Genomic DNA, 57,671 nt, shown 5'->3' on the forward strand with positions numbered 1-57,671 from the left:
GAATTTAAGCCGTTTGCATGGAACGTGCAACTTTAAACCTTTCTTATGCGTGTATAACATAGAGGGGAGAAAAGGCAGTGACGATCGATGAAATTTACCAAATGTATATGAATGATGTTTACCGGTTCCTGCTCTCCATGACAAAAGACAAGCATCTCGCTGAAGATTTGCTGCAGGAAACCTTTATGAGGGCATACATACACATTCACTCCTACGACCACAGCAAAGTAAAGCCATGGCTTTTTCAAGTGGCGAGAAATGCGTTTATAGATTATGTCAGAAAACATAAAAAGGAAGTGACCATTTCCGATGACTTAATTGGGAGCCTTTTTCAGACGGCTGTTCAAAGCCCGGCTCATCAGATTGAAATCAAGGAAGTGCTGACAGGGTATATGTCCGAACTTCCCGACAATTATCGGGAGGCCTTAACACTGTATTATTTAAAAGAACTGAATTACAAAGAAGCATCCCATATTATGAATATTTCAGAGGCTAATTTTAAAAGTGTTTTATTTCGTGCCAGACAGCGGCTGAAAGCACTTTATAATAGAGGTGTTAATGATGAATGAAGAATTTAAAAAGCGTTTTTACCAATACAAAAATGGAGAAATGAGCGACCGGGAAATGGCCGCCTTTGAAGAAGAGCTGGAAAAGCTGGAAGTCTATCAGGAGTTGATTGAAAGCGAAATGCAGGACGACCGGGAATGGGACGTCGGCATCAGCCCGGAAAAACAGAAGGCCATTTTGTCATACGGAAAACGCAAATCGTATTTGCGGATTTCAGTTCTCGCCGTCATCTCCACTTTGATGATTTTGCCGCTTTGCACTTTGGGAAGCTACCTCTATTACGGTCTGGGAGGAAAAGAAAGCACCGGCAATCAATTAATGGAAACCGCGGCCGTGACGGTGGCGACCACCATGCCGAACGTACTCGTCGATACCTCCGGACTGAAAAGCCAGGTGAAGCTGTTTGGAATGAATACAGAGTTTCCGCTGCAAAAGCAGATCGGCACAAAAACGAAATCCGTCGGCGGAGAACGGATTGAAATGTTTTTAGATACGGTCAAATCACCTGCCGTTAACTACTATGATCTAGACGCGGCACAGGCAAAGCATTATTTCGCCCATCCTTCCGGCTTAAAGGAACGCACGATTGACAAAGCCGGACAGACATTAAAAAAATTGCCTGAAGGAAGCGTGGCGGAGGTCTATCTTTCTTATGACCGGGCCTACCCTTCTTCTCAAGTATATTCAACTTTTAAAAAATACGATGTGAAGTTTTTATGGAACGCGGTCGAAACGGAGAAAAATCTGAAAGACAGTCCTTATGCCGAGCCGTTAGGATTTCCCGGGAAAGATTCCAAGATGGTGTCCTCTTTCGAAACGCAAGGACAGACAGACCGTGAACAATTTATCAATGCCCTTGAATTTATGTCCCGCCATAAAAAATGGGCTCATGCAATATCGAAACGCAAAGACATGAATCTTGGCAGCCGAATCGACTATGTTGAACATCACGGAATGAACGTATACGGCTCTGTCGTGACGGGGCCGACAAAAGAAATCGAACGTCTGCTGAAAAACAAAACAGTAAAAGCAGCAAACATCGGTGAGGTGGAATTATGGAATTGGTAAGAATTTTTAAAGAGCATAATGTTTTCGGCTGGATATCAGTCGGTACCGCGATTTTGTCGCTGCTGCTTTTGAACGTGGCAATCATCAGCAATGTGACTTTCTATTCTTATCAGATGCTGCCGTTTGCGATGGCCGCCGTGCCGTTCGGCATCATTGAGCTGTTTATTAAAAAAGGACGGACGGGCCCGGGACTGCTCGGTGTCATCCTCAACCTTTTCGTCATTGTCTGTGTATATACGATCGTTGCCGTTGATACGAATCTGCAATTCGGTTTTTAAACATAAAAACAGGCCCTTTTACGGGGGCCTGTTTTTTTAAAATGGAAGAACGCCGATTAAATGCAGCAATACGACGATGATAGCCAGCGGCACGAGATATTTCAGAAGGAAATACCACACCTGAAAGAAACGATAGCCGATGGCGGAACCGCTTTTCATCTCGGCGAACAGCTCCCGCTTCGGTATTTTCAGGGGGATGAAGATTGATATTAATAAAGCGCCGAGCGGAATCAGCACATTGCTCACTGTGAAATCCGCTAGATCAAAAAACGTTTTTCCGAACAAATGAACATCACCGAGAACACCGTATGATAAACAGGACGGAATTCCGACTAAGAAAATGAGCAGACCGCTTGTCCACGACAGCTTCTTCCTTTTCGTTTCATCACCTTTCCCGACAGTCGCTACGATAATTTCCACCATCGAAAAGGCCGAAGTCAGCGCGGCGAAGAAAAAGACCGCCAGAAAGCTGATAAAAAACAGCGAGCCGAACGGCAGCCGGTCAAACACAGCCGGCAGTACGGTAAACAGCAGTGTAGGCCCTTCATCCGGTTTAAAGCCGAACGAAAAAACCGCCGGAAAAATGGCCAGTCCCGCAAACAGCGTGACGAGCACATTCATCACAACAATGGAACCCGCCGATCCCGGAAGGTTTTGGGTTTTCGGCAGATACGAACTGTATGTCACCATGACCGAAACGCCGAGCGTTAATGTAAAGAACGCCTGTCCTAAAGCATATAGGATGGATTCCGGCGTCAAATCTTCAAAGTGCGGAACCAATAAAAATCTAATCCCCTCAACGGCATGATCGAGCGTGACTGATCGCAGCACAAGCAATAGAAACAGCACGAATAAAACCGGCATCAGCACCGCACTGACACGTTCAATCCCTTTCTGCACGCCTTTTGCGACGACCGCCACGGTCATGATCATAAATACAAGCTGCGCGGCGAGAGTCTGGATCGGATTTTCAATGACCGTCCCGAACACCGTTCCGTACTGCTCCTGAGTGAGCCCGGATAAAGAACCCGTAACAGCTTTTAACACATAAAGCAAAATCCACCCGCCGACAACACTGTAAAAAGACAAAACTAAAAAACAGGCCGCCACACCCACATAACCCGTGAGGTGCCATACCGACTTCGGCGCGGCTTGTTTGTAGGCATCAATCGCATTTGTCTGGCTCCGTCTTCCGAAAATAAATTCACCGAGCAAAAGCGGATAGCCTAAAAGTACGGTAAAGAGGACGAATACAAGAAAAAAAGCGCCTCCTCCGTTCGTACCCGCTACGTAAGGGAACTTCCAAATGGCTCCCAGGCCGATCGCCGAACCGGCAGCGGCCATAATAAATCCTATTTTTGAGGCCCATTGAACCCTTTTTTGGTCAGACACGACTTTCCACTTCCCTTCCGCCCTATATTATCCCTTATTCGCTGCGATAACTTAAGCCCATTTCAATATGTTTCATTATTCCGAAAAATAAAAAGGAGCGGCGGGTGCCGCTCCTTACAAATCCCCGTTTAATTTCGAATGCTTTCTCGAATATAAGAAATAAATCACCAGACCGATGATCAGCCAGATAAAGAAACGGAATATGGTGGTGGCGCCAAGGTTAATAATCAAAAACACGCAGAACAGAATGGACAATACCGGAATAAAGGGAACCCCCGGACATTTAAAAGCCCTTGGCAGATCAGGCTGTTTCTTTCTCAATACGATAACCGCCACGGAAATCAGGACAAATGCGGCAAGCGTGCCGATGTTCACCAGCTTCGCCAGCTCATCAAGCGGGACGAGTGAGCCGAGTAATGCCGACAGGATGCCGAACACCCATGTCACCACGTGCGGCGTTTTATGCTTCGGATGGACTTTTGAAAGCGCCCCCGGCACCAAACCGTCACGGGACATGGCAAACATCACCCTCGTCTGGCCGTACAGCATGACGAGCATCACCGTTGTCATTCCCAACACTGCGCCGATATCAATAATCCCGGCCACCCAATTCTGTCCGGCCATCTGCAGGACGAGAGACACGGGATGGTCAACGCCTTCAAAGCGGGCAAACGGAACGACGCCCGTCATAATCGCCGATACGGTCACATACAGCACAGTGCAGACGATTAATGAAAAGATAATTCCTTTCGGCAGATCCTTCGCCGGATTTTTCGTTTCTTCAGCGGCGGAAGAGACGGCGTCAAAACCGATAAAAGAGAAGAAAACGAGCGCCGCGGCACTGAAAACACCGCCGAACCCCATCGGTATAAACGGCTGCCAGTTGTGAGGTTTGACATATACGGCCGCAACGGCGATAAACAATAGAACAACCAGAACCTTCAAAATGACCATAATATTATTGACCCGCTTCGATTCCTTAATGCCTAAGTAGAGGAGGAATGTAATCGCAAGCACGATAACAAATGCGGGGAGATTAAAGAATGTGACCGTGCCTTTAATGGATCCCGGCGCGGCCGTTAATGCAGTCGGAAGATGAACGCCGAAGCCCGCCAAGAATGATTGAAAATAGCCGGACCAGCCGACCGAAACCGCGCTGACGGCGAGCATATATTCCAAGATTAAATCCCATCCGATGATAAATGCGAGAAGTTCACCCAGTGTCGCATAAGTAAACGTGTAGACGGAACCGGAAACCGGGACGCTTGAAGCAAATTCCGCATATGATAAAGCCGCAAATAAACACGCAAGAGCGGCGATGACAAATGAAACAGTCAGCCCCGGCCCCGCCGTGACAGCGCCTGTTCCGGTTAATACAAAAATTCCCGTTCCGATGATGGCCCCTATCCCCAGAAGGGTCAGATCAAAGGCCCCTAACTCTCTTTTCAGCGACTTTTCCCCGCCCGTTGCGGCAAGCAGGTCCTGAATGCTTTTCTTTCTGAATATGCTCCCCTTCATCTGCTTCACTCCTTGTAAATTAATATATGTTAGAATATTCAGATAACAATAGCGATAATGACTAAATTCTTATTTTTCGCATGAAATGTTTCAGCACATCATTCCTTTCTCCTACATCATATTATAGCGAAAAATATAAAAATGAAAATAACTTTTTTGAAAATTCTATATATTATTTCAGTTTTCATAAAACAGAACTCAGCGGATTCTCTGCTGTGAAATATTAACATTAGTGATTCGGCTGGAGACTTCCATTTTTTAAAAATCGTATTCATATGTAATCAAATAAAAATCCCGCACTTTTTAAAAGTGCGGGATAAGACTTGCGTATTATGTTGAAATAAACCTGCCGCCATTTACGTGAATGGTCTGCCCCGTCATATAGGAAGATTCGTCTGAAGCCAGAAGCACGTAAGCTCCGGCGTGTTCCGCAGGCTGTCCCGGTCTTCCCATCGGAGTGTCCAGACCGTGCTTTTCCACCTTTTCTTCAGTAAACGTTGCCGGAATCAGGGCGGTCCAGATCGGCCCGGGGGCCACCGCATTTACTCTGATCCCCTGATCGGCCAATGACATCGCCATTGAACGCGTAAAGGAAACGATGCCGCCTTTCGTGCACGAATAGTCGATCAATGATGTGTCTCCCTGATAAGCGGTAATCGACGTTGTATTAATGATGGCGCTCCCTCTTTTGAGATGAGGCAGCACGGCTTTAGTCATATGAAACATAGAAAACATGTTTGTACGGAATGTCTTCTCCAGCTGTTCAGCCGTAATATCAAGAATCCCGTTTTGCGGATGCTGCTCAGCCGCATTATTAACGAGAATATCTATTTTTCCGTAGTGATCTAAGACTTGCCGGACCGCCTTCTGACAATGCGCCTCATCACCGACGTCTCCCGGAATTAACAGGCATTCGGCCTGGTATTCTTCCGCACGCTTTTTCGTTCTCTCGGCATCGGCATGTTCGTCTAGGTACAGGATGGCAAGATCCGCCCCTTCCTTCGCGTAAGCGATCGCAGCCGCTGCGCCGATGCCGCTGTCTCCGCCCGTGATGACGGCGACTTTTCCTTTTAATCTGCCCGATCCTTTTACATCCGGGTCCTCCAAGAGCGGTTTTGGCTCCATGTCTGACTCAATGCCGGGCTGGCGGTTTTGCACCTGCGGCTTTTGTCCTTCCGTCTGTCTGTCCATCGGATTCATATTCTCACACTCCTGCAATTGGTATTACTGAGACGATACCACGCAGTGCGGGGAGTTAAACGGACAAATATGCCGGTAATTAAAGCTGCTGAGCCGTTTCGGGAAAAGCGCCGGTGTATTTCGCAGACGGCCTGTAAATCATGTTGTCAGCGGACTGTTCAAGCACGTGTGCGCACCAGCCTGCCATTCTGCTTGCTGAAAAGGTCGGCGTAAACAAATCATTGTCGACATCAATGGCCTGCATCACAGCCGCTGCGTAAAACTCCACATTCGTATACAGCTTCCGTCCGGGCTTATATTGCTCTAACAGGCGGATGGCTTCCTTCTCCACATAAAGCGCCAAGTCAAGCGACGGATCATTTCCCGCCACTTCTTCAGCCTTTATGCGCAGCGCTTCCGCCCGCGGGTCTTTTGTTTTGTACACCCTGTGCCCGAAGCCCATCAGGCGTTCTCCCCTCATAAGCTTCGCTGCCAAATACGCTTCTGCATTTTCTTTTTTCCCGATGTCTTCAAGCATTTTCGTGACGCCTGAAGGCGCGCCTCCGTGCAGCGGCCCTTTCATCGTACCCAGTGCGGCAGTGACGGCAGACACTAAGTCCGATTCAGTCGAAACGGTGACTCTCGCTGAAAAAGTCGATGCATTCATCCCGTGCTCCATCGCCAGAATCATATACGTTTCAAGCGCTTTCTTTTGGGCTGCGGACGGCTGCCTGCCTGTCAGCATATACAAATAGTTTTCAACGTGTCCGTATCGCGCCTCAGGTGACAACGCTTCCTGCCCTTGTTTACGGCGGTATCTGTACGCAATAATCGTCGGTGTGACGGCAATCAGTTTAACCGCTTCTTCCGGCTTGGGCGGATATGTAAATGAATCTGTGCCCAAACCTGAAACAGCCGTTCTCAGCACCGCCATGTCGTCCATTTCATCCGGAAGCGTTTCCAGTAAGTCGATCAAATGTTTCGGAAGCCCGCGCTCGGCTGCAAGTTCTTCCTGAAACGCAAGCAATTGCCGCTCATCAGGAAGCGCCCCGTTCAAAATGAGATACGCCGCTTCTTCAAAACTGAATTGCAGCGCAATATCCTTCGCATCATAGCCGCGATATATTAAATGCCCCTTTTCTCCGTCAATGTGGCTGATAGCCGTTTCTGCACAAGTAATCCCTTTCAATCCACGATAAATCAATTTCATTCCCCCTTATCCTCTTTCTGTTATTATAGTAAATATAATATTTAAAAAATAATGAATATTTTTAAGGGAATTAATTAAAACTTTTAATCAGAGGAGTGCATCTATGGATTTTAAATGGCTTCACACCTTCGTCACCGCGGCAAAATATGAGAATTTCAGAAAAACGGCGGAAACGCTTTTTTTATCTCAGCCGACCGTCACCGTTCATATAAAATTATTAGAGAAAGAAATCAGCTGCAAGCTGTTTCAGCGAAGCGGCCGGAAAATACAATTGACGGAAGAAGGAAAAGCATACGTGCCGTTTGCCATGAGGCTTTTGGAAGACTATGAAAACAGCATGGCGGAGCTGCACAGGGTGCGCCAGGGCTACTCGCACACGCTGACACTCGCTGTTTCGCCGCTTATCGCCGACACCGTTCTCCCGTCTGTCATGAAGCGTTATACAGAGGACAATAAAGAAACCGAAATGACGGTCACCATTTTCGAATCGGAAGAAATCGCCTCTCAAATCAGAAACGGCTCAGCCGATATCGGACTGAGCTGCTTAAAGGTGCAATCATCTTCCCTCACTTGCCGCCCCCTGTACAATGACCCCGTTGTCCTCGTCGCGCCGCCCGGCCGAAAACCCGGGACAGGGAAGGCGGATGAAGTGAAAGACCTGTTCGGACAATATCTGCTTTTGACCCATAACCATCCTGACTATTGGGATGATTTGCTCCGCCAGGTCAGAATACAGTTCCCTTTCGTTAGGACAATGAAGGTGACACAGACGCATATTACGAAACGATTTATTAAAGAGGGGCTGGGCGTCTCATTTCTGCCGCTGTCAGCGGTACGGGCCGAACTCGCCGCAGGCAGCATGATTGAAATTCCGTGCGAATTCGCCCAGATGCCGAGCGCGGGCGCGTACGCCATCGCCCTCTATGAAAATGAAAAAAAGAAAACCTTTTTAGATTTTTTATCACATTTTCATTTTTAGGTGAAACAAATGGAGCTCTGTCCCGTCTAAATAAAAAACCCGTTCTGATGAACGGGTTTCTATCGCTGCTAGAATCTTTTCGCGCCAAGGTAGCGCGGTTTCCAGTAGCTGTTATTCAGATCACTTGTTGTGACGCCGTCAGAACCGGCATGGATGAACTTGTTGTTTCCGATGTACACACCCATGTGTGAAGGGCCGGCCTGATATGTTGTAAAGAAGACGAAGTCTCCTCTTGACGGGCTGGACACGCTCTTCATTGAGCTCCAGTATCCCGCAGTGCTTGTTCTGCCGACACTCGTCTGTTTGTTTAACAGGTACCAGATAAATCCGCTGCAGTCAAAGCCGGAAGTCGTTGTTCCGCCCCATACATACGGCGTGCCGATTAAAGATTGCGCATCAGAAATCAGCTTGTTTACATTCAGGCTCGTCTGTGAAATATTATGGCTGGATGAAGGCTTCTTTGATGACGAAGATCCTGAAGACGTTGAACCGGAAGTTGATCCTTTTACTTTAAGCACTTGCCCGATGCGGATCAGGTCCGTTTTTAAACCGTTTAAACTTTTTAATTGGTTTACCGTCATCTTATATTTATTCGCAATTTTCCAAAGGCTGTCGCCTTTTACGACTTTATATGTAGACGATGATGACTTGCTGCCCGAATTTGAACCTGAAGATGATTTACCGTTGATCGAAAGCGTCTGACCGATGTAAATGATATCCGATTTTAATTTGTTCTCAGATTTAATGGAATTAATTGACGTTCCATACCGATTTGAAAGTCCCCATAATGTATCGCCTTTTTTTACCTTAATCGTTTGCGCAGACGCCGCGCCCGCAAACAAAGTCGTCCCCAAAACCACTGCCGTTGTTGCTGTAACAAGTTGCTTTTTCATATTTTCCTCCCCGAATGATTCTATCTATTTTATGTGTCTCTTTTTTAAAGTTTTTATCTGTTTCCTATTATAAGGTTCAATTTCCACTAGAAATAGACTTGACTTCCCGTGACAAATTTCTTACTAATTCGTTTTTGAAAAAAGTTTTTAAGGGTATTAAATATTTCAATTTGATTTCAAACGTGACGAAAAACGAGTCAATTTGTCATGTTTTTTTCCTGTGATCCTCGTATTTTGGAAAAACAAAGCAGTTTACTTTCCAAATAACTCCTTGTTAAAAAAATCCTCGTCTTTTTCAAAAAAGTGAATGGTTTTCACCCTTTCTTGAAAACATAAGTTACACCGGAATTTACATTTCTAACAATGTTTCACCTGAAATTTACAGGAGAAACAGGCGCTCTTTACAAACACCCCCTACCATTAGACATGCAGACACGATTAAAGGAGGACGAGTGAGAATGAGTCTATTTAAACAGGTTCGATCAAAACTTCTGCCGGCGGCAGCCGTATCCGTGCTGACAGCCGGTCTGATTGCGGGCGCGGGGTTTCAGCACTCTGAACAGGCTGCGGCAAAAAAACAGCCTGACAAAAACGAAATCAGAAACGTCATCTTCATGGTCGGCGACGGAATGGGCGCTCCCTATATGAACGCCTACCGTTCGGTCATTAACAAAGGAAAGCCTTCGGATGGTATGAAACTGACGGCATTCGACCCCAATCTCGCCGGTATGATGATGACTTATCCTGACGATCCTGATTCCAATATTACCGATTCCGCGGCGGCTGGCACGGCAATGGCCACGGGCGTAAAAACGTATAACGCGGCGATCGGAGTCGATAAAAAAGGAAAGCGGGTCAAATCCGTCCTCGAAGAAGCGAAACAAAGAGGGAAATCCACCGGACTTGTCGCAACTTCGGAGATTGCCCACGCCACCCCTGCGGCATTCGGAGCCCATAACAAATCCCGAAAGAACATGAATGACATCGCAAGCAGCTACTTTGATGACCGCATCAACGGAAAACAAAAAGTCGATGTGCTCCTCGGAGGCGGCAAATCAAACTTTATCCGTAAAGACCGCAATGTAACAAAGGATTTCAAAAAAGCGGGATACAGCTATGTGACATCAAAACAGGAGCTGAAAAAAGATCGTAACAAGAAGATTCTCGGCCTGTTTGCCGATGGCGGACTCGATAAAGCAATCGACCGGTCAAACGCCGTCCCTTCATTAGAAGACATGACAACGGCGGCGATCGACAGGCTGAACAAGAATAAAAAAGGGTTCTTCTTAATGGTCGAAGGCAGCCAAATAGACTGGGCGGGACATGACAATGATATAGTCGGCGCAATGAGTGAAATGAAGGATTTTGAAAAAGCGTATAAAGCAGCGATCGCATTTGCCAAAAAGGACAAACATACGCTTGTCGTTGCCACGGCTGATCATACCACCGGCGGATTGACGATCGGCGCGAATGACGATAAAAACTGGCATGTTGAACCGATTCTTGCCGCCAAAAAAACCCCGGCATTTATGGCTGACCAAATCAAAGCGGGCAAATCCGTATCTTCCGTGCTTGCGCGTTATACAGACCTGAAATGGTCAAAAGCGGAAATCAAACAGATCGAAACGGCCGCAAAACAGGATGCTGACAAGAGCGTCTACAAATCGATCATTAAGCTTTTTAATGCGAAAACCAACAGCGGCTGGACAACCGGCGATCATACGGGCGAAGAAGTTCCCGTTTACGCATACGGTCCGGGAAGAGAGTCATTTACGGGGCTTTTAAACAACACGGACCAGGCCAAAAAGATTTTTCACATCCTGAAACACGGAAAATAAAAAAGGATGCGGGGGTTTCCCCGCATCCTTTCTTCTTTTACAGATATCTCCGGTGCACTCCTTTGCCGTCATACGAGAACATCACTTCTCTGTCTTCAAGAACAGATTCGATGTGCACGCTCCTGCCCCACAGCTGGTACAGATACGGCAGCACTTTCTCCAAGTATTTCAGATCAAGCTCAATTCCCTCATACCAATGTTTAATATAAAGCTCATTATTCTTCAGGTAATCCCCGTCATTGACGGTCAGATAAGGAAATCCCCCGTTGACCCGCATGTTCACGAGTTGGTCGCGCACGGCCTTCCATTCTTTGTCGATCACTTTATAGTCCCTGCCCTGCTTTTGGAATAAATACAAATCCTCACGCATGACGAGATCTTTCGTCAAATAATTGCGGATAAACGATATATCCGATTCAATTTCCCTGACCTCAAACATTTTCTCGCGGCCGGACCCGGGCTTTACCCCTGTTTTTTTCATTTCATCTGTCGGGTTGTCATAACGCTCTTCGATGTCTTCAAAAATTTTCAGTCCTAAATAATACGGATTGATTCCCGTTTTTGAGGGCTGAACGACGCCTGCGTTCAGCTTCGCAAATTCGATGGCTTCATCTGAAGTCAGGTCAAGCTCGCGGATGATCCGCTGATGCCAATAGGATGCCCAGCCTTCGTTCATGATTTTCGTTTCCAGCTGAGGCCAGAAATACAGCATTTCTTCTCTCATCATGGTTAAAATGTCACGCTGCCACGGTTCAAGCTCTCGCGAATGTTCCTCGATAAACAGCAGAATATCTTTTTCCGGCCGGGGCGGAAACGGTTTTTTCCCTTTTTTCTTTTTCACCTGCTTCGGCTTATCCATTCCCCATAAATCATCGTAAGGCGATGCCGCGGTTTCTTCTTCGTCCTCCTCTTCGTCATCGACGCTCCACAGCAGCTTCGGCCTGACAAGCGACGGATCGATATGCTCCTGAATCGCCAGAATGGCATCTAAAAAGGACTCCACCTCTTTTATCCCGTGAATTCTTTCATAATGCTTAATCCGCTCCGCCGCAGCCGCCATACTCTCAACCATGTCCCGGTTCGTATTTTGAAAGCGGCAGTTATTTTTGAAAAAATCACAATGGGCAAGAACATGGGCTACAATTAATTTATTTTGGATCAGCGAATTGCTGTCCAGCAAAAAAGCGTAGCAAGGGTTGGAATTAATGACAAGTTCATAAATTTTGCTCAAACCGAGATCATAATGGAGTTTCATCTTATGAAATTGTTTGCCGAAACTCCAGTGGCTGAATCTCGTCGGCATGCCGTACGCGCCGAATGTATAAATAATCTCAGCCGGACAAATTTCATATCTCATCGGGTAGAAATCAAGGCCGAAACCCTTCGCAATATCGGTTATTTCCTCAATTGCCCGCTGTAAACCTTTTGTCTCCTCCGCGTTCAAGCGAATCCCCCCTACTTGGACTTATTTATAATGTATGACCCCTCCTCTCAAAAGATGAAATAACAGGCCGGTTTCCGACTGAAAACTTTCGGCACATCCGCCCCGTTTGCTTTATATGTAAGTGGGTAAAACACACACCATACCCCAAAAAGAAAAGGAGCGATTCTACTTGAATACAGCAGACATGCTTACGACGTATCTCAGCAAACTCCCGAATCTGATCATTGCACTGCTCGTCCTGCTTATCGGCTGGGGCATTGCCAAAATCATTGAAAAAGCCGTATACAAAGGCCTGCAAAAAACAAAAATCGACGACAGGCTCTTTGCCGAAAAAAAGCCGGCGCGCTATTCCTCAGAAAAAGTCATCAGTAAAGTCATTTATTTTATCGCATTAATCATCGTTTTTATTCTATTCTTTAACATTCTGCATCTGACAACCGTGGCTTCGCCTTTTGTCAGCATGCTGTCGGCGATAACGGCGGCTGTGCCGAGCGTCTTAAAAGCCGGCTTGATTCTGCTCGTGGGCTGGGCGGCCGCTTCGCTTTTCAGCTATCTCGTCAAAAAAGCGGGCATGAAACTCGCTGAAAACGGCCGGCTCAGAAAATGGACAATGGTGTCTGATGAAGCGGAGATGAGCAGATCCGTTACGGCCGCTTCACGAATCGTTTTTTACTTCGTCTTGCTCTTGTTTCTGCCCGGCGTCTTGTCCGCTCTCCAGATCAGCGGAGTGTCAGGGCCGTTTACAAATATGATTCAAAGCGTTTTGTCCTTTATACCGAAATTATTCGCCGCGGCGCTGATTGTTTTAATCGGCTGGCTTGTTGCCCGTCTCGTCCGTGATATCGTCACAAACTTTCTGGCGAGTATCGGCACGGAAAGGCTCGCCGCACGTATGGGGCTTTCTATTTATCTGAAGGATACGAGCCTGTCGGCAATCATCGGAACGATTGTCTACGTGCTGATTTTCATCCCGGTGATCATCTCTGCGCTTGACCGGCTTGATGTGGCGGGTATTTCTGAACCGGCGTCAGCCATGCTGCACACGGTCTTCACAATGCTACCTAATATCATCATCGGTATTGTGCTGATCATCGCCGGCATCTGGGTCGGAAAATGGGTCAACAGCATTGTATCCGGGCTCCTGCACCGGGCCGGTTTCGACTCTCTTCTCGGTAAAATGGGCTTTGAACAGGCGGGCACCCCGAAGCTGACGCTTTCTCAGACGGTCGGCATGATTGTTCAGATCATCATCGTCCTGCTCTTTACGGCAGAGGCGCTGCAGCTTGTTCATCTCGAATTTCTCGTCGTTATCGCAACCGGTATTATCGCTTACCTGCCTAATGTTCTGGCCGCTGTATTTATTCTCGGAATCGGACTTTTGGCCGGACAGCTCGTCAGCAGGCTGCTTGCCGGCATGCTGAGCGGAAAGGAATTCAGATTCCTGGCGCCGCTTGCGAAATATACCATTATCACTCTCTCAATCTTTATGGCGCTGGATCAGCTCGGTGTCGCCGACACGATCGTAAATGCCGCGTTTATTCTGATTCTGGGCGGTTTCGCGCTTGCCTTCGGACTTTCATTCGGGCTTGGCGGAAAAGAATTTGCCTCCCGTTATCTCGCAAAATTGGATCGCAAAATTGAAAAACATCAATCGGCTGACGATCGGAAGCCGCCGATGTCTTAACGAAAAAAACGTGTGCTCAGAAGGAGCGCACGTTTTTTTTTGAGTTAAGGGGGCAAATTCCTTTTTTTTCATTTTAGATTCATATATGATAGACTGTAACAGAAGCAAAATCTCTTTTTTCGAGGTCATTCTATGAAATTAACGAACTATACCGATTATTCTTTACGCGTTTTGATTTTTTTGGCTTCCAGACATTCCGACGAACTTTCCAACATAAAAGAAATCGCAGATACTTATTCCATCTCTAAAAACCACCTCATGAAAGTCATTTACCGCCTCGGCCAGCTCGGGTATGTTGAAACGATCCGGGGCCGGGGAGGCGGAATCCGATTAGGAATGACACCGGAAGACATAAACATTGGAGAAGTCGTTCGAAATACAGAAGACGACTTTAACATCGTAGAATGCTTTGACTCCAAAAAAAATCTCTGTATCATATCTCCCGCCTGCAACTTAAAGAACCTTCTGAATGAAGCCCTGCAAGCTTACCTGGCCGTTTTAGACAAATATACGTTAAGGGATCTGGTCAAAAACAAAGAGGAGATTATGAGACTGCTCAGAAGCTGAAGGAATGCCCGCATTCCTTCTTTTTTTTATGCCGGCATAAGAAAAAAGGACTATTTCTATTAATATGATAAACGATTGCAGACAAGTGCCGATATAAAGATTATCATTACTGATATCCTCACCTTGCGGCTGCAACGAATGGGGATAGTAAAATCATCGCAGGAAAAGGGAGATTCATTATGAAAAAAAAGGTAGCGGTCGGTTTGACTGCATCTGCGATCGTCGGGTCTGCGTTAGCTGTAACACCGGCAGAAGCACAAACGATTAAGGTTAAAAGCGGAGATTCATTATGGAAGCTTGCCCAAAACTACAATACAAGCGTGGATGCCATTACATCAGCGAATCATCTAAAATCCACCGTTATTTCTATCGGGCAGACACTCAACATTCCTAACGGCAAATCAGATTCCGGCAGCAAAAAGCCATCTTCAAAGAACAGCGGCACGACTAAAAGTGTCTATACAGTGAAAAGCGGCGACTCGCTGTGGCTGATCGCATCTGATTTTAAAATGTCCGTACAGGAACTGAAAAAATTGAACGGTCTGACAAGCGACTTAATCCGCGCCGGACAGAAGCTGCAAGTGACGGGGAAAGTTTCCTCAAGCACCGATCAGAAAAAAACCGCACCGGGCAGCAGCTCAAACAGCAGCAAAAAGCAGTCATCATCTTCCGGGACGTATAAAGTCAAACTCGGCGATTCACTATGGAAGATCGCAAACAGCGTCAATATGACCATTGCGGAACTCAAAGTATTAAACAACTTAAAAACGGATACGATCTACGTAAACCAAGTCCTGAAAACAAAAGGAACGTCTTCTTCGGGAAACACGCCGTCAAAAGACAATTCAAACCAAAATAAAAACCAGACGCAAACGTCCTCCTATACAGTAAAAAGCGGAGACTCACTCTGGAAAATCGCAAACGCATACAATATGACGGTTCAGCAAATCAGAAGCATCAACAAACTGACGTCAGACATGCTGCAGGTCGGACAAGTGCTTAAGCTGACCAAAACGTCATCTTCCGGCTCTTCGACTTCACCGTCAACTCCGAACCAGTCCGGAAATACAGGGAAAACCACTACATATACCGTGAAAAGCGGGGATTCTTTATGGGTGATCGCCCAAAAGTTCAAGGTGACCGCCCAGCAGATCCGCGAGAAAAACAATCTGAAAACAGATGTTCTTCAAATCGGGCAAAAGCTGACGATTACCGGGCAGCAGACAAACACGACACCAAATCAGTCCGGCAACACAGGCGGCACAGGTTCAACAAGCGCGAAGATTAATGTAATGATCGATGCCGCAAAAGCTCAGCTGGGCGTACCGTATGTATGGGGCGGGACGACGCCGAGAGGCTTTGACTGCAGCGGTTTCATTTATTACGTTCTCAATAAGGTCACTTCTGTATCCAGACTTTCAGCCGCAGGCTACTGGAATACGATGACATCAGTCAGCCAGCCGGCGGTCGGTGACTTTGTCTTTTTCTCAACTTATAAAGCCGGACCTTCCCACGTCGGTATTTATCTCGGGAACGGCCAGTTTATTAATGCCAACGATTCGGGTGTCGTTATTTCCAGCATGAACAATTCCTATTGGAAACAGCGTTACCTCGGCGCAAAACGTTTCTTCTGATATCTGACAAGCTGTACGGCCTCAATAAGGCTGTGCAGCTTTTTTTTTTACAGTCTGAAAATATTAATGCTGATCACGTGTTTTGTTACGGGATGGAAATACACTTCAGCACGGGATGAAAACGTTTCTTTTGCTGTTTGCACCGTTACGCGAAACACGTCTTTCGTCTGTTCCCGGTTCACTTTTGTACGGCCCATGTACGAATAATCGGTAAGCTCGGCCCCCTTGTATTCACGTTCAAGCTGGTTCCATGCGAGCTGTTCCCATTTTTCAACTGATGGATCAAGGTGTTCTGTATGCCCTTTTTCAGCGATCGAGGCAATGAGAATGCCGCAAAACAAGAGGGCAAGCACAAATGGAAGGGATTTCATCTTTATATTCTCCTGAGTCGTTTTTTGTCAATCTTAGCGTGTCCAAAGAAGAGACGGATATGCGGTTTTATTTTATGTCTCCCTCATATTGCTATGCCGCTGTGATAAGGGCACCAACTTTTCCCCCGTTGCATCGGTCTTCGACGGCATAAACTAACGGAGAACTTCTCATTGAAAGGAGAAGCGTAAGATGGATCATGCCGATTATGACAAAGCCTTGTATTACACACACCGGTCTCAATGGGACAATTTATTAATTTTGATGGTTCGTACAAAAGATGATTTATTATCAAAGCGTATTGAGCACTTTCTGCACGCGTATCATTTCGAATATGATCATGCGGTGCTTGAAAAAGAGCTGTATTCCCTTCTCGGGTATATTGATCATGCGACAGAGCTCGCTTATGAAGATCAATTAGCCATGCTGACATAAAACAATCCCGGCGTCAGACGCCGGGATTTCTTGTGTTTGTGAACATATTCAGCTCTTCGATCATCTCTTTCAGGCTGACAGCCATATCCTCAGATACGGTCCGGCGCTCCATGTCGATGTGAATCGGGTCTAAGACCAGCTGTTTCGGGATGACATTTGCATAGACGCCCCGCATGACCGTCCGCATATTCGCCAGCGCGTTCATGCCTCCTTTTCCTCCGCCCGCCGCGGCAATGATTGCCACCGGTTTGTAAGCCCAGTGATCGCTGCTTAAAAAATCGATGGCGTTTTTTAAAGCGCCGCTCATGCCGCTGTGATACTCGGGAGATAATAAGACGACGGCCGCCGACTTTTTCACCTGCCGCCTTAACTCTTGCACTGCAGGCAGCTCGTTCTGTTCTTCTTCACCGTTATAAAGCGGCAGTTCACTTTCGCTCAAATCAATAAAATCGGTATGAAACCGATCTCTTATATAAGAAGCGGCAGTTCTAGTCCGCCCGTTTTTTCTCGGTGTTCCGCTGATCACTAATATGCTCATCATTTTACCGCCTTTCCAAAAACATTATATCTTACCGCATACAATGCCGCCTGCGTCCGATCGGAAAGATTCAGCTTTGACAGCAGGTTGGACACGTGGGTCTTCACTGTTTTTTCTGAAATAAACAGTGCCGCCGCAATTTCCTTATTGCTTTTTCCTTTGGCTATTTCTTGAAGAACATCTTTTTCACGGGGGGTCAGCTGATCATATTTTTCCTTATCCTGATCATCCTGAACCATATGGGTCAGCACGTGAGGCACAATATCCGCCGACAGCCGGTAACGTCCGGAATACACTTCCCGAAGCGTTTTCACTAAATCATCGGGCTGGGCGTCTTTCAGCTGATACGCTTTTGCGCCGGCTTTAAGGGCGGGAATGACATGCTCCTGATCAGAATAGCTCGTCAAAACGACGATACTGATGTCCGGAAATCGTTCAGCCGCAATTTTTGCCGCTTCTATGCCGTCCATATCAGGCATTGATAAATCCATCAGAATGATGTCCGGCTTTGTCTTTTCAGCTTGCTGAAGCACTTCAGTACCGGTGGACGCCTCACCGACAACTTCAATGTCTTCCTGAGTGGCGAAGAAATAGCGCAGTCCTTTGCGGACAACGTGATGATCATCAGCAATCACAATTTTCATCAATCAGACCTCCTGTCCCGAAACGGAAGCCGAACGGAGACAATCGTTCCGGCGCCAAGCTCGGATTGCAGTGTAAAGCGGCCGCCAATTGCTTCAGCCCGCGCTTTCATGCCGGCCACGCCGAGCGATGGGAGCACAGCATGCGCATCAGCGCTGAAGCCCGCTCCACGGTCGCTAATGTGAAGCTCAGCGCAATCCGGCTTTTTAACGGCGGAAATGATAACCCGGTCCGTTCCCGCATGCTTTTTACAGTTATTCAAGGCTTCCTGGGCGATCCGCCAAAGCGCGTGTTCCTGTTCATCTGTAAGCTCCAGCTCATCCTCCATTTCACAAACGGCTTCCAGGCCGATAAGAGCGGCATAGCTTTTGATCGACGCATACAGCCCTTTCGTCAAACTTTCCGGCTTCAGCTGCCAAATAAGCGCCCTCATTTCTGTTAGCGCATCCTGCGACAGCTCTTGAATAAACGTAATCATCTGCCGGAGCCGATCATCATCTGTAAAGCTCTTTGCGGCTTTTGCCGTTAAGCTGACAGAAAACAGCATCTGATTGACGGAATCATGCAGCTCTTGCGCAAGTCTGCTTCGTTCCATCAACAGGGCGTTCTGCTGCTCAAATTCGGCCAATTTCATCCGCTGAATCGCCGTTCCGATTTGAAATGCAACCGCTTCAAGCAGATGCAGTTCTTCTTCGTTGAAAAATGTCTTTTCGCTTGCGGCGACGTTTAATAAACCGAACTTCCGGCCGCCGTCCTCAAGCGGTACGGTCGCATGATGGGTAATGCCCTCCGTATCGCGGCAGTTCGTCGTCTGTTCCGCGAATTCAATCCGTTTACAATTCATTATGTTTACGGCCTTTGTCAATCCGCCATTGCTGAATTTGGTCAGACAATAGCATTCCCCGCTGCACATGAGTGCATTTTCCCGCTGACTGAGAGCCGGCGGTAAATAAGCGGATGCGGCGAGCGTATAAGATCCGTCCGGCTCAATCAGAAAAATCCACCCTGTCTGCAGACCGGTCAGGCTGAGCAGTTCGCGAAGCACTTTATCAAGCGCTTCCTTTAAATCGTGGCTTTGGTTTAAGGTTTCCGCAATCGCTTTTAACGTTTTTAACGTTTCTACCGTCGTTTTCGTCAATTTCCCTCACTCCGGCCAATCAGAATTATCCATATTATATCAATTCTTTTCTGTATATTCCTTTGTTTTCAGCATGAATTTTCCTCATACTTTCGGATGAGGCGTATAAAAAAAACGCCGGATGTCGCTTCCGGCGGTTTGTTGTTTATTTCGTTTTTTCCACTATGCCATCCACCGTTTTCATGACGGCTTCAGATAATGCGGCAAGACGCTGTTCGCTGTCTTGTAAAGAAGTTCCCTTCACGGCGAAATAGAACTTCACTTTCGGCTCCGTTCCCGATGGACGAAGGCAGAACCAAGAGCCGTCTTCAAGGAAATATTTCAGGACATTTGACTTCGGCAGATCAATATCCTCTTCATGATGATCGGCAAATACAGTCCGTTTTCCCGTTGAATAGTCTTCAGCCTGCGTAATTTGTTTTCCGGCCATCTGCTTCGGCGGATCGTTTCGGAAGGAAGTCAGGATAGCGGAAATCTGCTCTGCTCCCTGTTTTCCTTTTAACGTCAATGACTTCAAGCCTTCACGGTAATAACCGTATTCTTTAAAAATGGACAGCAGCGCGTCATAAAGCGACATGCCCTGCTTTTTATAAAAGGCGCATACCTCGACGGCTAACAGCGCAGCCTGTATCGCGTCTTTGTCACGTGCGAAATCGCCGATTAAGTAGCCGTAGCTTTCTTCATACCCGAACTGGAATGTGTATTGGCCTGATTTTTCATATTCTTTGATCTTTTCACCGATAAATTTGAAGCCTGTCAGTGTGTCAACCGTATCTAATCCGAACGATGAAGCGACGGCGCGGCCCAATTCGCTCGTGACAATCGTTTTCATGACGACACCGTTTTCAGGAAGGGCGCCCTGTTTTTTCTTCTCGGAAAGCAGGTAATGCAATAAAAGCGCGCCTGTCTGGTTTCCCGTCAGCACTGTGTACTTGCCTTCGCTGTTTTTTACGGCAATGCCGAGACGGTCGGCATCCGGGTCCGTAGCGACGAGAATATCAGCGTTTTGTTCTTCTCCGAGTTTAATGGCATATTCGAATGCCGCGTGCTCTTCCGGATTCGGCGATTTGACGGTTGAAAAATCCGGGTCCGGCAGCTCTTGCTCCTTCACGACGGTGACGTTTTTGTAACCGAGTGCTTCAAGACCGCGGCGCACCGGTTTATTTGCCGTGCCGTGCAGCGGAGTGAACACGACGCTGACATCCACTTCATCCGAAAGCTCGGGATGTACGGAGATGGAAGTCAGTTCTTCAGTATACGGTTTATCAATTTCTTCACCGATTATTTTAATCAAACCTTTTTCTTTCAGTGACTGTTCATCTTCAACTTGAATCGTTAATTCATTTTCTATGGCATTCACTTCCGCAATGACGATGTCCGCTTCTTTCGGCGGCAGCTGTGCGCCGTCATCGCCATACACTTTATATCCGTTATATTCAGGCGGGTTATGGCTGGCCGTCACGACGATACCGGCATAAGCGTTCAGCTTTCTCACCGCAAAAGACAGCTCAGGCGTCGGGCGGAGCTCATCAAATACGTATGTTTGAATGCCTTGGGAAGCAAGGGTTTTTGCAGCTTCCATCGCAAACTCAGGAGATTTATGACGGGAGTCGTATGCGATCGCAACCCCTCTTTTTTTCGCGTCTTCCCCCTGTTTCGCGATATACGCCGCAAGTCCGGCGGATGCTTTGCGGACCGTGTAAATATTCATCCTGTTCGTACCCGGCCCGATTTCTCCTCTCATGCCTCCTGTTCCGAACTCAAGATTTTTGTAGAAAAAATCTTCCAGCAGCTGCTCGTTTCCTTCTGCGTCCGCCAATAATTTTTTCAATTCTGAATCTAATTGTTCGGCCTGATTCCAGCGTTCGTAACTCTTACTCCAACTCATGTTCGTCCTCCTATAATTTCAGCTTATGACCATATTTTAATATGAAGCGGCTGCCCGTGTCACTTGATAACTTAACCAAATGCTTTATGTAAAAAGATAAAAGAAGGGCTCATGCCTTTTCGGCACAGCCCTCCGGTTATTATTGTTCGAGCGGAACAACCGCGTCGTGCAGCAGCGTATTTAACCACTCAGTGTGTTTTTCTTTCGTTTCGTCATTCCATTGGAATCGGTCGCTCATGTAATCAATCACGGCCGTTTTATACGTTTGCACCCATTTAATGTCGAAGAACAGTCTTCCCGTTCTGCGGACGAAGAAATCAGCAGGTGTCGCAGCCATTTCTTCTTCGATGCTGTAAGCCGCTTCAGCCAAAATGTGAACCGGAATCTGACGTTTTTCCGCTTCGTCTTTCAGACCCTCAATCCGGCTGAATACATTTTCAACGTTAGAGCCGTATCTGATGGCTAACTGCTTAGCGGTTTCCTGTGATAAACCGATTTTCAAGCCGTCTTTTGTCTTTGCTTCCACAAATGACTCGAAGTTTTTAGAGCCGCCGACATGTCCGCCGGAAATCGGCATCGTCTTCGTCTTGCAGCCTCCGAAGTCCTGGCCGCCCTCTTCTTTCAAGCGGTCGCGGACAAGATCGACAATGTGCTCAGCCATTTTACGGTAGCCCGTCAGTTTTCCTCCGGCGATCGTAATCAGGCCTGATTGAGATGTCCAGATTTCATCTTTACGAGAGATCTCAGACGGGTCTTTCCCTTCTTCGTGAATAAGCGGTCTGAGGCCGGCCCAGCTTGATTCAATATCGTCCGCCGTAATGTTCAGTTCCGGGAACATATAATTGATGGAGCTGACGACATAATCGCGATCCTGCACCGTCATGCGCGGGTGCTCAAGTTTTTGTTTGTAAACCGTATCGGTCGTACCCACGTATGTTTTTCCTTCACGCGGAATGGCGAACACCATCCGGCCGTCCGGCGTATCAAAGTACACCGCCTGTTTAAGCGGGAATACGGATTGGTCGAATACGAGATGGACCCCTTTTGTGTGCTGAAGATGTTTCCCGCTTTTGCTGTGGTCTTTTTCTCTCAGCTCGTCGACCCACGGACCTGTCGCATTGACGATTTTTTTGGCGTAAACTTTGTATTCCTTGCCTGACAGCAGATCTTCAATTAAAACGCCGACAACTTTTCCTTTTTCATAAAGCAGTTCTTTCACTTTAGAATAGTTGACAGGCTCCGCACCGAATTTAACGGCTTCTTTCATGACTTCAATCGTCAGTCTCGCATCGTCCGTCCGGTACTCTACATAATAGCCTCCGCCTTTTAAGCCGTCTTTTTTGACGAGCGGCTCTTTTTGCAGCGTTTCTTTAGCAGACAGCATGCTTCTGCGCTCTGATTTTTTTACTCCCGCTAAATAGTCATACACACGCAGGCCGATGGAAGTAGAGAATGAACCGAACGTGCCGCCTTTATGAAACGGCAGCAGCATCCATTCCGGCGTCGTGACGTGCGGGCCGTTTTCGTACACGATGGCACGTTCCTTACCGACTTCTGCAACCATTTTGACTTCAAATTGCTTCAGATAACGCAAACCGCCGTGGACAAGCTTTGTGGATCTGCTTGATGTGCCGGCCGCGAAATCCTGCATTTCGCTCAAAGCGACTTTCATTCCCCTTGAAGCAGCGTCAAGCGCCGTACCGGCACCCGTAATACCTCCCCCTATAATAAACAGATCGTATGTTTTTTTAGTCATGTCTTCCAGCATATGATCCCGTTCCAAACTTGAAAATTGGTGATTCATCATTACGTTTCCTCCTTGTTGTCACGGTATAGAAAAAGAGACCACAACAGCCAAAGCGCAGTTATCACTTTGGTGCTGTGGTCTCTCCTCATCTCAGGACCGTTCCTATTAACTTGTTTTCAGTATACCACATTTTTATCTTATTTAAAAGCCATAGCTGCATTTACTGCTTTTTTCCATCCGCCGTACAATTCATCGCGTTTTTCATCTTCCATTTCCGGTTTGAATTGCTTATCAAGGTTCCATTGATCAGCGATTTCAGTGCTGTCCTTCCAGTAGCCGACAGCGATTCCGGCCAAATACGCGGCACCGAGCGCCGTCGTTTCATTAATTTCCGGACGTTCGACCGGCACATCAAGCAAGTCGCTTTGGAACTGCATGAGGAAGTTATTTTTTACCGCTCCGCCGTCTACACGCAATGTTTTTAAAGAGATGCCTGAATCAGCCTCCATGGCATCAAGCACATCTTTCGCCTGATAAGCGAGAGATTCAAGCGTAGCCCGGATGAAATGCTCCTTCGTCGTTCCGCGTGTCAGGCCGAAAACTGAGCCGCGCACGTCACTGTCCCAGTACGGTGTGCCTAATCCGACGAAAGCGGGCACGACATAAACACCGTCAGCGGAATCCACACGCTCTGCGTATGTCTCGCTTTCTTTTGAATCTTGGAACATCCGCATGCCGTCTCTCAGCCATTGGATAGCAGAACCTGCGACAAAGATGCTTCCTTCCAGTGCATACTCGACTTTTCCGTCTAATCCCCAGGCGATTGTCGTCAGAAGGCCGTGATCAGAAGTGATGGCTTTTTCTCCGGTATTCATCAGCATAAAGCAGCCTGTGCCGTATGTGTTTTTCCCCATGCCTTCTTCAAAGCACGCCTGACCGAACAGCGCAGACTGCTGGTCTCCGGCCGCTCCCGCAATCGGGATGTTTTTACCGAAGAAATGATAATCAACCGTTTTCGCGTACACATGAGAAGACGGTTTCACTTCCGGCAGCATTGATTTCGGCACGCCTAAAATATCAAGCAGCTCGTCATCCCATTTTAATTCATGTATATTAAACATCAGCGTTCTTGAAGCGTTGGAATAATCCGTTACGTGCGCCGCCCCTCCGGACATTTTCCAGATGAGCCATGAATCAATCGTTCCGAACAGAAGACTTCCGTTTTCCGCTTTTTCCCGCGCGCCTTCTACATTGTCAAGAATCCATTTGACTTTCGTTCCTGAGAAATAAGGGTCGATCAAAAGTCCCGTTTTTTCTCTGAATGTATCATTATATCCTTTTTCACGAAGCTCTTCGCAAATGCCGGATGTTTGTCTCGATTGCCACACAATCGCATTGTATACCGGCTTTCCGGTATCTTTATCCCATACGACCGTCGTTTCCCTTTGGTTCGTGATGCCGATGCCGGCAATTTGATCAGCGCTGATTCCGGACTCGGAGATCACAGTCGCGATAACGGCGAGCACCGATCCCCAGATTTCGTTCGCATTGTGCTCAACCCAGCCCGGCTGAGGGAAATGCTGTGTGAATTCCTTTTGAGCGGAATGCACGATTTTTCCTTCTTTATTAAAAAGAATCGCTCTTGAACTTGTTGTGCCTTGGTCAATTGATAAAATATAGGTCTCCATGATGCCGCTCTCCTTTTTAAATATATTCAGAATTTGATAATGTTTTCTGTGATTGAGATTTCTTGGTATAAATATAGAGTATGAAAAGCACTACAACCATTATAACGCTTACAAACCAAAAGCTAGGTGTCACATTTCCTTTAAACGCGGCATTGTAAAATACGCCGCCGAACGCACCGCCCATGATCGGACCGACTACGGGAATCCAGGCATATTTCCAATTTGACGGCCCTTTTTTCGGAATCGGCAGAAAGGCGTGAGCGATTCTCGGCCCCAAATCCCGCGCAGGGTTGATCGCATATCCGGTCGTCCCTCCAAGAGAAATCCCGATGGCAACGATGAGGAATCCGACAATCAGCGGGTTCAGCCCTTTTGTAAATTCATTCGCTCCGATTGCCAAAATGCCGAGCACAAGCACAAACGTACCAATGACTTCACTTATCATATTCCCAAATGTATGAGGAATACTCGGGCCGGTCGAGAAAACGCCCAGTTTAGCGGCCGGATCATCCGTCGCCTTCCAATGCGGCAGATAATGAAGGTATACAACAACCGCACCGATCATTGCTCCGATCATCTGTCCCGCAATATAAACAGGAACCTCTTTCCAAGGAAAGCTGCCTTCAAGCGCAAGGCCTATCGTTAAAGCCGGATTCAAGTGGGCGCCGCTGATGCTGCCGACGGCATATGCCGCCATGGCTACTCCCAATCCCCAGCCGAATACAATAACAATCCATCCGGATTGGTATGAAAGCGATTTCTTTAAATTGACTCCCGCACAAACGCCGCCTCCGAAAATAACAAGCAGCATTGTACCGATTACTTCTCCCCAAAATGCTGTCATCATCATTCCTCCTAAATGACATAATAGCAGGTTTGACAGAGTTATAGAGAATAAAAAACCCACAACAAACCGCTTTACGCTTTATTGCTTCCGTAAAGAGCTGTTGTGGGTCTCCGGGTCTCCATCACATAGTATTAACCTAGGTCTATTGTAACAATGGGTGTAAGCGGTGTCAATCTTTTTTTGTCATAGAATGTTCATATTTAGCCCATAGTTCGGTGTCTGAAGTCGTCACGGCCGTGGCTCCTGCCTGCAAGGCGTTTTCAACGTCCTGCTCCGTGCGGATGAAGCCGCCGGCAAAAATCGGAATCCCCGTCATTTCTTTAATTTCTCTGATTAAAGTCGGAACGATGCCCGGGAGAACCTCGATAAAGTCAGGCTTATGCTTTCCGACGAATTCCATGCTTTTCTCCATGGCGCTCGTATCCAAGAGAAACAGACGCTGGATCGCGTATATTTTCTTTTGTTTCGCTTTGACGATGACTGATGATCTCGTCGAAATGATGCCCGCGGGCCGGATATCCTGACAAATAAACTCCGCACCGTATTCGTCATGCTTAATGCCGTGAATTAAATCGACGTGAACCATCAGAAGTTTTCCGTGTTTTTTCGCTTCATTCACGACACCTTTTAATTGACCGAGGTGGATATCTAAAATGACGCCGTATAAGAACGGACTCTCTAAAAATGCATCGAATTGCTTCATGTTCCGGATAGCCGGTAGAATCTTCTGGTTGTGAAAACTCATGTTTTACTCCTTTACTTTAAAAATCAATGCTCAGCACGCTTTCCTTGACGGTCGAAATGATGAAAGAGAGCTCCTCGTCGGACAGGCAAAAAGGCGGAGACAGCTGAATGACATTATTATATCCCGCTACAGTATCACCATTTTTCCCGACAAGCAGGCCTTTTTCTCTGCACGCGGTGATGACGTGCTGCACAAGAGCGGCATCAGCGGGTTCCTTCGTGATTTTGTCCTTGACGAGCTCAATGCCGGCAAGAAGGCCTTTGCCCCGTACATCGCCGACCGCCGGATGTTCTTTGAGCGGCTCAAGCTCACGGAGCAGCCGTTCTCCAAGCTCCCGGGAGCGGGCGATCAGATGTTCGTCCTCCATCAATTGCAGGTTTTTCAAAGCAAGGGCGCAGGCTGCCGGATTGCCTCCGAATGTATTCACGTGCCGGAAGCGGCCGTACGGCTCACCGCCCGAATACGCCTCAAAAATCTCCCGTTTTACTGCCGTTGCCGACAGCGGCAGATAAGCGCTCGTAATGCCTTTTGCCATTGTGACGATGTCCGGTGAAACGCCGTAATGCTGAAATCCGAACGGCTCTCCCGTGCGGCCGAAACCGCAAATGACTTCATCACTGATCAGAAGCGCGCCGTGGCGGCGGCAAATGTCCTCTATCTTTGCCATATACCCGTCCGGGGGCATCAGTATCCCTCCGCCTGTAATAATCGGTTCCATAATAACGCCGGCAATCGTTTCGCTTAACTCCCACGTCATGATCCGGTCGATTTCATGCGCGCTTTCCAATGTGACGGCATCGCCGGGATTCCGATAAAGATCAGGCGGCGCCGCGTGCAAAAAACCTTGTGAGAGCGGCTCATATTTATATTTTCTCTGCGCCTGGCCGGTAGCGGCGAGCGCCCCCATCGTATTGCCGTGATAGCCTCTGTACCGGGAGATGAATTTGAAGCGGCTGTGATCGCCGTTTTCAATGTGGTATTGGCGGGCAATTTTGAACGCGGTTTCATTTGCTTCCGATCCGCTGTTGGAAAAGAAGATTACATAATCGCCGCCGAGCCATTCATTCAGTTTTTCCGCAAGCTCAATCGCGGGTTGATGGCTTTGGGTCAGCGGATAATAAGGAAGCTCCTTCAATTGGCTGTAAGCCGCATCGGCAAGCTCCTTTCTCCCGTATCCGATATTGACGCACCACAGGCCTGACATGCCGTCCAAATACCGTCTGCCGTCAATGTCCGTAACCCAGGCGCCTTCCCCTTTTTGGACGATTATGCTGTCATCCGGCTCCGCCCCTTTCATCGCGTGCCAAATCAGCTCTTTATCCTTTTGTTTGAGTGACTGATTTTTTTGTACATGTTCCACACCGCTCATCTCCCTTTCAATATCATTGCACTGTATCGAAAGCTGCCCGGCTTCTGACGCCGATTCTCTTGGTGAAGTTTTCCTCTTAATAAGAATATAAAGGCGCGGCATGGGCGAGTCAATAAAGCGGCGGCAATTAAAAAAACGCTTTCTCCCAGAAAGCGAAAGGGCTACAAGAGCATATCCCGAAACCGGGGCCGGTGCAAGTGTTTTTATAAAAAAACCCGCCCCTTAAGCGGAGCGGGCGTTTTTTTTATTTCAGATGCGTAATCCGGTAAATATCTTTGCGCCGGTCTTTCAGCTGGCGCACGGTTCCGTTTTCACGCTGCCTTCTTAAGATTTCAAGGTCCACGTCCCCGATCACGACCATTTCGATATTCGGATTCGTTTCACCGACGATTCCGTCTCTGGCAAATTCAAAATCAGACGGAGCAAAAATGGCTGACTGCGCGTATTGAATATCCATATTTTCTGTTTGCGGCAGGTTTCCGACCGTACCTGAGATGACGGTGTAAATTTGGTTTTCAACCGCTCGCGCCTGAGAGCAGTACCTTACGCGCAAGTAGCCTTGGCGGTCTTCAGTGCAGAACGGCGTAAAGATAATTTTCGCCCCTTGATCCGCGGCAATTCTCGCAAGCTCCGGAAATTCAATATCGTAACAGATCTGAATGGCGATCTTTCCGCAGTCCGTATCAAATACGCGCACCCTGTCTCCGGCGCTGATGCCCCACCATTTCCGCTCATTCGGCGTAATGTGAAGCTTATATTGTTTTTCAATCGTGCCGTCACGTCTGAATAAGTAGGCGATGTTATAAATTTTCCCCTCTTCTTCAACGAAGTGGGAGCCGCCGATGATGTTGACATTATATTTCACCGCGAGATCTGTAAAGAGGCTGATATAGTCCTCGGTATATTCGGTAATCCTCTGAATGGCCAGACTCGGAGAACGCTCCTCGAGGAAAGACATGAGCTGCGTCGTGAAAATTTCCGGGAACACCGCGAAATCAGATCTCGCATCGGAAGCCACATCGACATAATATTCAACCTGATTGGCAAATTCCTCGAAGGAGTAAATCTTTTTCATTTCATATTGAATGACGCAGATGCGCACCGGAAATGCCGATTTGTAATAGCGCTTCGATTGCGGCAGGTAATCGACATTGTTCCATTGCATTAATGTCGCATATTTAATGGACGCGGTGTCATCCGGGAGATAATTCGGATTGATCCGCATGAGCGTAAATCCGTTCATCAGCTGGAAAGAAAGCACCGGATCATAAATCTGATGGCGCGTCACCTGTTCGACATAAGCTCTCGCCGTCATTTCTTCCGCATACTTATGATAATTCGGAATCCGCCCGCCGATAATGATGCTTTTCAGATTCAATCGTCTCGCCAAGTCTTTTCTCGCCTCATACAGCCGGTGTCCGATTTTCATCCGCCTGTATTCCGGGTGAACCATTACCTCAATCCCGTACAGATTCAATCCGTCCGGGTTGTGGTTCGTGATATAACCGTCGTCTGTAATGTCCTGCCACGTGTGGCGGTCATCATATTCATCGAAATTGATGATCAGGCTTGAGCATGAACCGATAATTTCCCCTTCATACTCGGCGCAAAACTGACCTTCCGGAAAGTGCGCGAGATGGCTGATTAAATGCTCAGGCTCCCACGGCTCCATCCCCGGAAAACAATCCTTTTGCAGCTCAATTATTTTGTTGATATCTTTCTCTTCCATATTCCGTATGACCATTTTCTTTTCAAAACGGGTCAGATCAAGTTTCTCAGACAATGCTGCTTCCCCCTGCCGGTTCGTTTTGATCGTTCAATCGCTGTAAGAGTAATTCAAGTTCCATTTCCGCCATCGATTCCAGTCTGTGATCGTATTCTTCAAATAACAGGGCGCTTGTTACCTTATTCGGGACGATGACACATTTCATTCCGGCACGTTTGGCTGCGATTGAGCCGTTGACCGAATCCTCAAAGGCCAGACATTCAGATGGTTCAACGCCTAAATGTTCCGCAGCTTTCAGATAGAGCTCCGGATTCGGCTTCACTTCTTCTACGTCGTCAGCCGTCTGAATCACTTCAAATTCATCAAACAGGCCTAATTCCTTCAGATGGCCCGATACCCATTTAAAATCTGAGCTGGACGCGAGCCCCACTTTCAATCCTAATTCTTTTGCCGCGGCTAAATAAGCCTCCACCCCGGGACGCGCCGTTTCCGTCTTCATCCGCTGTTCGAAGCGCCCGCGCCTGATCGCCGTCAGTTCATCATGATCGAGCTTTCTTCCCAGCTGCTCCTCTAAATATGCGAACGGCTTAAACCCCGCGGCCGTTCCGATCACCTTTCCCCAGACGGATAAAGGCAATGTTGAACCGTGTTCTTCAAACATTTCCTGCAGCACTTCATATTCATGGGTTTCTGTATCTAAAATTAACCCGTCAAAATCAAAGATTAATGCTTTTATCAATGGTTACAGCTCCTTTAGCTAAAACGTACTGACCTATGTATACACTATACCGTGAATTTCTTTCGCGTTCAAAATGTAACATTCTGACGGAAAGAAGAGCCTGCATGAGTGCAAGCTCTCTTCATCCGTTACTGTGTGTTTTGACTGGAAATATTGGAAAGAGCTGCTCCCGCAGACTCATTTGAACGCTGATCGACCGCTAAGTCTCCAAGCGCAACGATCCCGACCAGATGATTTTGATCGACAATGGGAAGGCGGCGGATTTGGTGTTGGGCCATCAGATGTGACGCCTCTTCAAGACTCATTTCCGGGTTTCCGGATACAACTGCAGAAGACATCACGTGTGAAACAGGTGTTTGGCCGTCGCGGCCTTGAGCCGTTGTTCTCAATGCGATATCACGGTCTGTCAGCATTCCTTTTAATTCCCCTCCGTCAACGACGGGAATTGCTCCGACATTATGCTGGTGCATCAGCGCAGCCGCTTCCTGGATCGTTTGGTTGGGAGAAACGGTAGCCACGTGGGTAGTCATTGATTGTTTGATTGAACTCATTGTAAAGCACCCCTTTCGCATTTTATTATGCTCGGGGATTTGACTCATTATAAAGGGAGTTAGAGGAAAGAAATTGTGGTATCATGTCAAGGAAGCAAAAAAGAGCCTGTCAAAAGGCTCTTTATACCCGTCAGATCAGCCTTCTGTGACCGCAGGCTTCTGATCCGGCCCCTGTCTCGAAATCATCATAGGTAAAGGGAAAATTCATTCCGCATTCATTCAGCAAAGCGCAATTTTTATCAAACAGCGCCCGCTCTTTGACGTCATATACGGGGTGCGGCTTTGACAGCATGATATGTACCGTTTGCAGACAAGCCATAATTTGAAACGCTTCTTTTAAAGTTCCTTGGTAACGTTGGTTTTGTAAAGACAATACGCCCCTTTTTTTAAAGCGCTGAATTTCCAGTTCGGAGAAATAAAGAGGAAAGACATTTTGAAACAATTCAGAGGAAAGCTCTTGTATCGCGCTTTCTTGTCCGTCAGTCGCTGCGTTCACAATTCTCACATCAATCACCTTTCTTGCCATGTGAATATCCTTAATCTTTATCAAGAATAGCATAGAAAAAAACGCGAAAGCTAAGGTAAGTGTTTCCTATTGAAACAGCCGCTTTCCGCTTGAAAAGGAGCTTTATGATATGAAACAAAATGACCGCGGTCTGGAACTCCTGATTACGGAAAAACACGCCGGACAATGGCTGTTTTCAGTCCTGAAATCTGAATTCCAGGCGTCAAAACCCGTGATAACGGAATGGATGAACCAAAAAAGCATTCAGGTGAATCGGACATCCCCGAAAAACAACATCATACTGAAAACCGGAGACCGCTTATTCATTGATCTTCAGGAAAAAACGGGTTCTTCGGTGATTCCTGAATACGGAGAGCCGGACATTTTATTTGAGGACAGTCATATGCTGATTGCAAATAAGCCGGCGGGAATGCCGACTCATCCAAATGAAGAGGGTCAGACCGGAACCCTCAGCAACCTGATCGCTTACCATTTTCAAATCAACGGCGAACAGGCGAAAGTGCGCCATGTTCACCGTCTTGACCGTGACACGTCAGGCGCGGTCGTTTTTGCGAAACACCGCCTGGCCCATGCAATCCTTGACCGTCAGCTCGAAACCAAAACATTAAAGCGCACCTATATCGCCGCGGCGGAAGGAAAAGTCACGCCGAAAAAAGGCACGGTTGACTCGCCGATCGGCCGCGACAGGTCACATTCCGTCAGACGGCGCGTCTCACCCGGCGGACAAGCCGCCGTCACCCATTACAAAGTGAAAGGCTATCATCCCGGTGCGCAGCTTACATTGGCAGAGCTTGAACTGGAAACCGGGAGAACACATCAAATCAGGGTGCATATGGCAAGCATCGGCCATCCGTTGGCGGGCGATGACCTGTACGGCGGAAGCAGGACGCTGTTTCACAGGCAGGCGCTTCACGCAAAAAAAGTCAGTGTCGTCCATCCGATCTCAGGAGAAGAAATCGTTGCCGAGGCGCCGATGCCGGCTGATCTGGCTCATTTTACCGAAACGTATTTTTCTTAAACCGGGTCGGCATATATAATATATCGTTTCGGCGCATTTCCAATGTAAGAAAACGGATAGCAAGTGGTCAGGATCAGTTCCTCCCGCTTGTGCTGAAGGGTGATGACAGATGTATCATCCCGGCTGACGATTTTTGTACGGCTGATTTTATAAGAAAACGTGCCGTAAGACAAAATCACGTTCAGTCTGTCTCCTTTTTTCAATTCGCCGGTCCGGCGGAACACCGTGTCCCTGTGGCCGGATAACACAATTTGGCCGTGATCGCCCGGATAATAGCTGTCCTTATAATGTCCGACGCCTTTTGCTAAATCATCTGCGTCAGTCCCTTCCACGATCGGGAGCTCAGCGTCGATTTCAGGGATTTCTAAAATGCCGCTTGCCTCACCCGTTTCGGGGTGAAATTCTTTTTTGCGCTGTGTCAGCACAGCGCTTTTTGTTTTTTTCTTTTCCAAGACAGGTTCTGTTGCTTTTTTTGCTTCTTCAAGCGATTGGTTCGTTTTCATATGTGAATCAATGATCTTCCAGCTTCCGTAACATGTGATGATGATACCGGCGATGATGACGAGAAGCGGAATATGTTTCAGTTTGTTCATCGTGTGCGGGTTCCCCTTTTCTTTCTGAAAAGCCAATATACGCCGGCACCCGTGATCACCAGTCCGGCCAATGCCGTCTGATGGCTGCCCGCTGAAGTATCAGGCAATGGGCGGCCTTTTTGTGTGCCGCTTTCAGTCTGTTTTGTGCTTTGTTCCGAATTTGCGGCAGACGCCGGACGGGATTCGGGAATTGACTGCACTGTATCAGATGCTGTTTCTTCTACGACAGGACGTTCAGGTTTTTTGGTTTGATCAGGCTGTTCTGCTGCATCCGGTTTTTTAGCGGGTTTTTCCGCTTGAGGTTTTTCTCCTTTATCAGGCCTGGTACCGCCCGGTGTTTCCCCGCTTCCCGGCTGATTGCCGGTGTCATCAGGTGTTTCGGCGGCTGATGCCGTGCGGATGCGGCCGTCGGTTTGATAAGAAATCGGTACGGAAAAGCTTTTGACATAGTCTACTGTCGCTTCCAAATCCTCAGGCCCCGTCACCGGATTCTTGCCGAGTTTCCCGATCGGACCGTATTTTGCCCCCGCTGCCGTCGCCATAAATTGATTGACTGTTACTGTATATCCTTTTTCGGGCTGTATGTCTGTCCCGTCCGCCATCTTCATATCAACCGCTTGTCCGGTTTCCGGGTTCCATGTATAGGAAAATCCGCTGATGCTGTAATCCGGACCGTACACCGGAGAAATTTGCGCGTTAATGATCTCCCGCAAATCTTTTCCTTTGATTTCAAGCTTCGTCAGCACATTGCCGAACGGCTGTACATTATAAAGGTCTCCCCATGTAATCGTCCCTTTTTTTATGCCGTCCCGGATGCCTCCCCCATTCATAAGCGCAAAATCGGATTTCATCTTCGCTTTCATACCGTCGGCAATCAGATTTCCGAGCGCCGTGTCGCCGTCATTTGAATACCCGCCCGTTATATCATGGGCCGCTTCCCCGACCGCTTCGCTGATAATCGGTTTCACTTTCTCTTCATATTTGCTTAATATGCCTGCCGCAGCCGGGTCAGGCTTGATTTTACTTTGATCGATATATTGGATTTCCGCTGATTTTTTCACGATATCCTTCGACTCTTTATCAAGTTCAAGATCGGCGATACCGATTGCTTTTCCGTATTCAAATGCCTGCACGATCAGCTTGCCGTCGATTTCCCGTTTACGACTTTATGATTGTGCGCGGCGAAAATCACATCAATCTCTGAGTCTGTTCCGCTTGCAAGCTTTGCGGATTCTCCCGTGATTGCTGAGCCATTTTGTTCAGCAGACATATGGGCGAGCACGGCGATTGCTTTAATTCCTTTTTTCTTCAGGTCAGCGGCGGCGTCATTGACGGCCTTTACCTCATCCGTAAACGTAATATTTTTAATTCCGTCCGGGATGACCATGCCTGCCGCCGATCTGGTTACAACCCCGATAAATGCGACCGGAATTCCGGAAACGTATTTAATTTCATACGGCGGCAGAAAGGACTCCCCTGACTTCAGTTTACAGTTGGCGCAGACGAGCGGGAAATTTTGGCCGTCATAACCGCTTGTCCCCTTACCGTCCGGATGATCTCCTCCATTGATGATCCGTTTAAGCTCATTCGTTCCTTCATCGAATTCGTGATTGCCGACAGTTCCGACATCAAAACCGATGTCTTCCATCAATTCTACTGTCGGTTCATCCTGAAAAAGGGCTGACACGGGAGAGCTGCCCCCGATCATATCGCCCGCATGCACGACAAAGGCGTGTTCTTTCTCGGCTTTCGCCTTTTTAATGTACGCTGCAGCGTAGTCCATCCGCCCGAACGTGCCATCCGGTTTACCGTCTCCGTTAAGGTCAAGCTCATATTGCTGATCAATTTTTCCGTGCAGATCATTCATGCTGATGATTCTGAGCGGGACACGGCCGGAGTCTTCTGTCTGCTGTTCTTTATAGGCCTTATCTGTTTCAGCTTCATTCAGTAATCCGGCTTGTCCGATTGCTTCCGCATCTTTCACGCTGAACATCATAAAACAAACCGTCAGCAAACAGCACGTAAGACGCATACCCCTTTTTTTCTTCATTTATTTCCCCCCTGTCTTCTAAGAAATACGTTAGCTTATTTTCTTAAAAATCACATCACTTTTTTGTAAAGATTGTCTTCGCTGGCGCAAAATAGTAAATAATCCCCACGTAACGAAACAGGACTTGATGTATAACGGATCGGCTTTTTTCACATCTTAATGATGATTTGACATGAAGGAGGAAAACAACCAGTGGAACAACAGCAGAATCAGCAGCAGCCAGTAAATCAGGGGATCCCGGGTTCACCGCAAGTGAATCACGGAGGACATGAGCTTTTCGATATGCATGAAGTGCTGGCCGGAACAGTCGGCGTTTTGGATCAATTTATGATGCTCAGACAGTTTATACAGGATCAGCAGCTGGCCGACATCCTTGACCGCCAGTATCAATTCATTCTCGGACTCTATAATCTGACGGCAGAATGCTTTAAGACCGGCCAAAAGCCTTCTCAGGAAACGTCGACATATATGATGAAGGAACAGAACCAGGCCGTCTACGGTATAAAACCGACTCAGCCGAAAAAACCGAATCAATCATTAAATGATGTCAAAGATCTCGGGATCAGCGGCCATATGCTCGGCCTGATTAAAGCTCAAGCTTCTCTCTTGACGATGAGCTCGCTTGAAATGACCAATCCCGTCACTAGAAGAGTGCTCTCCGCCCAAATTCAGCAATATGTCGAAATGGCGTATGAAATCTTCTTATACCAAAACAAACACTGTTATTATCAGGTTCCTCAGCTCAATGCACAAGATATGCAGACCATGCTGAATTCATTTGCGCCGGCCCAGGGACAGCCGCAAATGCCTCCGATTAAAGGACAAATGGGACAGCAGCAGCAAAACCTCCATTGATTAAAAAACGGCGTTGGAAACCTGACTCTCCAATGCCGTTTTCTTTTTTTCATATGCTTTTATGAAATCATGTTCAAATTGTTTCAGGCTTTCTTTCGTAGCCGCTTCAAAGCCTTTTTCAAAATCCTGTGTTTCGGCGGTTTTGTTGATAATGGTTAAGATAATGCCTTCTCCGAATGTTTCGGTTAAGTCCTTTATCATATAGAAGCTTTGCAAATAGACATCCGTTTCATATTCCATACGCGATTTCTGCCATTTTCGGTCGGTCGTTAATTGATCAAACGGCACGACGGAAAATGCAATAGGATCAATGACTACATCATAATGCGCGACCCACTCGCTCAGCCCCTCATGAAACCAAAGCGGAAATACAGACGTATCCGTCCCCAATTGCCGCGTTTTTTGATGAAACGCATAGTGTGTATATTCATGTATAATCAATTGCTTATACATGAAAACGGCCAGCTCATCTTTTTTCAAAAGCTGTTTTTTCTCTTCAGGCAAAAGCCCCATCATCTGCTCCTGTTCTGAATAAAAACCGACTACATTTTTCAATCCTGAATATTGCTCCATTTCAGCTTCATCCGAAAAGAAAATGAGTTCAAGCGGCGCTGCACCTTTATAGCCGACAATGATTTGATTGATACGCTTTGCGTGGTCCAGCGTAAGCTTGGTCAGATCCAAGAGCGGCTTTTCATCCGCCGTATAATAAATCGCTGTATGTTTGTAAATTTCTTTATTCATGTGTTCAGTCACTTGTTCCTTCGTCGGAACAGAGCGGCTGTTTTGGCCTGACAGGACGTACATCATGCTTACTGAAACGGCTGAACTGACAGCCAATATGACAAGGACTCCGCACAGGATCAGAGTGAATGCCGCCCGTTTCCCCATGCCGTCACGCAAACAAGCTCCCCTCCCCGATCCTTCAATTTTCATCTCATTCTTTACTTTATGCTCAGGAGCGCTGGGTCGTGACGGCAGATAAAATAAAAAAGCCGCAGCAAATGCGGCTTTTCCATTCATTTATTTATTGGGGTTTGGGAATACACGCTGAACCATTTGGCCGAACTCATCAAACAGACCGGATACAGGATGTCCGTTTTGGATTCGTTTTCCGTAGCCTTGCATGCGTTCAACGAAGTCCGGGTTCGCTGATACATATACAGTCCGGACATGTTTATCAGCTGATTTTACCTTATCGGTAATCTTATTTTTCAAATGGTTGGCGATGGCGCCTTTTTGCCCGTTTGTCAAAACAACGGCAACATATGCGCTGTTTCCTGCAACGATCACAGTCGCATTTTTAACCTCTTTTAAATCAGTCACCTTGTCGGCGGCTTTATCAGCCACTCTCAGGTTACGATTGTCATTGTGATCGGTGTTTTGGTTATGACGGTTCACTGTATTCATATTTGTCGCACCGTCGTTAGGCGTGTTGCGGTAATTTACATTCTGGGTGCGGTTGTCATTTCGTTTTCCTTCTCCTTGATTCCCCATACTGCACCCTGCGGTAATCAGCATCGGCAGAAGAAGGGCAGAGATAACTGCTTGCTTTTTTATCATGTGAATTCCTCCTTTCTCACTTTACGTATAGGTTTTTCTATTCGGCGGGATTTATGCACGCCGTTTGCATTCTGAGCGGTTTGGATAAATATCAGAAGGAAAGGGAAAGGTAAGCGTAATCAATTGAATGAGGAGGGATTTAACTTGTTCAGAAAAAAAAGCGGCGTCAGCCCGACAGCGCTGCTGATCGGATCATCGATTCTGATTGCAGCTTTATCACCCGAAATCCGCCGGAAAATCTCCGGAATGGTTTCAGGCAGAATGCAGCATAAAGATGGCACACACTCCATGCAGCCTGCTGACCTGATTCAACAGGCATTCGGCGGCGAATCCGGCGGACAGCAGCACGCAGACAAAGCCCGGCATTCACAAACCGGCTCATTGCAGCCTGCCGACCTGATCAAACAGGCGTTCGGCGGGGAATCCGACGGACAGCAGCACGCAGACAAAGCCCGGCATTCACAAACCGGCTCATTGCAGCCTGCCGACCTGATCAAACAGGCTTTCGGCGGGGAATCCGGCGGACAGCATGAGCAGACTTCCCGCAATCACTCCGGCTCATCCCATACGGACGGACAGGCAGACCGCAGCCGCAGTAAAGAAACTTCGCCGAAGCCTCACTATACCGAGCCGATTCACTTCGAAGAAAGCGCGGTAAATGTTTTAAATGACAGCACCGTGATGAATATGCTGGAAGAAATTGAACCCGGAAATCATTAGAAACGAAAAAATCCTTCATTCGTTCAACGATGAAGGATTTTTCGTTTTAGCGCTCTATCTCATATTTTTCTATAAGAGAATGAACCATCGATCTGCTTTTGTTAAGCTTCTTCAGCTTCAATGACGATTGAGGAATCATTGTACACCGCGGTATCGGTTTCCTTCGTCATTTTACTTGTTAACAGCCCTGCGGTCATACTGCCGCTGACATTTAAGGCGGTGCGCCCCATGTCAATTAACGGCTCAATTGAAATGAGCAGCCCGGCAAGCGCGACAGGCATGTTCAGAGCGGATAGGACGAGCAGAGCCGCAAATGTCGCGCCGCCTCCCACGCCTGCTACACCGAATGAACTGATTGCCACGATGGCGATGACGGAAATGATAAATCCCGGTTCAAACGGGTTTTGCCCCACTGTCGGCGCAATCATCATCGCGAGCATCGCCGGATAAATACCGGCACAGCCGTTTTGACCGATTGATAAGCCGAATGAACCGGCGAAGTTCGCAATGCCTTCCGGTACGCCCATGCTTTTTTGTGTTTTAATATTGAGCGGCAAAGCCCCTGCGCTTGAACGGGACGTAAACGCAAACACCATAACCGGAAATGCTTTTTTCACGTATGTGATCGGATTTAAACCGCTGAACGTGATCAGCAGCAAGTGAATGATAAACATGGCGATAAGCGCGGCGTATGAAGCGATCACAAACATCCCCAGTTTCGCAATGCTGTCGATGTCGCTTGTCGCGATCGTTTTGGTCATAATCGCCAATACCCCGTAAGGCGTCAGTCTTAAAATTAATGTCACGACGCGCATAATAATCGCGTATACCGCATCGACAATTCCGCTGAAAGTCGCAGCGTGCTCCGGCTGTTTCCGTTTCACGCCCAGAAAAGCGATGCCGAGGAAAGCGGCGAAAATAACGACTCCGATGGTGGAAGTCGGTCTGGCTCCCGTGAAATCAAGAAACGGATTCCCCGGCAGAAGCTCAACGATTTGCTGAGGCAGCGTTTTGGCCGTCATATCCTCAGATTTTTGCTGCAGCTCCTGACCCCTTGATAACTCAGTGCTCCCCTGGTCGATATGAACGGCTTTCAGATCAAAGGAAAGCGCCGAAACAATTCCGACTGCCGCGGCAATTGCTGTCGTAGCGATCAAAATTCCGATGATCAGACCGCTGATTTTCCCGATGTTATGGGTCAGTTTCAGCTTCGTAAATGCGCCGAGAATAGAAATAAAGACTAGCGGCATGACGATCATCTGAAGCAATTTGACATAACCGCCGCCGGCAATATTAAACCAATCGGCCGTTTGTGTCACGATATGTGAAGCCGGCCCGTAAATCAATTGCAGCGCAAAACCGAATACAATGCCTAATCCGAGCGCGGTAAAGACACGTTTAGAAAAGGAAACGTGTTTTTTTTGCATCACAAACAGACCTGCTATAAACAAAAACAAAATAAAAACATGTAAGATTACAAATAAATTCTCCAAAACAGGTAAACACTCCCTTGCTCATTATCCTTAAACACTATATTACATCAATTCCGATCGGTCAAGTAAGAATTGACAATATATGTATTTTTATTGATTTTTCTCTTTTCTTTCCATCCTTTCTTTAGTAACTTATATAAGGGTGATTGTTATGCTGAAGGAACTGTTTCTTAATTTGACGATTTTAATCACATTTAATTATCTCTTCACCGTTCTTTTTAAAGAGTCGCTTTCACATAAAGAAGACCGTCCGATGTTTCAATTACTGAAGGGGGCGGTCTGCGGGCTTTTAGGGGTTTTTCTGATTGCTTTCGGCTTTTCTTACTCCGATTCCATCATTGATCTCAGAAATATCCCCATTATCATCGCCGCTCTTTACGGAGGCTGGGTGTCTACAGCAGCTGCCTTTATCATTATCGTGGCAGGCCGTATCCTGATCAATTTCAATGTCAGCGCCATTTATTCTATCGCCGCAGTCGGCATGATTGCGATACTTTCTGCGGCCGTATTCAGAGGAAAAAAGCCGAATCACAAAAATGCGTTCGTTATGCTGCTTTTTTCAAATGTTATTATCACCCTGACGCTGCTGTTACTTATGCCTGAACAGCCTGCCGGGGCCCTCGTTTATTTTTGGCTCATTTCTACCTTGGGCGGAATACTGTCGCTGTATATCATTAAACACGAAGCCGATGCCCGCCTTTTGTTCAAGCAATACAAGTTTCAAGCGAATTATGATTTTCTGACGGGGATTTTTAATAAGAGAAAATTCGAGGAAGTCTCGCGCGTTCTGTACGATCGGGCGTCTCAATCCCCCTCGTCTCAGCTCGCGCTTATTTATTTGGATATTGATCACTTTAAGCAGATCAATGACCAATACGGCCATTATGAAGGGGACCAAGTGCTGAAGGAACTGGGGGCGCGCCTGAGGTTCTTACTCAGCAGTTCTGATCCGTCAGCCCGCATCGGCGGGGAAGAATTTGCCGTGCTTATGCCCAATTGCACGTATACAAAAGGGCTTCACCTCGCAGAAGAAATCAGGCACACGATTGACGCGAACCCGATTCTGCTGACGAGCGGAGATACAATTCCCGTGACCGTTTCCCTCGGCATCGCGCATTATCCGACAAATACATCGGATCCTCAGACATTGCCCCTGATCGCGGACCGGATGCTGTACAAAGCGAAAACATCGGGGCGCAATCAAGTGTGCAGCACTGAAAAAAAAGAATGATCGCCCGAAGAGGAAATCATTCTTTCTTTTCAGTGAGAAAGCCGCCCCTCAGGAAAACAGGAATCAGGCTGCCCTCATATTCTTTTTCAATAAACGCCGCGGTATCATCTGATTGATACAAAGACAGGAGTTTTTGCATCCGTTCATCATCTTTATCCTCAGCTCTGACGGCGATCAGATGAATATATGCTTCCTTCATTTGCGCCGATCGGATCAGCGCGTCCTTCTCCGCATGAAATCCTGCTCTTTTCGCCTCGCTTTGACTGAGAACTGCTGCGTCAGCATGTTCCGCCGCCTGATAGGCGTTCTTTTTTGTTTCCGTTTTTAAGGTCAGATGCTTCGGGTTGTCCTTGATCATATCAGTTGAACCCGTACCGGTGAATCCCTTTTTCAATGTCATCAGTCCGGCCTCCTGCATGAGAAAAAGCGCCCTGCCGAAGGCCGCCGCTTCACCAGGCACGGCAATGACCGCTCCGTCCGGTATATCCTTCAGCCGTTTATGTTGCTTGGAATACACCCCCAGCGATGCCGCATATGTTGTTCCTAAAGGAGCCAGCTTCTTTTTCACATGAGGCGGCAAAGATTGAAAATAAGAAACGGATTGAAACGCATTGGCGTCGAGATCCCCGCCGGCAAGCGCCAAATCGGCCTCGGCATAATCCGAAAACGTTACCAAAGAGAGCTGCAATCCTTCCTCACCGGCTTTTTTCGCGACAAACTCCCAGATCGATTGATCAGATTCATTGATTCCGATAGTAATTGTCCGGTTCCCGTCAGGATAATGGCATGAAGTAAGTGACATGATCAAAATGAAAAGAAACAGACTGTTTATAAGCCGCAGGTTCAAGTTGACCTACTCCCTATGTATTTTTATGTACAGAGGCTGCACCATGGTATTCGGGCTCATGATTACATACAATACCGATTTAAAAAAGGGTTGTCAATTGCTTCCTTAAGAGGCTGCAAAGCGGTTTTTATCAGCTGAAAATGGGCTGTTCTAGTCTCAAATCAGATTTCCGTATCAGAGCGTTCTCCTCTTAAAACATGTTATTTCGAAAAAAGTTACATTTAGCAGTTGTTTTTTCTTCGAATTACTGGTAGAGTAAAGGTAATTATTTTTGTTCGAACTATCTTTAAGAAGAAAGTTTTGTAAGAGTTTTCGTCTTGGAAGTTTGTTTTAGAGCAAGAATAGTGAATTTAAGCGTTATGTCGCTTTAGGAGGAAATTTCATGTTAGAAGGTAAAGTAAAATGGTTCAACTCTGAAAAAGGATTCGGATTCATCGAAGTAGAAGGTCAAGACGATGTATTCGTTCACTTCTCTGCTATTCAAGGCGAAGGCTTCAAAACTTTAGAAGAAGGCCAATCTGTTTCTTTCGAAATCGTTGAAGGAAACCGCGGACCACAAGCTGCTAACGTAACAAAAGCATAAATTGTTTAAAAACCCTGCCGGTGTACGCCGGCAGGGTTTTTTTCATCTAAAACGAAAAGCTGTTTTGCAAAGGCAAAACAGCTTTTTTATATCAAGTGGCAATATCGCGTTTTAAGAAGACGCCGAATGCGAGCGCCAGAAAAATAACGAAGTAAATCACAAGCATCACAACCGAAAATGTCATCGTCATTCCCTCTACTAAAGGAGTCCCGTTCATATATTGCGACAAATCCGTATTGGCGAATAAAATATATTTGGTCCATTCAAATTTCGTGGCAAGAAATACAGTCGCCGTGTTTCCCATAACCAATAGAAAAATAGAAAATCCGACCGCTAATGAGCTGTTCCGGAATACCGCAGACAGCATAAACGCCATCGTCGCAAGCATAAAAGCGGAGACAGATTCATAGACATATGTTTTAGCGAGGAAGGCGATGATATTTTGCTCAAAAACATGGCCGTCTTTGTATACGAGATGAACATCAGCCGCAGTATCTCCGCCTGTACCGAAAAAGACCAATCCCAACAGAGCGGAGCCGGCAAATAAAATCACAAGCATCAGCAGTCCGAACAGCAGCACCGTCATATATTTAGAAAGCAAAATCTGAAAACGGCTGAGCGGACGAATGGCAAGCAGCTTGATCGTCCCCCAGTTGAACTCATTCGCCACGATGCCTGCGGCAATGATAATCGTAAACAGCCCGGTCAAAACAGTCATCATCGAAGAATCAGCTACGTATGACCACACTGTGTACCCTGTATCCTCAGGGATGTTATGATCCATACGGTATTGATTTATCGCGACATTCTGTTTCAGGTTATCAATGAGCGTCTGGTTTCCGGTTTCCTTCATCTGCTGTTTCATTTCTTTGTTTTCAGCCTGGAGCTCCTGTTTCCAATTCGGATTGGCTTCGCTCGAGGTGAAATGGTTTGACAGAAGCGCAAAACCGATCATCGAAACGCCTAAAATTACAATCATAGCCCACGTGCCGACGCGGCTGAAAATTTTTATCCATTCATTATAGATCAGCTTAAACATATTGAACCTCCTCTTTCGTCCCGCCGGTAATCTCCAAGAAACGGTCTTCCAAAGATTTTGTCATGATTTTCACTTCATATAAGCGGATGTTTTCACGGACGAGCAGTGATATCACATCAGGCACTTCCTGTTTTGACAGCTTGATCTCAATGCCGTTCGTCTTCTTCACACAGTCAAACTGACTCAGAACGGCAAGAGCCTCTTCTCTTTGTTCAATATGGAAGAAGTATGTATCTTTATCCTCTTTTCCTTCATCCCTTACTTTTTGAATATCGACAAGCTCCCCTTTTTGCAGAATGCCGATTCGGTCGCACATTAACTCCATTTCTGACAGCAGATGGCTTGAGACGATGACAGCCATTCCTTTTTCACGTGTCAGCTTTTTCAGATGGTCCCTGATTTCCCTGATGCCCGCGGGATCAAGGCCGTTTGTCGGTTCATCCAGAATCAGCACCTTAGGATTATGCAGCAGGCTTTGGGCGAGGCCGAGACGCTGTCTCATTCCGAGAGAGTAGGTTTTTACTTTGTCATGTATTCTGTCCTGCAACCCGACGAGCTCGATGACCTCATCTATTTTTTCTTTCGTAACGCCTTTTACCATCCTTGCGTACTGCTGTAAATTTTTATAACCGCTCAGGAATTTGTACAGCTCCGGGTTTTCCACGATGGCTCCGACGTGCCTGACCGCTTTTGCATAGTTTTTCGTAATGGATTCCCCGCAGATTACGATGTCTCCCTGAGACAGTTTCATTAATCCGACCATCATTCTGATCGTAGTGGTTTTCCCCGCTCCGTTCGGCCCTAGAAACCCAAACACTTCGCCCGCCCGGACGGAGAAGCTCAGATCATGAATAATCGTTCGTCCTTTTATCGTTTTCTTTACCTGTTGCAGTTCTAATACCGTTTCCAATTAGAATCCCCCTTCTATTTCGTGCGCCTGCATGACGCTTCTGTACCATTGCAGCACGGACATTCCTTCCTGTTCCCGAATTTCTTCGACCTCGCGCCGTTCAGCGATTTTCCCTTTTATGAAAACCATCACTTCGTCTAACAGCGTCTCAATCTCGCCGATCTCATGCGTGGCGATGACGACGATCTGGCTGTCAAAATCAATATAAGATACGAGACTGTTGACAATCGATTCTCTGACCGCCGGATCAAGACCTGAAAACGGCTCATCCAGCAGAATGACGGATGCTTTTCTCGACAGGGCCAAAACGATTTTCAGCCTGCCCCGGCTGCCTTTGGACAGCTCTTTTATCTTCTGCCCCGCTGAAAGATTCATTTCCGTTAATAGGTTATGTGCTTTTTCCAGCTGAAAATCCGGGAATTGCGAATGATAAAATGTGAGCATATCACCGACGGTCGTCCGGGCGAAAAACATATCATGTTCGGTTAAATAAGCCGTACGAAACAGCATGTTCCTGCTTACTGCGTAGTCTCCGATCCGGACGGCGCCCGAGGTCGGGAACGCAAGCCCGGCAAGCATTTTAAGCGTTGTTGATTTACCGCTTCCGTTCGGCCCTAAAATTCCGTAGATTTTACCCGGAGACAATGAAAATGATACATCGCTGACCGCGAGCCTGCGGCCGTATTTTTTTGTTACGCGTTCAAAATCAAGATTCATCGTTTGCTTCCTCCGCATATTGTTTGATCCCGTCGATCATTTCCTCAGGAGATAACCCCAGCTCCGCCATTTCCTGAATAAAGCGTTTGAAAACGTCTTTAGTCAGCCTGTCTTTCAGCTCCGCTTTCAGATCGGACCTTTCCGCTATAAAGGTTCCCTGTCCTCTTCTCGTCTCCACGATCCCCAGCCTTTCCATTTCACTGTACGTTCTTTGTATCGTATTCGGATTCACTTTCATCTGTACGGCCATCTCCCTTACGGACGGCAGTTTGTCCCCCGGTGAAAGCTCACTTCGGATCAGCCGGTAAAATACACGATCGGCAATCTGCAGATAAATCGGCTTGGATGACTGAAATTCATTCTCCATCATTACACCTCAACCTTTCGATTCAGCAGCATAGAGGCCAGCGCGAGACAGAGCGCCGCAAGCACGATCACTGTCAGGAAGCTGAAAAGCGAGATGTGGACGGCCTTCAGCTCCACCGTCCAGCCGGTCAATTTTGTATAGTGAAAATCAAAATCCGCATACACTTTTACCGGCCATAAATCATGTTGAGATGAAGTGAAAGGCGTAATGATTTTATCGTCAATATAGGTCCAGACAAACGCAAGCACGATGCAGATCACCCAACGGAGGACGGGAACATGTTTTAATGAGTGAAAAACAGTCCAAAATACGGCCACAATCACAGATAAATACGCTGAACTGATCAGCAGGTAAGCATTCAGTCCGGTTAATGTGCCGGCCAGGGGAATGGTGTGTTCCAGCGCTCCTTTTGCAGAAAGCATCCGGTACATCCAAATGCCGTAACCGGTCAGCGCCAGCTGCCCGATCAACTGATACAGCAGTGAGGCCGTCAGCTTGGAAGCCAGCAGATAAAATCCTCCATTCGGATTGTAAAGCCACAGTTGATTTTTTCCTTCTTTATGAAGGTGATAGTACATAAAAAGCGGCGCTACAAGAAATTGAAAAAACCCCATTGCCGTAAAAAAGCCGAAAATGACGAGCGGTTCTTTCTGACGGGCAGCGATGACGTGGGCTGCAAATGCCCAGCAAATCATGCCGCAAAGCCACACCGCGAGCCAAATCCATGAAACTTTCGCATCTTTTTTCAGCAAACCTAAAAACGATGTCATTCTTTCTCTCTCCATTCGGATCAAGTGTATGAGTAACATAGTACACTAGATCATCACGTATTACAATATCTTCAATAAAAAAAAGACAAATCCGCTCTTACGCAGATTTGCCTTTTCAATTACTTCTTTTTGTTTTTTAAGGAGAGCAGCGCATCACGATAGCTGCTATCCTGCATTTTGCCGCCGCTATCAGGATCGTTTGGTTCCTGATCCGTCTCAGAAGTCTTAAACTTCTGAAGCGCCTGACGGTACACATCATCGCCCATTGTATTCTTTTTCTCACGGGGAGATTCAGATTTTACAACGACGGGAGCATGCTCGGCTGAGCGCTCCTCGGCCGGATCATGCTTTTCCGGCTGTTCGGCTGTAGTGCCGATCGCTTCTCTCTTTTCTTCTTTGACATTCTGTCCTGCAGAAGTGCTGCGGACATTGAATGTGATAAGAAGTGCAATCACAATGACAGCAGCAATAACCGCTATAATAATGGCCATATAACCCTCTCCTTACTGTCGTCCGGCAGTTAGATTACCTGTGACTTGGCTGACACGTCTGCCAAGCGCACGGCCTAATTGAAGGCCTTCTTCCGTCATCAGCACATCGCTGTCAACCGGGCATGTGACGCCCGCACCGTAGTAAGAGCCGTACAGCGCGTTTTCAGGAACGTTGCCGGGAAGTCCGACAACAATCATGCCTTGGTGAAACATAGGAGTGATCAGATTGTGCATTGTCATTTCTAATCCGCCATGTGTTGTCGCCGTCGTACAGAATACGGCGCCGACTTTATCAATCAGCTCGCCTTCAGCCCACAGATAGCCGAGTCTGTCGATCCACGCTTTTAAGCCTGAACTGATGGTGCCAAAGTGTCCCGGGCATCCCCAGATAATGGCATCCATGTCTTTCAGCTTGCGGATGTCTGCTTGATCGACATGGTCGATCAGGACTTCAGCCTCAGCGTTTTCTCGTGCTCCTTCGGCAATGGCTTCAGCAAGGTGTTTTGTATGTTCGCCTTCACTATCGTACACTACGTAAATTTTCATTCAGGAAACCTCCCAATTCAGATGATTAAGATTCCTTCACTTCTTTAGGGGCCGGAAGCAATGACAGCTCCTCTTTTTTCTTCGCCCGCTGTTTGTCTTTCCGTACGTCACGCAAGAACAGGCTCAGGACTACGCCTATAACCGCAAAGATCGTCGCCCACATAAACGCGTCATTAATCCCCATAACGTTGGAATTAAGTGAAGCTGTTTTGTAGAGATAAGAATAAACGGTTTGTTTCGCCGCATCAAGCGACATGTTCATGTTGACCATTAAATTCGAAACCGCGCTTTGGAACGACTGCATGAAGCTTGGATCAGCCGTGCTTGTTTTATCCGCAATCTGCGAATAGTGCATTGTCGTACGGTTCGTATAAATCGTTGTGATCAAACTTGTTCCGATTGAACCGCTGATCTGGCGGAGCGTGTTGCTCATCGCCGTGCCGTGGCTGTTCAACCGTGCCGGAAGCTGGTTCATTCCGGCTGTCATAACAGGCATCATTAACAGTGACATACCGAATGCGCGGATGGCATAGACAAGCATAATGTGCGTGTAAGGTGTGTCAATTGTCAATTTTGTGTACTGGAATGTCGTTGCGACCGTGATGATCAGCCCGATAATCGCAAGCGGTCTTGGACCGATTTTGTCAAACAGAATACCGGATATCGGCGACATGATCAGCATGACAATCGCGCCCGGCAATAGCAAGAGGCCCGATTGCAGCGCCGTAAAGCCGACTAAGTTCTGCAGGTAAATCGGAAGCAGGAACATTCCTGTGTAAAGCGCAACGGTAATAATGATGTTAATCACACTGGAAAGTGAGAAAATATCATATTTAAATACCCGGAAGTCGAGCATCGGTTTTTCAGAGCGCAATTGCTGAATGACAAACGCGGCAATCGCGATGACACCGACAATGACGGTAGACAGCACGATCGGATCTCCCCAGCCGTCACTGCCCGCTTCACTGACTCCGTAAAGCAATGAGGCAAATCCGACAATGGATAGAATCGCACCCAAACTGTCGAGTTTGATTTTTTGCGGTTCCACCAAGTTCTTAAAGAGGAAGAACGCTATGATAATAACGATTGCCCCGATCGGAACAAGGCCGTAGAACATAATGCGCCATGTGTAATGCTCGATGATCCAGCCGGAAAGAGTCGGTCCGACCGCCGGAGCAAACATCATCGCAAGACCGAAAATCCCCATTCCTTTCCCCCTGCTTTCAGGCGGGAAGATAAGCAGAATGGTTGTCATGACCAGCGGCTGCAGGATACCGCCGCCGACCGCCTGAATTAACCGGCCGATCAGCATGGTTGAGAAGTTAGGCGCGATTCCGCAGACTAACGTTCCCGCTGTAAAACAGAACATGGCTACGAGAAAGAGGCTTCTCTGTCCGAACCGGGTAATTAAGAACGCAGATAACGGAATCAAAACACCGTTGACCAGCATGTATCCGGTCGTAAGCCACTGAATCGTCGTCGCACTCACACCGAACTCGGTCATTAAGTGCGGCATCGCCACGTTAAGAAGCGTTTGGTTCAAGATCGCCAGGAATAACCCGGCCATAAGCACAATAAGCAATGTTTTAGGACTTTTTACTTGATTATCTGATTTAGCCACCTAAGACAACCTCCCTTCATGGTTTGATGACTGATCTGTATTATTCAGAGATTTTTACAGATGCGTTCATACCAGGAAGCACCTTGTCAGATGGGTTGCTGAGTGAAATTTTAACAGGAACTTTTTGCGTTACTTTTGTGTAGTTGCCGCTTGAGTTTGAAGAAGGCAGCATATCAAATGTTGAATTTGTCGCATAACCGATTTCTTCTACTGTTCCGTCAAATGTTGTATTAGGGTCGCCGTCAACAATTACGTCTACTTTGTTTCCTACTTCAATGTCTCTAATGTCTGTTTCTTTAATGTTCGCAGTGATGTAAAGGTGTTTCATGTCAATTTCCTGGGCAATTGTCGTACCGGCTTGCACCATTTGGCCGTTTTTCACTTCGTTTTTCACGATTGTTCCATCCATGATGGCTTTTACGTCAGCATTTTGCTGTCCTTTGATTTTTGCAACAACGTCGTTTTTGCTTACTTCTTTCCCCTCATCAAGGTTCCAGTCAGTTACTTTACCCGCAGCAGGAGCTGTGATAGCTGCCATGTCGCCGGCAACTTTTGCTTCATCGGTTTTTACATAGTGTGTGCTTTGATAATAGTAGTAAGCACCTCCGCCTATAATTGCAAGAACAACAATCAAACCGATAATGTTGGTCAGAATTAAACGTCCTCTGTTCATTTTGTTTTCTCCTTTCGTTTCTTCCTCTATCATTTTGTGGAATGATGATAAAAATATGTGGGGATTTTTTTATTTTCCGTTTTTCACTGCACAGCCGTTTGCAAGCTTCGTTAAACTTTCCGCAAGCTTGCGCAGGTACTGCAGTTCAGCGGTATTGAGCTGCCGGTATAAGACCGCCGCTTTTTCGGCATATTGAACAGCAGCTTTCTTTAGAAGTTCTTCCCCCTCTTCGGTTAACTGAATCATAACAACACGCCGGTCGTCGTGATAGTCGCTCCGAACCATTAGGCGGCGCTTATACAGAATATCGGTCATTCTCGTGACAGACGCCGGTTTCAGATCAAGCGACAAAGCCAGCCTTGAAAGCTGCGTGCTTTTGCTCTTATGTATTTTGAACATCAGCAGATACTGCAGCACTGTAATATCAAAAGGTTCAAGAACTGTCTCCAGAATCATTTTCTGCTTTTTGTAAATCGATCTGGAAGTATCAAACAGTTGTTCAAAACTGAGCAAAGCGAGCTCTGATTCAATCACCGTATTTTCACCTCATTCCCTTAATAATAGTTCACAAGATAAAATATTAATAAATGAAAGAAGGTTTGTAAAGAGAAAAGTTTCATTTTTTAAGGATTTTTTTTATGCCGTTTTTTCTCTTTATTTTTAATTTAAAAAAGCCGGGTGAAGAACCGCGGCCGCACGATTCTTCACTCGGCTTTATATTTCATACGATGCTTTGCTTACACCGGCTTCCTCATTTTTAAAAAAGCTTTTCAGCGCTTGAAATACGTCTGATTTCTGTTTCAGGATGTAGTATTTAAATTTATCATCTTTGACATTTTTATAGGCGGACATGAGGGTGGAATGCCTGTTATATTGATTGACCTCACCGTAACAGAACAGATTCGATTTTTTCATGATGTCATTGACGAGCTTTACGCACCGGGCGTTATCCGAAGTCAGGTTATCTCCGTCTGAAAAATGAAACGGATAGATGTTGTAGCGGGCGGGGTCATATTTTTCATCAATTAATTCAAGAGATTTCCGGTAAACGGAGGAACAGATGGTGCCCCCGCTCTCCCCTTTCGAGAAAAAATCTTCTTCCGACACGACCTTCGCTTCCGTATGGTGGGCGATAAATTCGATATCAACCGTTTCATACTTTGTCCGTAAAAATCGTGTCATCCAAAAAAAGAAGCTCCTCGCCATATACTTTTCCCATACGCCCATCGAACCGCTTGTATCCATCATCGCTAAAACGACAGCTTTCGATTCCGGCTTCGTCACATCATTCCATGTTTTGTATTTCAGATCTTCCGGATAAATAGGGTAAAACGACGGCTTGCCTGTCATGGCATTTCGTTTATAGGCCGACAGCATCGTCCTTTTCTTATCGATATTCCCTGTCAGCCCGGTTTTCCGGATATCATTGAACTCGATATCGGTATGGACGATATTGTCCCTTTCCTTTTGCTGCAGATTCGGCAGTTCTAATTCCTGAAACAGCGCTTCTTCCAGATCCATCAATGAAACTTCCGCTTCATAATAATCCTCGCCTGCCTGATCGCCGGCTCCCTGGCCTTTTCCAGCCCCCTGCTTTTTATCTGCGCCGTCTCTTGCGACGACATCGCCGACTTCGCTGTCGCCGTCGCCTTGGCCGACATGTTTATTTTTATCATAGTTATAACGGATTTTATATTCATCAAGCGAACGAATCGGGATTTTCACGACATCTTTTCCGTTGGACATAATAATGCTTTCCTCAGTGACAAGATCCGGAAGGTTGTTTTTTATCGCTTCCTGTACTTTCTTTTGGTGGCGCTGCTGGTCGTCAAAGCCTTTGCGATGGAGGGACCAGTCTTCCTCTGAAATCAAAAAATTTCCGCTGTCATTACGGGACATGAATTCCCCTCCTTAACCGTTATGGTCGTTTTACATGTGTATTCCGGCTTGGTCCTGTTTATGAAACAAGTCCGGCGAAAAGATTTATTTTTATCTTATGCCGGCCGGACTCTCCAATTGACAAACAATTGCGAAAAACAGACAAAAGAACCCGTCCTTTTACAGACGGGCCTCTCAATGAAATCAAACATCAGCGGTTTAACAAGCTTCCGACATACTTCAGCAGTTCATTAGCGCTAGTCGAATTATAGCCGTGTTCATCTATTAACCTTGCCACTACCTCATTGACCTTTTTAAGCTGCTGCTCATCCGGCGTTTTCGTTGAGGTCGTAATTTTCACCACGTCTTTTAAGTCTGCGAACAGCTTTTTCTGAATCGCTTCGCGGAGTCTTTCGTGCGAATTATAGTCAAAGCGTTTTCCTTTTCTTGCATAGGCGGATATGCGGATTAAAATTTCTTCGCGGAACGCTTTTTTCGCGTTTTCTGAAATGCCGATCTGCTCTTCAATGGATCTCATCAGTTTTTCGTCAGGATTCATTTCTTCACCCGTCAGCGGATCGCGGAGCTTATTTTTATTGCAGTACGCTTCCACATTATCTAAATAATTGTCCATGAGAGTTTTCGCGGATTCTTCATATGAATAGACGAACGCCTTCTGCACTTCTTTTTTAGCGATGTCATCGTACTCTTTCCTGGCGGCGGAAATAAAATTCATATACCGCTCTTTGTCCTCGGCGGAGATGGACGGATGCTGGTCAAGTCCTTCTTTTAAGGAACGCAGCACGTCAAGCGAATTGATCGATTCCATATTTTTTCTGATAATTGTTGAGGAAATGCGGTTGATGACATAGCGCGGGTCAATTCCGCTCATTCCTTCATCATGGAATTCCTTCTTCATATCCTCAAGATCAACGGAATTGTAACCTTCAACGCTTTCTCCGTCATAGAGCCTCATTTTTTTGACGAGATCAATATCAGAGCGGTTCGGTTCCTTCAGCCGGGTCAAAATAGAAAACATCGCGGCCACTTTTAATGTATGGGGGGCGATGTGTACGTCAGAAACATCACTTTCAGAAATCATTTTTTCATAAATCCGTTCTTCCTCTGACACCTTTAAATTATAAGGAACAGGCATCACGATGATCCTGGAGTGAAGGGCTTCATTTTTCTTATTGGCAATAAACGAGCGGTACTCCGTTTCGTTCGTATGCGCAACAACCAATTCGTCGGCTGAGATGAGCGCAAACCGTCCGGCTTTGAAATTCCCTTCCTGCGTGAGTGACAGAAGGTGCCACAGAAATTTTTCATCGCATTTCAGCATTTCCTGAAACTCCATCATTCCGCGGTTCGCTTTATTTAATTCACCGTCAAACCGATAAGCGCGCGGATCTGATTCTGAGCCGTATTCGGCAATCGTTGAAAAATCAATACTCCCCGTCAAGTCGGCGATATCCTGTGATTTCGGGTCAGACGGGCTGAAGGTTCCGATTCCGGTACGTTTATCCTCCGAGAAGAATATACGTTCAACCTTTACATCCTCAATTCTGCCGCCGTACTCTTCTTCAAGCCGCATGACATTAAGCGGAGAAAGGCTGCCCTCAATTCTGATGCCGTATTCTCTGTAGAAGTCGTCGCGCAGATGATGGGGAATGAGATGGAGAGGATCTTCATGCATCGGGCAGCCTTTAATGGCGTAAACAGCGCCGTTGTCTGTCAATGAGTAGGCTTCAAGCCCTTTTTTCAGCATGGTGACAAGAGTTGACTTTCCGCCGCTGACGGGTCCCATCAATAGTAAAATCCGTTTTCTTACATCGAGCCGCTTGGCAGCCGGGTGAAAGTATTCCTCCACGAGCCGTTCCAGAGATTCCTCAAGGCCGAACAGCTCCCGCGAGAAAAAGCTGTATGTCTTTTTACCGTCATCCTCCTCGATTCCGCTGTCTTTTATCATATTAAAAACGCGAGAATGAGCAGACTGCGCGACCAATGGATTTTCTTTTATGATCTCCAAATAATCAGCGAACGTCCCTTCCCATTTGAGACGCTGCTCTTCCTCTCTGTACTTTTCAATTTTCTTTAATATATCCATAAGAACCTCCTCTATCATGGTTAATGCACTAGAAATAAGGTACTTTGTTACAATCTATGCGGTGACGTGATAATACATGCTTTTCGTTTCTTAAAAATAAAGACGTTATAAGGCCGTCATTGACAAGGGTCCGGTGCACCGTTCATAATGAAAGAAATACAGTTTCATCCAGACTCGGACATCAAATGGAAAAGCAAAGAGGAGGAGAAATGATGAAAACGATCATTTTACTTGGGGTCATTCTCACTTTTTTAGTATCCATTTTCACGGCGGGTTACGACAGCAAACCTGAAAACAAATAACGGCAAAAGGGTGCTCTTTATGAAGAGCACCCTTTCCTGTACAACATAACAATGTTTCATATTTGAATATGTTCTTGGACAGTTGATTTTTCATGAGATTTGCAGCTTGTTTGATACTCGATTTTTCCGATTTTGCAGCCCGGGCCGATTTCCACATGCTTTCCTCTGACGATGTCCGCTTCCGTGTATTCGAGGTAAATTGCGTCTCCTTCGATCAATTCAGCAGAAAGCGTGCCGGCTTTCCGTTTAAGAAAACCGGGTTTCCGTCTGACGGTGATCGATGTGCCGCCGATTTCTTTCACGCGGCTTCGGTCATAACGCAAATGGATGTTTACGTCCCCTGCGTTTAACAATCCCGCCACATTGATACATCCTGTTACATGAAGCAACTCCGTCTCGCAATCGCCGCCGACGGTGAGACTGCCTTTTATATGACACCGCTCTCCCGCGGCCCCGCCGCCAATTTCAGCAAGTCCTTTCAGCCTCATCGTAGCGAAACGCATAGAGCCGCCGACTTTCAATGTGCCCATCACATTTGCTGAACGTGCTGATAAATCTCCTGCAACTTCATGCTCTCCGAAAATTTTCAGCCTGTTGATCTCGGCATCTCCGAGAAAAAGTCCCGTACCGAATATCCGGCAGCGTTCGCTTTGAAGTCCTTCGCCGACAGTTCCTTCCCCTTTAATGCTTACATTTTGGTAGGAGCCGCCGGAGGCGTGTCCGGCTCCGTACATTTTTAAATGACTCAATTTTTTTGTCGTTTCCATCGCAGTTCCTCCTATCGTTTCACGACTTTGTTAACCAAAGCGGAAGGGTCACATGTAAAATCGCCGCTGTATTCCACAGTCCCAATGGTGCAGCCTGCGCCGATCCGCACATGATTTCCGCGGACTGTCTTCGCGTTCGTGTCCGCCAATTCAATGATGTCACCTTCAATCAGCTCCGCTGTCAGCACCGGGGCCGGCATCAGCTTAAAACGCGTAAGCACGCTCTTTCTGCTCATCACTTTCAAATGGCGGCAGCCGATCTCTTTCACATGGCTTTCTCCCGCCGTCAGCTTAATACTGACTTCATCGGCATTCAACAGGCCGCCGATCTTGCATTTGCCTTCCGAACGGAACGTCTCTGTCTCGCAATCGCCTTCAATCCCGGCTTTCCCGGATATGAAAATATCATCAGCTTTCACACCGCCGCCGAAAGATGAAAATCCCGCGACGTTCAGCCGCTCCGTTTTGACATCACCTTTAATGACACCCGTTCCATTGATACGGATGGATTCAGCTTCGGCACTGCCGGAAATTTTCCCCGAACCGCTGATCGTCAGCGTTTGCGTCTTGACATGTCCGTCTGTTTTTCCGCTGCCGTTAAACAAAAAGCTCGCGCACTCCACATCACCTGACACCGTGCCGCTTCCGTTGATCTCCACTGTATGAAAACGGCCTCCTTTTGAACTTCCTGAACCGTTGATGATTAATTTATCTGTTACTTCCATTGATGGTCCTCCTGCATCCATTTCGTTTTTAATTCTTCCGATGCCGCAGCAAGCGCCACCCGTTCAACCACTTTGACAGTCGGTTCAAATAAAATATGTTCCGCGTCTGCGATGAAGCACGTCGTTACGCCAAGCTTTCGGAGCATGACAAGCTCCGTATTCGCTTTCAGTTCGGAAGCCTCATACGTTTTCAGCACCCCTGCCGCCAATTTTCCTTCCTCAAGGCTGATATTGCCCGATTGCAAAAGCCCTTCAAGCACATATAAAGACAGCAGCGCACGGGACGTGAATGTCACGCCGTCTTCGCCATAAACTTGCAGCGCGGCTTTTGAAATCAGTCCCTTTTGAAGCAGCTCCGCAGACGTTATATTGACATCAGTCATTTGCGGAGACAGCATTTCCCTCATTTCATCCAAAGACAGATTTTCTTTCATTTTCTGTATTTTTGAGATACGTTTTAATATTTCCGCTCTCGGAAAAAATGTTTCCTGGCCTGTAAATGTTGATTTTCGGATAAACCATTCTTCAGGAATTAAATTTTTCCGTTTCCAGCGGTACAGCTGCCCGTATGAGATTGATGTTTCTTCCAGCAATTCTTTTTTAGAAATCAGTTGTTCCTCCATGAATCCAGCTCCTTCGATGAAAGTATTGTAACATAACACTGTTACGTTGTTAAGCCCATAAATATAAAAATGCCGTAAACCCCCGCTGTCCGTCTTTTTTATTGAATAAAAAAACGCCCGGATGCGGGCGTTTTTTTTCTCACGTCAAATCTCTGTAATTTTGCTGGCGCAGCGCTTCATATACAAGAATCGCGGCAGTGTTGGACAGGTTTAATGATCTCACATGCTCGGTCATCGGCAGACGCAGGCAGCGGTCCATATTGTTTTCGATCAATTCTTTCGGAAGACCGCTCGTTTCTCTGCCGAATACGAAGAAAAAGTCTTCCTCCGTATTTGAGTAATCAAATGATGTGTGCGGCTTTTGGCCGAATTTTGTAATGAAGAAAAACTTTCCGTTCTCATATGCCTCAAATAACTCTTCCAATGAATCATGATATACGACGTTGACGAACTCCCAATAATCGAGTCCGGCGCGCTTCAGCATTTTATCATCGGTCGAGAATCCGAGCGGGCGGATCAAATGAAGCGTTGTGTCTGTTGCCGCACAAGTACGTGCGATATTTCCCGTATTGGCCGGGATTTCGGGTTGATATAAAACGACATGTAATGCCACGATGTTCACCTCTGTTTTTTATTCCGCCCACCATTATATCATTAATTACTCTTTTGTCGTATCATCCGTAATATGAAAAAACGCATATCTGATTGAAGGAGTATACGCCGTTGAATCCTCATATGACCAATATCTCATTCTGCTGTCATACGTTTGGGCATTGACGAGCGGCATATTGCTTTTATCTTTCGCGACCACGATCGCCGTATGATTAAAACGGCCGTCTCCTTCAAAATCATAGCAAATGATATCTCCGGGCATCAGTTCTTGAGCTCTTGATACTTGCACCGCGCGAAGCCCTGCCTTGGATTGGGCCAGATACATCTTCATCGAATGCGCGACCGTCCAGCTGTAGCTCCACGAGCTTGCCTTCATCCACCAGCCTGAGCCTCTGTTCGGATGCCCCCGCATCGGTGCTTTTCCGGCATGTAAACATTGGGAAATAAAATTGGTGCAGTTGTCGCTGAAATTTTTATAAGCGGGATTTCGTTTATTCCAAAACTTCTCCGCGTACTGCACGGCAGCCAGACGGTCGTATTGAAACGCCCGCCCGAAATCTTCCCGTTCACTCCGCTCATATTCAATTACGCTGTTTCCGTCAGAAAATCCCGCAGGTTTTTTCTTTACTTCCCGGTCTTTAATCAAAAGCTGATCATAGAGAAATGCAGTCCGTTCCTCAATCTGCTCTTCTAAGTAAAGGTGTCCGTCATGCTCCTTGCACAAATATTCGAAATGAATCGTGTACATGACGCATAACGTGCCGTCGTCCTCAAGGCTGCTTTTGACAATGACGGCTTTTGCCTTCGCTTTCACGATGTCAACTTTCCGTTTTTCAAACAGCTCTTTTTTTCTCGTCAGGACCTCAAGATCGCCGGGCTGCCCATTGTGCCTCATCTCGGTTCCGTTGATTAAATAATGAAGCCGGGCCTCCGCTAAATCTTCAATAATATGCTTCAAGCGCTCCACCCACCATACTGTTTTATAAAGAAAAACACTTGAACTCACGCCAAGTGCTTTTTCTCTATACATATGTCAGGACCGGCCGGTTTTAGTCTTATCAGAAACCGATAACAGCTCCAGTCCCTTTTCAATTTCCCGTATAGCTTCCTCATCCTGCTCCTTTTGAAGCGCTTTTTCTAATTCCCCCGCATAATCAGGATCACCGATTTTCCCGATGGCCCAGGCGGCCGTCCCCCTGATGACGGGGCGCGGATCTTGGTGCATTAAGGCCGTTAATTCCGGAAGGGACGAGGCATCTTTAAAATGAGCCAAAGCTAAAATCGCATTCCGCTGTATCGGCTTCTTGCCGCGCCATGATCCCGATACATGTCCGAATTTTTCTTTGAATTCGCGGTTGCTTATGGTCAAAA

The 57,671-nt window shown here is 46.9% G+C and carries 57 protein-coding genes and 1 pseudogene (1 of these 58 cut by a window edge); 14 read left to right on the plus strand and 44 right to left on the minus strand.

The window, feature by feature from the left end; all coding sequences use genetic code 11:
* Positions 1 to 77: 77 nt before the first annotated feature.
* Genes sigM through G9F50_RS13530 form a run of 3 tightly spaced genes read left to right on the plus strand, consistent with a single transcriptional unit; the run spans position 78 to position 1,913 of the window.
* A complete protein-coding gene (gene sigM / locus G9F50_RS13520) occupies positions 78 to 569 on the plus strand; it encodes an RNA polymerase sigma factor SigM (RefSeq protein WP_003155312.1) in 492 nt (163 codons plus the stop codon).
* On the plus strand, positions 559 to 1,635 hold the full coding sequence (locus G9F50_RS13525; RefSeq protein WP_088005355.1) for an anti-sigma factor: 1,077 nt from the start codon (positions 559 to 561) through the stop codon (positions 1,633 to 1,635). The genes sigM and G9F50_RS13525 overlap by 11 nt, the downstream gene beginning before the upstream one ends.
* Positions 1,623 to 1,913 (plus strand): anti-sigma-M factor, encoded by a 291-nt coding sequence (locus tag G9F50_RS13530; protein ID WP_003155315.1) that lies wholly within the window; start codon positions 1,623 to 1,625, stop codon positions 1,911 to 1,913. Before G9F50_RS13525 ends, G9F50_RS13530 begins: the two co-directional genes overlap by 13 nt.
* A gap of 36 nt (positions 1,914 to 1,949) precedes the next feature.
* Here G9F50_RS13530 and G9F50_RS13535 read toward each other — a convergent pair whose 3' ends face one another.
* The 4 genes from G9F50_RS13535 to G9F50_RS13550 all read right to left on the minus strand — a co-directional run bounded on the left by G9F50_RS13535 (position 1,950) and on the right by G9F50_RS13550 (position 7,206).
* Positions 1,950 to 3,305, minus strand: coding sequence for a sodium-dependent transporter (locus G9F50_RS13535; protein ID WP_032874290.1), 1,356 nt, complete (start codon positions 3,303 to 3,305; stop codon positions 1,950 to 1,952).
* A gap of 114 nt (positions 3,306 to 3,419) precedes the next feature.
* On the minus strand, positions 3,420 to 4,823 hold the full coding sequence (gene bcaP, locus G9F50_RS13540) for a branched-chain amino acid transporter BcaP (RefSeq protein ID WP_060562083.1): 1,404 nt from the start codon (positions 4,821 to 4,823) through the stop codon (positions 3,420 to 3,422).
* A 330-nt stretch (positions 4,824 to 5,153) separates the two neighbouring features.
* On the minus strand, positions 5,154 to 6,023 hold the full coding sequence (locus G9F50_RS13545) for an SDR family oxidoreductase (protein WP_014417296.1): 870 nt from the start codon (positions 6,021 to 6,023) through the stop codon (positions 5,154 to 5,156).
* A gap of 79 nt (positions 6,024 to 6,102) precedes the next feature.
* Positions 6,103 to 7,206, minus strand: a complete 1,104-nt coding sequence (locus G9F50_RS13550; protein WP_025284485.1) for a citrate synthase/methylcitrate synthase — start codon at positions 7,204 to 7,206, stop codon at positions 6,103 to 6,105.
* 109 nt (positions 7,207 to 7,315) lie between these two features.
* Here G9F50_RS13550 and G9F50_RS13555 point away from each other — a divergent pair, with 109 nt between their 5' ends.
* Positions 7,316 to 8,191: a transcriptional regulator CitR gene (locus tag G9F50_RS13555; RefSeq protein ID WP_007409271.1), complete on the plus strand. Its 876-nt coding sequence runs from the start codon at positions 7,316 to 7,318 to the stop codon at positions 8,189 to 8,191.
* Positions 8,192 to 8,259: 68 nt separating this feature from the next.
* Here G9F50_RS13555 and G9F50_RS13560 read toward each other — a convergent pair whose 3' ends face one another.
* Positions 8,260 to 9,084 (minus strand): C40 family peptidase, encoded by an 825-nt coding sequence (locus G9F50_RS13560; protein WP_060562082.1) that lies wholly within the window; start codon positions 9,082 to 9,084, stop codon positions 8,260 to 8,262.
* Positions 9,085 to 9,542: 458 nt separating this feature from the next.
* Between G9F50_RS13560 and G9F50_RS13565 the strand changes: the two genes are divergently transcribed.
* The gene (locus G9F50_RS13565) at positions 9,543 to 10,922 is read left to right on the plus strand and encodes an alkaline phosphatase PhoA (RefSeq protein WP_033574463.1); all 1,380 of its coding nucleotides are present in this window, start codon (positions 9,543 to 9,545) and stop codon (positions 10,920 to 10,922) included.
* A 37-nt stretch (positions 10,923 to 10,959) separates the two neighbouring features.
* On the opposite strand, the gene G9F50_RS13570 is transcribed toward G9F50_RS13565, so the two are convergent.
* Positions 10,960 to 12,366, minus strand: coding sequence for a SpoVR family protein (locus tag G9F50_RS13570; RefSeq protein ID WP_060562081.1), 1,407 nt, complete (start codon positions 12,364 to 12,366; stop codon positions 10,960 to 10,962).
* A 169-nt stretch (positions 12,367 to 12,535) separates the two neighbouring features.
* On the opposite strand from G9F50_RS13570, the gene G9F50_RS13575 reads away from it, so the two are divergent.
* The 3 genes from G9F50_RS13575 to G9F50_RS13585 all read left to right on the plus strand — a co-directional run bounded on the left by G9F50_RS13575 (position 12,536) and on the right by G9F50_RS13585 (position 16,251).
* The gene (locus tag G9F50_RS13575; protein WP_017417345.1) at positions 12,536 to 14,050 is read left to right on the plus strand and encodes a mechanosensitive ion channel; all 1,515 of its coding nucleotides are present in this window, start codon (positions 12,536 to 12,538) and stop codon (positions 14,048 to 14,050) included.
* A gap of 132 nt (positions 14,051 to 14,182) precedes the next feature.
* Positions 14,183 to 14,617, plus strand: coding sequence for a nitric oxide-sensing transcriptional repressor NsrR (gene nsrR / locus G9F50_RS13580; protein WP_007610306.1), 435 nt, complete (start codon positions 14,183 to 14,185; stop codon positions 14,615 to 14,617).
* A gap of 179 nt (positions 14,618 to 14,796) precedes the next feature.
* Positions 14,797 to 16,251, plus strand: coding sequence for a C40 family peptidase (locus tag G9F50_RS13585; protein WP_060562080.1), 1,455 nt, complete (start codon positions 14,797 to 14,799; stop codon positions 16,249 to 16,251).
* Positions 16,252 to 16,298: 47 nt separating this feature from the next.
* Here the strand turns inward: G9F50_RS13585 and G9F50_RS13590 are convergent, their stop codons facing one another.
* Complete coding sequence (locus G9F50_RS13590; RefSeq protein WP_031378436.1) at positions 16,299 to 16,622, minus strand: DUF3889 domain-containing protein; 324 nt, start codon at positions 16,620 to 16,622, stop codon at positions 16,299 to 16,301.
* A 190-nt stretch (positions 16,623 to 16,812) separates the two neighbouring features.
* On the opposite strand from G9F50_RS13590, the gene G9F50_RS13595 reads away from it, so the two are divergent.
* On the plus strand, positions 16,813 to 17,055 hold the full coding sequence (locus tag G9F50_RS13595) for a YhdB family protein (RefSeq protein ID WP_003155335.1): 243 nt from the start codon (positions 16,813 to 16,815) through the stop codon (positions 17,053 to 17,055).
* A gap of 13 nt (positions 17,056 to 17,068) precedes the next feature.
* On the opposite strand, the gene G9F50_RS13600 is transcribed toward G9F50_RS13595, so the two are convergent.
* The 13 genes from G9F50_RS13600 to G9F50_RS13660 form a co-directional block, all read right to left on the minus strand.
* The gene (locus tag G9F50_RS13600; RefSeq protein WP_060562079.1) at positions 17,069 to 17,593 is read right to left on the minus strand and encodes an NADPH-dependent FMN reductase; all 525 of its coding nucleotides are present in this window, start codon (positions 17,591 to 17,593) and stop codon (positions 17,069 to 17,071) included.
* Entirely contained in the window at positions 17,593 to 18,237 is a 645-nt protein-coding gene (locus G9F50_RS13605) for a response regulator (protein ID WP_060562078.1), read from the minus strand. The genes G9F50_RS13600 and G9F50_RS13605 overlap by 1 nt, the downstream gene beginning before the upstream one ends.
* Positions 18,237 to 19,373: a GAF domain-containing sensor histidine kinase gene (locus G9F50_RS13610; protein WP_060562077.1), complete on the minus strand. Its 1,137-nt coding sequence runs from the start codon at positions 19,371 to 19,373 to the stop codon at positions 18,237 to 18,239. The genes G9F50_RS13605 and G9F50_RS13610 overlap by 1 nt, the downstream gene beginning before the upstream one ends.
* Positions 19,374 to 19,518: 145 nt before the next feature.
* Positions 19,519 to 21,261, minus strand: coding sequence for a phospho-sugar mutase (locus G9F50_RS13615; RefSeq protein WP_007409283.1), 1,743 nt, complete (start codon positions 21,259 to 21,261; stop codon positions 19,519 to 19,521).
* Between the two features lie 139 nt (positions 21,262 to 21,400).
* Positions 21,401 to 23,068, minus strand: a complete 1,668-nt coding sequence (gene glpD, locus G9F50_RS13620; protein WP_003155341.1) for a glycerol-3-phosphate dehydrogenase — start codon at positions 23,066 to 23,068, stop codon at positions 21,401 to 21,403.
* 137 nt (positions 23,069 to 23,205) lie between these two features.
* Positions 23,206 to 24,696, minus strand: coding sequence for a glycerol kinase GlpK (gene glpK / locus G9F50_RS13625; RefSeq protein WP_007409284.1), 1,491 nt, complete (start codon positions 24,694 to 24,696; stop codon positions 23,206 to 23,208).
* Between the two features lie 16 nt (positions 24,697 to 24,712).
* Entirely contained in the window at positions 24,713 to 25,540 is an 828-nt protein-coding gene (locus G9F50_RS13630) for an MIP/aquaporin family protein (RefSeq protein WP_020955562.1), read from the minus strand.
* A 172-nt stretch (positions 25,541 to 25,712) separates the two neighbouring features.
* Positions 25,713 to 26,288, minus strand: coding sequence for a glycerol-3-phosphate responsive antiterminator (locus G9F50_RS13635; RefSeq protein ID WP_025649522.1), 576 nt, complete (start codon positions 26,286 to 26,288; stop codon positions 25,713 to 25,715).
* A gap of 16 nt (positions 26,289 to 26,304) precedes the next feature.
* A complete protein-coding gene (locus tag G9F50_RS13640) occupies positions 26,305 to 27,657 on the minus strand; it encodes an aspartate aminotransferase family protein (RefSeq protein WP_101536288.1) in 1,353 nt (450 codons plus the stop codon).
* Positions 27,658 to 27,901: 244 nt separating this feature from the next.
* Positions 27,902 to 29,440, minus strand: coding sequence for a bifunctional GNAT family N-acetyltransferase/carbon-nitrogen hydrolase family protein (locus G9F50_RS13645; RefSeq protein ID WP_007408451.1), 1,539 nt, complete (start codon positions 29,438 to 29,440; stop codon positions 27,902 to 27,904).
* On the minus strand, positions 29,433 to 30,122 hold the full coding sequence (locus G9F50_RS13650) for an HAD family hydrolase (RefSeq protein ID WP_003155347.1): 690 nt from the start codon (positions 30,120 to 30,122) through the stop codon (positions 29,433 to 29,435). The genes G9F50_RS13645 and G9F50_RS13650 overlap by 8 nt, the downstream gene beginning before the upstream one ends.
* A gap of 128 nt (positions 30,123 to 30,250) precedes the next feature.
* Positions 30,251 to 30,673, minus strand: a complete 423-nt coding sequence (locus G9F50_RS13655) for a CBS domain-containing protein (RefSeq protein ID WP_007408449.1) — start codon at positions 30,671 to 30,673, stop codon at positions 30,251 to 30,253.
* A gap of 130 nt (positions 30,674 to 30,803) precedes the next feature.
* Entirely contained in the window at positions 30,804 to 31,199 is a 396-nt protein-coding gene (locus tag G9F50_RS13660; RefSeq protein ID WP_007408448.1) for a DUF5365 family protein, read from the minus strand.
* Between the two features lie 109 nt (positions 31,200 to 31,308).
* On the opposite strand from G9F50_RS13660, the gene G9F50_RS13665 reads away from it, so the two are divergent.
* A complete protein-coding gene (locus G9F50_RS13665; protein ID WP_060562075.1) occupies positions 31,309 to 32,217 on the plus strand; it encodes an RluA family pseudouridine synthase in 909 nt (302 codons plus the stop codon).
* Here G9F50_RS13665 and G9F50_RS13670 read toward each other — a convergent pair.
* Positions 32,214 to 32,810 (minus strand): class D sortase, encoded by a 597-nt coding sequence (locus tag G9F50_RS13670; RefSeq protein WP_060562074.1) that lies wholly within the window; start codon positions 32,808 to 32,810, stop codon positions 32,214 to 32,216. The genes G9F50_RS13665 and G9F50_RS13670 overlap by 4 nt on opposite strands.
* Positions 32,807 to 34,860: pseudogene (locus tag G9F50_RS13675) on the minus strand (bifunctional metallophosphatase/5'-nucleotidase). The gene G9F50_RS13670 and the pseudogene G9F50_RS13675 overlap by 4 nt, the downstream one beginning before the upstream one ends.
* A gap of 192 nt (positions 34,861 to 35,052) precedes the next feature.
* On the opposite strand from G9F50_RS13675, the gene G9F50_RS13680 reads away from it, so the two are divergent.
* Positions 35,053 to 35,715 (plus strand): spore coat protein, encoded by a 663-nt coding sequence (locus G9F50_RS13680; protein ID WP_060562073.1) that lies wholly within the window; start codon positions 35,053 to 35,055, stop codon positions 35,713 to 35,715.
* On the opposite strand, the gene G9F50_RS13685 is transcribed toward G9F50_RS13680, so the two are convergent.
* Both G9F50_RS13685 and G9F50_RS13690 read right to left on the minus strand, forming a co-directional pair.
* Complete coding sequence (locus G9F50_RS13685) at positions 35,716 to 36,618, minus strand: hypothetical protein (RefSeq protein WP_014417278.1); 903 nt, start codon at positions 36,616 to 36,618, stop codon at positions 35,716 to 35,718. It abuts the gene before it with no gap.
* A gap of 120 nt (positions 36,619 to 36,738) precedes the next feature.
* The gene (locus G9F50_RS13690; protein WP_003155362.1) at positions 36,739 to 37,278 is read right to left on the minus strand and encodes a YhcN/YlaJ family sporulation lipoprotein; all 540 of its coding nucleotides are present in this window, start codon (positions 37,276 to 37,278) and stop codon (positions 36,739 to 36,741) included.
* 144 nt (positions 37,279 to 37,422) lie between these two features.
* On the opposite strand from G9F50_RS13690, the gene G9F50_RS13695 reads away from it, so the two are divergent.
* Positions 37,423 to 37,998: a hypothetical protein gene (locus G9F50_RS13695; RefSeq protein WP_113708608.1), complete on the plus strand. Its 576-nt coding sequence runs from the start codon at positions 37,423 to 37,425 to the stop codon at positions 37,996 to 37,998.
* 101 nt (positions 37,999 to 38,099) lie between these two features.
* Here the strand turns inward: G9F50_RS13695 and G9F50_RS13700 are convergent, their stop codons facing one another.
* The gene (locus tag G9F50_RS13700) at positions 38,100 to 39,491 is read right to left on the minus strand and encodes an L-cystine transporter (RefSeq protein WP_025284474.1); all 1,392 of its coding nucleotides are present in this window, start codon (positions 39,489 to 39,491) and stop codon (positions 38,100 to 38,102) included.
* 151 nt (positions 39,492 to 39,642) lie between these two features.
* Between G9F50_RS13700 and G9F50_RS13705 the strand changes: the two genes are divergently transcribed.
* On the plus strand, positions 39,643 to 40,722 hold the full coding sequence (locus G9F50_RS13705; protein ID WP_060562071.1) for a GGDEF domain-containing protein: 1,080 nt from the start codon (positions 39,643 to 39,645) through the stop codon (positions 40,720 to 40,722).
* Positions 40,723 to 40,738: 16 nt separating this feature from the next.
* On the opposite strand, the gene G9F50_RS13710 is transcribed toward G9F50_RS13705, so the two are convergent.
* The gene (locus G9F50_RS13710; RefSeq protein ID WP_012117153.1) at positions 40,739 to 41,569 is read right to left on the minus strand and encodes a MetQ/NlpA family ABC transporter substrate-binding protein; all 831 of its coding nucleotides are present in this window, start codon (positions 41,567 to 41,569) and stop codon (positions 40,739 to 40,741) included.
* A gap of 382 nt (positions 41,570 to 41,951) precedes the next feature.
* Between G9F50_RS13710 and cspB the strand changes: the two genes are divergently transcribed.
* Positions 41,952 to 42,152 (plus strand): cold shock-like protein CspB, encoded by a 201-nt coding sequence (gene cspB, locus G9F50_RS13715; RefSeq protein ID WP_003155376.1) that lies wholly within the window; start codon positions 41,952 to 41,954, stop codon positions 42,150 to 42,152.
* Positions 42,153 to 42,243: 91 nt separating this feature from the next.
* Here the strand turns inward: cspB and G9F50_RS13720 are convergent, their stop codons facing one another.
* The 18 genes from G9F50_RS13720 to queG all read right to left on the minus strand — a co-directional run.
* On the minus strand, positions 42,244 to 43,191 hold the full coding sequence (locus G9F50_RS13720) for an ABC transporter permease (RefSeq protein WP_025284471.1): 948 nt from the start codon (positions 43,189 to 43,191) through the stop codon (positions 42,244 to 42,246).
* Complete coding sequence (locus tag G9F50_RS13725; RefSeq protein WP_012117151.1) at positions 43,184 to 44,101, minus strand: ABC transporter ATP-binding protein; 918 nt, start codon at positions 44,099 to 44,101, stop codon at positions 43,184 to 43,186. Before G9F50_RS13725 ends, G9F50_RS13720 begins: the two co-directional genes overlap by 8 nt.
* Positions 44,102 to 44,818 (minus strand): ABC transporter ATP-binding protein, encoded by a 717-nt coding sequence (locus G9F50_RS13730; protein ID WP_060562070.1) that lies wholly within the window; start codon positions 44,816 to 44,818, stop codon positions 44,102 to 44,104.
* Complete coding sequence (locus G9F50_RS13735) at positions 44,808 to 45,185, minus strand: GntR family transcriptional regulator (protein WP_060562178.1); 378 nt, start codon at positions 45,183 to 45,185, stop codon at positions 44,808 to 44,810. Before G9F50_RS13735 ends, G9F50_RS13730 begins: the two co-directional genes overlap by 11 nt.
* A gap of 2 nt (positions 45,186 to 45,187) precedes the next feature.
* Positions 45,188 to 45,955, minus strand: coding sequence for a hypothetical protein (locus G9F50_RS13740; protein WP_060562069.1), 768 nt, complete (start codon positions 45,953 to 45,955; stop codon positions 45,188 to 45,190).
* 119 nt (positions 45,956 to 46,074) lie between these two features.
* On the minus strand, positions 46,075 to 46,446 hold the full coding sequence (locus G9F50_RS13745; RefSeq protein ID WP_025284468.1) for a hypothetical protein: 372 nt from the start codon (positions 46,444 to 46,446) through the stop codon (positions 46,075 to 46,077).
* A 12-nt stretch (positions 46,447 to 46,458) separates the two neighbouring features.
* A complete protein-coding gene (locus G9F50_RS13750) occupies positions 46,459 to 46,992 on the minus strand; it encodes an NAD(P)H-dependent oxidoreductase (RefSeq protein WP_003155386.1) in 534 nt (177 codons plus the stop codon).
* A gap of 25 nt (positions 46,993 to 47,017) precedes the next feature.
* Positions 47,018 to 48,613 (minus strand): MFS transporter, encoded by a 1,596-nt coding sequence (locus G9F50_RS13755; RefSeq protein ID WP_012117147.1) that lies wholly within the window; start codon positions 48,611 to 48,613, stop codon positions 47,018 to 47,020.
* 40 nt (positions 48,614 to 48,653) lie between these two features.
* On the minus strand, positions 48,654 to 49,319 hold the full coding sequence (locus G9F50_RS13760) for an HlyD family secretion protein (RefSeq protein ID WP_007610259.1): 666 nt from the start codon (positions 49,317 to 49,319) through the stop codon (positions 48,654 to 48,656).
* 36 nt (positions 49,320 to 49,355) lie between these two features.
* Positions 49,356 to 49,820, minus strand: coding sequence for a MarR family transcriptional regulator (locus G9F50_RS13765; protein WP_003155389.1), 465 nt, complete (start codon positions 49,818 to 49,820; stop codon positions 49,356 to 49,358).
* A gap of 180 nt (positions 49,821 to 50,000) precedes the next feature.
* Positions 50,001 to 51,185 (minus strand): sporulation protein YhbH, encoded by a 1,185-nt coding sequence (gene yhbH / locus G9F50_RS13770; RefSeq protein ID WP_007408433.1) that lies wholly within the window; start codon positions 51,183 to 51,185, stop codon positions 50,001 to 50,003.
* A gap of 190 nt (positions 51,186 to 51,375) precedes the next feature.
* Positions 51,376 to 53,271, minus strand: a complete 1,896-nt coding sequence (gene prkA / locus G9F50_RS13775; protein ID WP_003155391.1) for a serine/threonine protein kinase PrkA — start codon at positions 53,269 to 53,271, stop codon at positions 51,376 to 51,378.
* Between the two features lie 358 nt (positions 53,272 to 53,629).
* Positions 53,630 to 54,340 carry a hypothetical protein gene (locus tag G9F50_RS13780; protein ID WP_060562068.1) on the minus strand — a complete coding sequence of 237 codons (711 nt, stop codon included), beginning with the start codon at positions 54,338 to 54,340 and terminating at the stop codon, positions 53,630 to 53,632.
* Between the two features lie 11 nt (positions 54,341 to 54,351).
* The gene (locus tag G9F50_RS13785; RefSeq protein WP_012117144.1) at positions 54,352 to 55,065 is read right to left on the minus strand and encodes a polymer-forming cytoskeletal protein; all 714 of its coding nucleotides are present in this window, start codon (positions 55,063 to 55,065) and stop codon (positions 54,352 to 54,354) included.
* Entirely contained in the window at positions 55,056 to 55,688 is a 633-nt protein-coding gene (locus G9F50_RS13790; RefSeq protein WP_015417094.1) for a YhbD family protein, read from the minus strand. Before G9F50_RS13790 ends, G9F50_RS13785 begins: the two co-directional genes overlap by 10 nt.
* 139 nt (positions 55,689 to 55,827) lie before the next feature.
* The gene (gene trmL, locus G9F50_RS13795) at positions 55,828 to 56,310 is read right to left on the minus strand and encodes a tRNA (uridine(34)/cytosine(34)/5-carboxymethylaminomethyluridine(34)-2'-O)-methyltransferase TrmL (protein WP_007610253.1); all 483 of its coding nucleotides are present in this window, start codon (positions 56,308 to 56,310) and stop codon (positions 55,828 to 55,830) included.
* 36 nt (positions 56,311 to 56,346) lie between these two features.
* Positions 56,347 to 57,258 (minus strand): amidase domain-containing protein, encoded by a 912-nt coding sequence (locus G9F50_RS13800; protein WP_063095776.1) that lies wholly within the window; start codon positions 57,256 to 57,258, stop codon positions 56,347 to 56,349.
* Between the two features lie 75 nt (positions 57,259 to 57,333).
* Positions 57,334 to 57,671, minus strand: the 3' end of a protein-coding gene (gene queG / locus G9F50_RS13805; protein ID WP_015239452.1) for a tRNA epoxyqueuosine(34) reductase QueG. Its footprint extends 823 nt past the window's final position; 338 of the gene's 1,161 nt are visible here — the last part of the coding sequence; the start codon falls outside the window, past its right edge; the stop codon is at positions 57,334 to 57,336.

Origin of the sequence: Bacillus sp. EKM206B, from assembly GCF_011066015.1 — a bacterium.
In the GTDB taxonomy this organism is placed as follows: Bacteria; Bacillota; Bacilli; order Bacillales; family Bacillaceae; genus Bacillus; species Bacillus velezensis.

Excerpts from the sequence above, each read along its gene's own strand:
- G9F50_RS13525 (WP_088005355.1), top strand. The coding sequence starts at position 559 with ATGATGAATGAAGAATTTAAAAAGCGTTTTTACCAATACAAAAATGGA.
- G9F50_RS13530 (WP_003155315.1), top strand. The coding sequence starts at position 1,623 with ATGGAATTGGTAAGAATTTTTAAAGAGCATAATGTTTTCGGCTGGATA.
- bcaP (WP_060562083.1), bottom strand. The coding sequence starts at position 4,823 with ATGAAGGGGAGCATATTCAGAAAGAAAAGCATTCAGGACCTGCTTGCC.
- G9F50_RS13545 (WP_014417296.1), bottom strand. The coding sequence starts at position 6,023 with ATGAATCCGATGGACAGACAGACGGAAGGACAAAAGCCGCAGGTGCAA.
- G9F50_RS13555 (WP_007409271.1), top strand. The coding sequence starts at position 7,316 with ATGGATTTTAAATGGCTTCACACCTTCGTCACCGCGGCAAAATATGAG.
- G9F50_RS13560 (WP_060562082.1), bottom strand. The coding sequence starts at position 9,084 with ATGAAAAAGCAACTTGTTACAGCAACAACGGCAGTGGTTTTGGGGACG.
- G9F50_RS13565 (WP_033574463.1), top strand. The coding sequence starts at position 9,543 with ATGAGTCTATTTAAACAGGTTCGATCAAAACTTCTGCCGGCGGCAGCC.
- nsrR (WP_007610306.1), top strand. The coding sequence starts at position 14,183 with ATGAAATTAACGAACTATACCGATTATTCTTTACGCGTTTTGATTTTT.
- G9F50_RS13585 (WP_060562080.1), top strand. The coding sequence starts at position 14,797 with ATGAAAAAAAAGGTAGCGGTCGGTTTGACTGCATCTGCGATCGTCGGG.
- G9F50_RS13590 (WP_031378436.1), bottom strand. The coding sequence starts at position 16,622 with ATGAAATCCCTTCCATTTGTGCTTGCCCTCTTGTTTTGCGGCATTCTC.
- G9F50_RS13595 (WP_003155335.1), top strand. The coding sequence starts at position 16,813 with ATGGATCATGCCGATTATGACAAAGCCTTGTATTACACACACCGGTCT.
- G9F50_RS13600 (WP_060562079.1), bottom strand. The coding sequence starts at position 17,593 with ATGAGCATATTAGTGATCAGCGGAACACCGAGAAAAAACGGGCGGACT.
- G9F50_RS13605 (WP_060562078.1), bottom strand. The coding sequence starts at position 18,237 with ATGAAAATTGTGATTGCTGATGATCATCACGTTGTCCGCAAAGGACTG.
- G9F50_RS13615 (WP_007409283.1), bottom strand. The coding sequence starts at position 21,261 with ATGAGTTGGAGTAAGAGTTACGAACGCTGGAATCAGGCCGAACAATTA.
- glpD (WP_003155341.1), bottom strand. The coding sequence starts at position 23,068 with ATGATGAATCACCAATTTTCAAGTTTGGAACGGGATCATATGCTGGAA.
- glpK (WP_007409284.1), bottom strand. The coding sequence starts at position 24,696 with ATGGAGACCTATATTTTATCAATTGACCAAGGCACAACAAGTTCAAGA.
- G9F50_RS13630 (WP_020955562.1), bottom strand. The coding sequence starts at position 25,540 with ATGACAGCATTTTGGGGAGAAGTAATCGGTACAATGCTGCTTGTTATT.
- G9F50_RS13635 (WP_025649522.1), bottom strand. The coding sequence starts at position 26,288 with ATGAGTTTTCACAACCAGAAGATTCTACCGGCTATCCGGAACATGAAG.
- G9F50_RS13640 (WP_101536288.1), bottom strand. The coding sequence starts at position 27,657 with ATGAGCGGTGTGGAACATGTACAAAAAAATCAGTCACTCAAACAAAAG.
- G9F50_RS13655 (WP_007408449.1), bottom strand. The coding sequence starts at position 30,673 with ATGAGTTCAATCAAACAATCAATGACTACCCACGTGGCTACCGTTTCT.
- G9F50_RS13660 (WP_007408448.1), bottom strand. The coding sequence starts at position 31,199 with ATGGCAAGAAAGGTGATTGATGTGAGAATTGTGAACGCAGCGACTGAC.
- G9F50_RS13665 (WP_060562075.1), top strand. The coding sequence starts at position 31,309 with ATGAAACAAAATGACCGCGGTCTGGAACTCCTGATTACGGAAAAACAC.
- G9F50_RS13670 (WP_060562074.1), bottom strand. The coding sequence starts at position 32,810 with ATGAACAAACTGAAACATATTCCGCTTCTCGTCATCATCGCCGGTATC.
- G9F50_RS13690 (WP_003155362.1), bottom strand. The coding sequence starts at position 37,278 with ATGATAAAAAAGCAAGCAGTTATCTCTGCCCTTCTTCTGCCGATGCTG.
- G9F50_RS13705 (WP_060562071.1), top strand. The coding sequence starts at position 39,643 with ATGCTGAAGGAACTGTTTCTTAATTTGACGATTTTAATCACATTTAAT.
- cspB (WP_003155376.1), top strand. The coding sequence starts at position 41,952 with ATGTTAGAAGGTAAAGTAAAATGGTTCAACTCTGAAAAAGGATTCGGA.
- G9F50_RS13720 (WP_025284471.1), bottom strand. The coding sequence starts at position 43,191 with ATGTTTAAGCTGATCTATAATGAATGGATAAAAATTTTCAGCCGCGTC.
- G9F50_RS13730 (WP_060562070.1), bottom strand. The coding sequence starts at position 44,818 with ATGAATCTTGATTTTGAACGCGTAACAAAAAAATACGGCCGCAGGCTC.
- G9F50_RS13735 (WP_060562178.1), bottom strand. The coding sequence starts at position 45,185 with ATGGAGAATGAATTTCAGTCATCCAAGCCGATTTATCTGCAGATTGCC.
- G9F50_RS13740 (WP_060562069.1), bottom strand. The coding sequence starts at position 45,955 with ATGACATCGTTTTTAGGTTTGCTGAAAAAAGATGCGAAAGTTTCATGG.
- G9F50_RS13745 (WP_025284468.1), bottom strand. The coding sequence starts at position 46,446 with ATGGCCATTATTATAGCGGTTATTGCTGCTGTCATTGTGATTGCACTT.
- G9F50_RS13750 (WP_003155386.1), bottom strand. The coding sequence starts at position 46,992 with ATGAAAATTTACGTAGTGTACGATAGTGAAGGCGAACATACAAAACAC.
- G9F50_RS13760 (WP_007610259.1), bottom strand. The coding sequence starts at position 49,319 with ATGATAGAGGAAGAAACGAAAGGAGAAAACAAAATGAACAGAGGACGT.
- yhbH (WP_007408433.1), bottom strand. The coding sequence starts at position 51,185 with ATGTCCCGTAATGACAGCGGAAATTTTTTGATTTCAGAGGAAGACTGG.
- prkA (WP_003155391.1), bottom strand. The coding sequence starts at position 53,271 with ATGGATATATTAAAGAAAATTGAAAAGTACAGAGAGGAAGAGCAGCGT.
- G9F50_RS13780 (WP_060562068.1), bottom strand. The coding sequence starts at position 54,340 with ATGGAAACGACAAAAAAATTGAGTCATTTAAAAATGTACGGAGCCGGA.
- G9F50_RS13785 (WP_012117144.1), bottom strand. The coding sequence starts at position 55,065 with ATGGAAGTAACAGATAAATTAATCATCAACGGTTCAGGAAGTTCAAAA.
- G9F50_RS13790 (WP_015417094.1), bottom strand. The coding sequence starts at position 55,688 with ATGGAGGAACAACTGATTTCTAAAAAAGAATTGCTGGAAGAAACATCA.